This window comes from Mycobacterium sp. IS-3022, assembly GCF_001500065.1.
Classification (GTDB): domain Bacteria; phylum Actinomycetota; class Actinomycetes; order Mycobacteriales; family Mycobacteriaceae; genus Mycobacterium.
In genome coordinates this window covers 1-47,687 of the sequence record NZ_LQIN01000020.1, presented here as the reverse complement: position 1 = coordinate 47,687, position 47,687 = coordinate 1, and the positions used below count along the sequence as shown (strand labels likewise).

Annotated in this window: 38 protein-coding genes and 1 tRNA gene; 14 read left to right on the top strand and 25 right to left on the bottom strand. The window is 68.1% G+C overall.

The window, feature by feature from the left end:
- Window positions 1–220: 220 nt before the first annotated feature.
- The 7 genes from AU188_RS13905 to AU188_RS13875 form a co-directional block, all read right to left on the bottom strand.
- Window positions 221–682: a cyclic nucleotide-binding domain-containing protein gene (locus AU188_RS13905; RefSeq protein WP_059164285.1), complete on the bottom strand. Its 462-nt coding sequence runs from the start codon at window positions 680–682 to the stop codon at window positions 221–223.
- A 107-nt stretch (window positions 683–789) separates the two neighbouring features.
- A complete protein-coding gene (locus AU188_RS13900; protein ID WP_059164284.1) occupies window positions 790–2,343 on the bottom strand; it encodes a serine/threonine-protein kinase in 1,554 nt (517 codons plus the stop codon).
- A 137-nt stretch (window positions 2,344–2,480) separates the two neighbouring features.
- Window positions 2,481–3,026 carry a YceI family protein gene (locus AU188_RS13895; protein ID WP_059164293.1) on the bottom strand — a complete coding sequence of 182 codons (546 nt, stop codon included), beginning with the start codon at window positions 3,024–3,026 and terminating at the stop codon, window positions 2,481–2,483.
- A 16-nt stretch (window positions 3,027–3,042) separates the two neighbouring features.
- Window positions 3,043–3,498, bottom strand: a complete 456-nt coding sequence (locus AU188_RS13890; RefSeq protein ID WP_156426682.1) for a hypothetical protein — start codon at window positions 3,496–3,498, stop codon at window positions 3,043–3,045.
- An 11-nt stretch (window positions 3,499–3,509) separates the two neighbouring features.
- The gene (locus tag AU188_RS13885) at window positions 3,510–4,091 is read right to left on the bottom strand and encodes a hypothetical protein (protein WP_059164282.1); all 582 of its coding nucleotides are present in this window, start codon (window positions 4,089–4,091) and stop codon (window positions 3,510–3,512) included.
- A gap of 13 nt (window positions 4,092–4,104) precedes the next feature.
- On the bottom strand, window positions 4,105–4,491 hold the full coding sequence (locus tag AU188_RS13880) for a nitroreductase/quinone reductase family protein (protein ID WP_059164281.1): 387 nt from the start codon (window positions 4,489–4,491) through the stop codon (window positions 4,105–4,107).
- Window positions 4,491–5,075: a TetR/AcrR family transcriptional regulator gene (locus tag AU188_RS13875; RefSeq protein ID WP_059164280.1), complete on the bottom strand. Its 585-nt coding sequence runs from the start codon at window positions 5,073–5,075 to the stop codon at window positions 4,491–4,493. Before AU188_RS13875 ends, AU188_RS13880 begins: the two co-directional genes overlap by 1 nt.
- A 105-nt stretch (window positions 5,076–5,180) precedes the next feature.
- Here AU188_RS13875 and AU188_RS13870 point away from each other — a divergent pair, with 105 nt between their 5' ends.
- The 3 genes from AU188_RS13870 to AU188_RS13860 are packed head-to-tail and all read left to right on the top strand — an operon-like array spanning window position 5,181 to window position 8,757.
- Window positions 5,181–5,696 carry a 2Fe-2S iron-sulfur cluster-binding protein gene (locus AU188_RS13870; RefSeq protein WP_082686631.1) on the top strand — a complete coding sequence of 172 codons (516 nt, stop codon included), beginning with the start codon at window positions 5,181–5,183 and terminating at the stop codon, window positions 5,694–5,696.
- Window positions 5,693–6,679 carry an FAD binding domain-containing protein gene (locus AU188_RS13865; RefSeq protein ID WP_059164279.1) on the top strand — a complete coding sequence of 329 codons (987 nt, stop codon included), beginning with the start codon at window positions 5,693–5,695 and terminating at the stop codon, window positions 6,677–6,679. The genes AU188_RS13870 and AU188_RS13865 overlap by 4 nt, the downstream gene beginning before the upstream one ends.
- Complete coding sequence (locus tag AU188_RS13860; RefSeq protein WP_059164278.1) at window positions 6,676–8,757, top strand: xanthine dehydrogenase family protein molybdopterin-binding subunit; 2,082 nt, start codon at window positions 6,676–6,678, stop codon at window positions 8,755–8,757. The genes AU188_RS13865 and AU188_RS13860 overlap by 4 nt, the downstream gene beginning before the upstream one ends.
- Here the strand turns inward: AU188_RS13860 and AU188_RS13855 are convergent.
- Together AU188_RS13855 and AU188_RS13850 are read right to left on the bottom strand one after the other, a co-directional pair.
- The gene (locus AU188_RS13855) at window positions 8,754–9,683 is read right to left on the bottom strand and encodes an NAD(P)/FAD-dependent oxidoreductase (RefSeq protein ID WP_059164277.1); all 930 of its coding nucleotides are present in this window, start codon (window positions 9,681–9,683) and stop codon (window positions 8,754–8,756) included. The genes AU188_RS13860 and AU188_RS13855 overlap by 4 nt on opposite strands.
- Window positions 9,684–9,708: 25 nt before the next feature.
- On the bottom strand, window positions 9,709–10,323 hold the full coding sequence (locus AU188_RS13850; protein WP_059164276.1) for a rhomboid-like protein: 615 nt from the start codon (window positions 10,321–10,323) through the stop codon (window positions 9,709–9,711).
- A gap of 71 nt (window positions 10,324–10,394) precedes the next feature.
- On the opposite strand from AU188_RS13850, the gene ppk2 reads away from it, so the two are divergent.
- Window positions 10,395–11,285 (top strand): polyphosphate kinase 2, encoded by an 891-nt coding sequence (gene ppk2 / locus AU188_RS13845; protein ID WP_059164275.1) that lies wholly within the window; start codon window positions 10,395–10,397, stop codon window positions 11,283–11,285.
- A gap of 1 nt (window position 11,286) precedes the next feature.
- Here the strand turns inward: ppk2 and AU188_RS13840 are convergent, their stop codons facing one another.
- The 4 genes from AU188_RS13840 to fdh all read right to left on the bottom strand — a co-directional run bounded on the left by AU188_RS13840 (window position 11,287) and on the right by fdh (window position 17,868).
- On the bottom strand, window positions 11,287–12,633 hold the full coding sequence (locus AU188_RS13840; protein ID WP_156426681.1) for an MFS transporter: 1,347 nt from the start codon (window positions 12,631–12,633) through the stop codon (window positions 11,287–11,289).
- Between the two features lie 146 nt (window positions 12,634–12,779).
- A complete protein-coding gene (gene nrfD / locus AU188_RS13835) occupies window positions 12,780–13,736 on the bottom strand; it encodes an NrfD/PsrC family molybdoenzyme membrane anchor subunit (RefSeq protein ID WP_059164273.1) in 957 nt (318 codons plus the stop codon).
- On the bottom strand, window positions 13,736–14,620 hold the full coding sequence (locus tag AU188_RS13830) for a 4Fe-4S dicluster domain-containing protein (RefSeq protein WP_059164272.1): 885 nt from the start codon (window positions 14,618–14,620) through the stop codon (window positions 13,736–13,738). Before AU188_RS13830 ends, nrfD begins: the two co-directional genes overlap by 1 nt.
- Window positions 14,617–17,868 (bottom strand): formate dehydrogenase, encoded by a 3,252-nt coding sequence (gene fdh / locus AU188_RS13825; protein WP_286137460.1) that lies wholly within the window; start codon window positions 17,866–17,868, stop codon window positions 14,617–14,619. Before fdh ends, AU188_RS13830 begins: the two co-directional genes overlap by 4 nt.
- A 131-nt stretch (window positions 17,869–17,999) precedes the next feature.
- Here fdh and AU188_RS13815 point away from each other — a divergent pair, with 131 nt between their 5' ends.
- Together AU188_RS13815 and AU188_RS13810 are read left to right on the top strand one after the other, a co-directional pair.
- A complete protein-coding gene (locus AU188_RS13815) occupies window positions 18,000–18,845 on the top strand; it encodes a glycoside hydrolase family 16 protein (RefSeq protein WP_059164290.1) in 846 nt (281 codons plus the stop codon).
- A 65-nt stretch (window positions 18,846–18,910) separates the two neighbouring features.
- On the top strand, window positions 18,911–20,356 hold the full coding sequence (locus tag AU188_RS13810) for a glycosyltransferase family 39 protein (protein ID WP_502687613.1): 1,446 nt from the start codon (window positions 18,911–18,913) through the stop codon (window positions 20,354–20,356).
- 3 nt (window positions 20,357–20,359) lie between these two features.
- On the opposite strand, the gene AU188_RS13805 is transcribed toward AU188_RS13810, so the two are convergent.
- From AU188_RS13805 to selA, 5 genes are all read right to left on the bottom strand, one after another.
- On the bottom strand, window positions 20,360–20,914 hold the full coding sequence (locus AU188_RS13805) for a hemerythrin domain-containing protein (protein WP_059164270.1): 555 nt from the start codon (window positions 20,912–20,914) through the stop codon (window positions 20,360–20,362).
- A 66-nt stretch (window positions 20,915–20,980) separates the two neighbouring features.
- The gene (locus AU188_RS13800; RefSeq protein ID WP_059164288.1) at window positions 20,981–22,324 is read right to left on the bottom strand and encodes a permease prefix domain 1-containing protein; all 1,344 of its coding nucleotides are present in this window, start codon (window positions 22,322–22,324) and stop codon (window positions 20,981–20,983) included.
- On the bottom strand, window positions 22,324–22,686 hold the full coding sequence (locus AU188_RS13795) for a PadR family transcriptional regulator (protein WP_059164269.1): 363 nt from the start codon (window positions 22,684–22,686) through the stop codon (window positions 22,324–22,326). Before AU188_RS13795 ends, AU188_RS13800 begins: the two co-directional genes overlap by 1 nt.
- Before the next feature lie 21 nt (window positions 22,687–22,707).
- Entirely contained in the window at window positions 22,708–24,384 is a 1,677-nt protein-coding gene (locus tag AU188_RS13790; RefSeq protein WP_059164268.1) for a selenocysteine-specific translation elongation factor, read from the bottom strand.
- Window positions 24,372–25,652 (bottom strand): L-seryl-tRNA(Sec) selenium transferase, encoded by a 1,281-nt coding sequence (gene selA, locus AU188_RS13785; RefSeq protein WP_059164267.1) that lies wholly within the window; start codon window positions 25,650–25,652, stop codon window positions 24,372–24,374. Before selA ends, AU188_RS13790 begins: the two co-directional genes overlap by 13 nt.
- A gap of 138 nt (window positions 25,653–25,790) precedes the next feature.
- Between selA and AU188_RS13780 the strand changes: the two genes are divergently transcribed.
- Window positions 25,791–26,321: a DUF488 domain-containing protein gene (locus AU188_RS13780; RefSeq protein ID WP_059164287.1), complete on the top strand. Its 531-nt coding sequence runs from the start codon at window positions 25,791–25,793 to the stop codon at window positions 26,319–26,321.
- Window positions 26,322–26,345: 24 nt separating this feature from the next.
- On the opposite strand, the gene AU188_RS13775 is transcribed toward AU188_RS13780, so the two are convergent.
- Window positions 26,346–26,440, bottom strand: a tRNA-Sec gene (locus AU188_RS13775).
- Window positions 26,441–26,470: 30 nt separating this feature from the next.
- Here AU188_RS13775 and selD point away from each other — a divergent pair.
- Window positions 26,471–27,484 (top strand): selenide, water dikinase SelD, encoded by a 1,014-nt coding sequence (gene selD / locus AU188_RS13770; RefSeq protein WP_059164286.1) that lies wholly within the window; start codon window positions 26,471–26,473, stop codon window positions 27,482–27,484.
- Between the two features lie 23 nt (window positions 27,485–27,507).
- On the opposite strand, the gene AU188_RS25535 is transcribed toward selD, so the two are convergent.
- Both AU188_RS25535 and stpK7 read right to left on the bottom strand, forming a co-directional pair.
- Window positions 27,508–27,648 carry a hypothetical protein gene (locus AU188_RS25535; protein WP_172799499.1) on the bottom strand — a complete coding sequence of 47 codons (141 nt, stop codon included), beginning with the start codon at window positions 27,646–27,648 and terminating at the stop codon, window positions 27,508–27,510.
- A 156-nt stretch (window positions 27,649–27,804) separates the two neighbouring features.
- Window positions 27,805–29,607, bottom strand: a complete 1,803-nt coding sequence (stpK7, locus tag AU188_RS13765; RefSeq protein WP_059164266.1) for a serine/threonine protein kinase StpK7 — start codon at window positions 29,605–29,607, stop codon at window positions 27,805–27,807.
- Between the two features lie 201 nt (window positions 29,608–29,808).
- On the opposite strand from stpK7, the gene AU188_RS13760 reads away from it, so the two are divergent.
- A complete protein-coding gene (locus AU188_RS13760) occupies window positions 29,809–30,336 on the top strand; it encodes a hypothetical protein (RefSeq protein WP_059164265.1) in 528 nt (175 codons plus the stop codon).
- A 5-nt stretch (window positions 30,337–30,341) separates the two neighbouring features.
- Here the strand turns inward: AU188_RS13760 and AU188_RS13755 are convergent, their stop codons facing one another.
- A complete protein-coding gene (locus AU188_RS13755; protein WP_059164264.1) occupies window positions 30,342–31,721 on the bottom strand; it encodes a cytochrome P450 in 1,380 nt (459 codons plus the stop codon).
- 118 nt (window positions 31,722–31,839) lie between these two features.
- On the opposite strand from AU188_RS13755, the gene AU188_RS13750 reads away from it, so the two are divergent.
- From AU188_RS13750 to AU188_RS13740, 3 genes are all read left to right on the top strand, one after another.
- Entirely contained in the window at window positions 31,840–34,215 is a 2,376-nt protein-coding gene (locus AU188_RS13750; protein ID WP_059164263.1) for a lysylphosphatidylglycerol synthetase family protein, read from the top strand.
- Between the two features lie 121 nt (window positions 34,216–34,336).
- Window positions 34,337–35,281: a cyclopropane mycolic acid synthase family methyltransferase gene (locus AU188_RS13745; RefSeq protein WP_059164262.1), complete on the top strand. Its 945-nt coding sequence runs from the start codon at window positions 34,337–34,339 to the stop codon at window positions 35,279–35,281.
- A gap of 85 nt (window positions 35,282–35,366) precedes the next feature.
- Window positions 35,367–36,248 carry a cyclopropane mycolic acid synthase family methyltransferase gene (locus AU188_RS13740; RefSeq protein ID WP_172799498.1) on the top strand — a complete coding sequence of 294 codons (882 nt, stop codon included), beginning with the start codon at window positions 35,367–35,369 and terminating at the stop codon, window positions 36,246–36,248.
- On the opposite strand, the gene AU188_RS13735 is transcribed toward AU188_RS13740, so the two are convergent.
- Window positions 36,242–37,492 carry a KasA/KasB family beta-ketoacyl-ACP synthase gene (locus tag AU188_RS13735; RefSeq protein WP_059164260.1) on the bottom strand — a complete coding sequence of 417 codons (1,251 nt, stop codon included), beginning with the start codon at window positions 37,490–37,492 and terminating at the stop codon, window positions 36,242–36,244. The genes AU188_RS13740 and AU188_RS13735 overlap by 7 nt on opposite strands.
- A 91-nt stretch (window positions 37,493–37,583) precedes the next feature.
- On the opposite strand from AU188_RS13735, the gene AU188_RS13730 reads away from it, so the two are divergent.
- Both AU188_RS13730 and AU188_RS13725 read left to right on the top strand, forming a co-directional pair.
- Window positions 37,584–37,970, top strand: coding sequence for a DUF2237 family protein (locus tag AU188_RS13730; protein WP_059164259.1), 387 nt, complete (start codon window positions 37,584–37,586; stop codon window positions 37,968–37,970).
- Window positions 37,971–38,016: 46 nt separating this feature from the next.
- Window positions 38,017–38,499: a hypothetical protein gene (locus AU188_RS13725; protein WP_059164258.1), complete on the top strand. Its 483-nt coding sequence runs from the start codon at window positions 38,017–38,019 to the stop codon at window positions 38,497–38,499.
- Between the two features lie 146 nt (window positions 38,500–38,645).
- On the opposite strand, the gene AU188_RS13720 is transcribed toward AU188_RS13725, so the two are convergent.
- Both AU188_RS13720 and AU188_RS13715 read right to left on the bottom strand, forming a co-directional pair.
- Complete coding sequence (locus AU188_RS13720; RefSeq protein WP_059164257.1) at window positions 38,646–39,407, bottom strand: class I SAM-dependent methyltransferase; 762 nt, start codon at window positions 39,405–39,407, stop codon at window positions 38,646–38,648.
- A partial coding sequence (locus AU188_RS13715; RefSeq protein ID WP_156426679.1) for a non-ribosomal peptide synthetase occupies window positions 39,400–47,687 on the bottom strand: 8,288 nt, incomplete at its 5' end. The genes AU188_RS13715 and AU188_RS13720, both read right to left, overlap by 8 nt.

Here is a 47,687-nt window from a genome sequence, read left to right as displayed (position 1 = left end):
ACCATGCCTCACTCAACCTCCTCAACAACGCCGCGTTGTGGATAACGCGGGCCTGTCAAAAAGTTTGAGTCAGTGGAAAGGCAGGCGATCGAACACACATTCAGCGGCACGCTGGGCGATTCGCTGTACAGCAGACTGGCGTCGAATGCGCTGAGCCGCTCCATTCCACCCTCGTACCCGAGTTGACACTCGCGTAAAACCTGGAGCGGGGCGGTACGGGTCAGCCTGGTTCGGCGGCTTTCGGGGCGTGGCGGGCGACCGTGGCGTCCATCGCCGCGCGCAGCGCGGGTATCTCGGCGATCAGGCGCTCCAGGTCGTCACGGTCGATGTGCAGCACCTCGGCGCGCCCGGTCGTCGTCACGGTCGCGTTGCGCAGTGCGCCGCGCCGCAGCACCGATTCGCCGATCACCTCGCCGGGACCGACTTCGGCGATCCGGTCGTGGCCGACGTAGACCCCGACCTCCCCGCTGAGCAGGATGTAGCAGGCGTCCGACGGGGTCTGCTCGCGGATCAGCGGCCAGGGCCCCGACGTCGACGTGCGGTGTGCGGCTTCGACCAGGCGCCTGAGGTCGCTGTCGGAGAACTTGGCGAACGTGTCGAATTCCCGTAGTCGGCGGGCGTCGAGTTGAATCTCCTGCGCGCGGGCCTCTTGGCTGGCGCGGGCATATCTGCGGTTGTCCATGGTGGTCCCCGATCCGAGACGTGTCTCTCGCCGAACGGTAGCCGACCAGCGGCGGTTCGGTGCGTAAATGGTCGCTTGTGCGATAGGGAGTGCGCCGAAATCGCCTATCAGCGGTCCGCCGAGCCGTACTCCAACGCCGGCTCCGCCGAGTCCACCGTCCCGTTGCTCGAGATCGTGAGCATGCCGGGTTGCACGTCGTACCGCGCGCCGTCGGCCGGATTGGTGGCGACGAACCCGGCGCCCGACGGTTGTGCGTTGTCGAGTCGCACGTTGGCGCCGTCGCGCAGGCGCTCACCCAGGTAGTAGTAGTCGCCCGGCGCGGTCTCACAGATCACCGCCAGCGACTGCGCGGTCCTGATCGCCGCCGCCGGCGTGCTGCCCGCATCGCAGCGCGCGGTGTGCCCGATGAAGCCTTGCGAATCCGTGCCGGAGACCCCGGCGATCGGCGGGCCGCTGGTGGTCGGTGTGGTCGACGGCGCCGTCGTCGTCGTGGTGGTCGACGGCGCGGTGGTTTCGGCCGACGGCTCGGTGGCTTCGGTCGTCGTCGTAGGCGGCAGCGCCAGCGACGTCCGCGGCGCCGGTCCGCTCCCGTTGTCGCCGAACGCCAGCACGAGCGCGAGCACCACCGCCGCGGTGAACAGCACGATCGTCGTCACCACCAACCCGACCTGCGCAGGGCCGAACCGCGGCTTGCGGCTCGGCGCGGGTGGCGGCAACGGCCTGTACGCCGGCTGATAGCCCGTGCGCGCCGGATTCGGGTCGACGGCCGAGAACTGTCGCGTCGACGGCGCCGGCGGCGGGGGTGGAGGCGGCGCCGCGACCGGTGCATTCGCTGCCGCAGCGGCGGCCTTGGCCAGCTCGCCGGCCGTCGTGAACCGGTCCGCGGGCTTCTTCGCCATGCCGCGCGCGATGACGTCGTCGAACTCCCGGCTGATACCTCTGCGCATGATGCTCGGCCGCGGCGCGGGGGAGAACAAGTGAGCGCCCATGATCTCGCGCAGGTCACCGGAGTCGTACGGTGCGCGACCGGTCAGGCATTCGTAGAGCAGGCAGGTCAGCGAGTAAATGTCGGAGGCAGGGCCGCCGCGCTCGCCGCTGATACGTTCCGGCGCCATGTAGGCGCACGAGCCGATCACCAGCCCGGTCTTCGTCACCGCCGCTTCCCCGCCGCCGTGGGCGATGCCGAAGTCGACGAGGTACGCGAAGTCGTCGGCGGTGAGCAGCACGTTCTCCGGCTTGATGTCGCGGTGCACGAGACCGTTGGCGTGCGCGTCGTCCAGCGCGGCCGCCACCTGGGCGATGATCGACACGACCCGGGTGGCGGGCAATGCGCCGTCGGTGCGCAGCAGCTCCTTGAGGCTCGCCCCCTCGACCAGGCGCATGTCGATGTAGAGCGTCCCGTCGATGTCGCCGAAGTCGTGCACGGGGATGACGTGCGGTTCCTGCAGCCGCGCGGCCACGCGCGACTCGCGTCGAAAACGTTCCTGAAAGTTGGGGTCGGCGGCCATATCCGGACGTAGCAGCTTGATCGCCACCGTCCGTTCCTTTGCGGTGTCGTAGGCGCGGTAGACCTCGCCCATGCCGCCGACGCCGATCAGGGACTTCAGCTCATACGGCCCGAATCGCGTACCCAGTCGGGAGCCGCCCTTCGGGGAGCTCACATGCAATCCTTCCTCTTCTCGACGCCAGCGCAGCAGTCAATGGTGTTCCCGCAACGCGCTGTTACATAACCCGCTCCCCGCAGCAGGTATACGTCGACTCCGATGTCGCAGCAGCACAGGCGATTTCCTCGACCAGGTTACCGCCTGTTTCGTTTCGCGCTGAACGACACCGTCACCACATCGGCGACCTTCATCGAGCCCATCAGCATCGAATACGGCTTGAGACCGAAGTCCGAATGCCGCACGTCGGCCTCACATGAGATACGCCACACATCATCGAGCTCATTCACCACCACGTCGACGACCTGGTTCCGATCCCGCCCGTGAATCTGCAGTGTCCCGGTGAGACGGTATCCGTCGCCGGTCTTGTCGATGCCACTCGTTTCGAACGTGATCCGTGGAAACCGCTTCGCATCCAGCACTTTCAACGCATTCGTCCGCGCGAGCGCCTTCTCCGGACCCGTCAACGGCGTCACGCCGCCCTCGCCGCTGAGCACCTCCAGCGAATCGACGTCGACCGTCAGCGTCACCTCGGTCGGTTCGCCGTCCGCCCATGCGACCGTCGCATGCCAGCTGTTCATCGCAATCGTGAGGCGGTGGCCCATCTTCGCGGCGCGGCCCTCGACGCCGGTGCGGACTTCGAGGCGGCCGTCGGATTGATCCAGCTTCCACGTCTGCGGCATGCCGTCCATTGTGGGCTCAGGCCGTTGCCATCGCCGCGGTGATCAATGCGAATGCCGCGACGTGACAGCTAGCGCTGACGGTCCCCCACTTTCCGAAGCGGGACAACAACGTCAGGACGAGACGCTGGTCCTCGTCGGGCGTGGCGAAGGGCTTCTTCATCGCGGGGTAGGCGCCGGCCGTTCCGACGAATCCGCCGATGGTGGCCGCCAGCGACGCCGCGACCAGGCCCACCAAGGCTGGGTTCTCGCCGCGCAGGATCGCCCAGACCAACGCGACGATGGTGAGGACCAGGCCGAGCCCGGTGATGACGCCGTACACCTTGACGCCCCACGCCCCGTACATCGCGCGGAGCGCACCCGGGTAGGACCGCCAGCCCAGCCGCGACCGCGCCGGCGTGGTCAGCAACAGGATGCCGGTGATCATCCCCGCGCCCGAACCGCGAAGGAAAACGGTACCGGCGAGCAACGCCATGAAGCCGTCCATCAGGCGTGAGTCCTGTTCTCGGCTTTGGTCGCTTTGGTCGCGCGTCGCAGCCGAAGGTACGTGTACCAACCGAGAACGGCGGGGATCAGGGCGGTCCAGGCGCCACCGACGTAGTGCCACGTCCCGTCGGCGAGGAACGGCGCGATGAAGTGGGCGGGTTCCATGAACATCATGCCGAACAGGAACACGCACGCGAGGTAGTAGCCGACGCTCCACCGCTTGAGCATCATCACGGCGGCCGCGAGCCACACGATGGGAGAGACGAACGCGGCGTGGGACAGCAGTGTGTTGAGGTCGAGATCGACCACCGGGTCGAGGACGCTCGGGAAGCCGAGGACGAACGCACGGTATTCCTCGTAGACATGAGCAATGAACGCGATGACCGTCAGCAGATACGGAACGACGATCGTGGTGGGATCGAGTTCTGCTGTCGCAGGGGCGAACCGCCACAACACCAGCCCGCCGACCAGCAGCACCGCTGCAGACGCCATGACCTTCGGCGCGAAGAGGAACTCCGCCAGCAGGTAGAGCGCGGCGACGACGATCACGCTCGCGATGATGGGCCAGTTGTTCTTCACCATGTTCGGCTGCCGATCAGTCGGAAGTGCGGAGCAGTCGGAATTCGTCGCGGCGCAAAAGCCTTAGGACCAGTTCTGCCGGGAAACCGAAGGCGCGGCGTCCGGCTTCGGCGGGATAGCGTTCGATCCCGGTAACGGCGTGGGTGGTGCCGCCGACCACGAGTTCGCAGCCGCCGGCGGCGACGATGTTGCGGTACCAGTTCACGTTCTCGCCGTAGGTGAGCTCGGCGACGAAGCCGCCCGGCACCGCCGCCACGATGATCGGCGTCTCGTAGACGCGCCCCGATTTCCGGCCGACGTGCCGGACGAGGCAGAACGGTCCGTGCCCGGACCGGGCCAGCTTGGCGGTCAATCGGTTGAGGGTGTTCTTCAGCAGCCACAGCCAGCTGTTTCGTAATTTCATCACGATTCCGTCCGGATTCCGTCGAGGATGGTGTTCACGAAGCCGTCGATCCACGGCTTGACCGGCTGACGGGTGACCCCGAGCACGAGGATCGCGCTGATGAGCAAGCGCAACGTCACACGCGGATCGTGCTCGCGGAGTTCGCCTGCCGCGATCCGCTCATCGACATAGCGGGCGAGATCCCCGAGCACGTGTTCCTGCATCTCGGCGACGCCGGCGGGAATCGCCGACTCGGGTGCGAGCATCTCCCGAAACAGCGTCCGCACGACATCGCCGCGCTCTTCGAGCAAGGTGGCCAGCCGCAGGCAGAACGCCCGCAGCCCCTCGTCCGCCGGTCGGCCCGAAAGGTCGCCCATGACGCCAGCCAGCGCGTCGCGTGGGCTCGCGGCCTCGATCGCCGCGCGGATCAGTCCGTCCTTGCTGCCGAAGTAGTGATAGACCAGCCCGGGCGCGACCCCCGCACGGGCGGCGACCTCGCCGACCGTCACCCGCTCGATCCCGCGTTCCACGAACAGGCCGAGGGTGACCTCGACCAGCTGCGCCTTCCGGGCATCCGCCTGTTCGCGACGGGAAAGTCGGGTCACGATTGCCGCCCCACTGTCAGGCCCATGACGCCATCCTTCCATTGACTGAATCATCAGTCAATGGAGTGGTCGTTTTGCGACGTCGGGCGCGGGTACCTGCCATTGATGGAGTCAGCCCACTTCACCGATATCACCGTGTCGGTCGACGGCACCCGGCGTTCGCTGACCGTCGACAACCGCACGACGTTGCTCGACCTGCTCCGCGAACACCTCGGCGTCACCGCCGCCAAGAAGGGCTGTGACCACGGCCAGTGCGGGTCGTGCACGGTTCTGCTCGACGGCCGACGAGCCACCACCTGCCTGGCGTTCGCCGTCGCCTATGACGGCGCCGAGATCGTCACCGCAGCCGGGCTCGGCGATGCCGACGCGCTGCACCCCGTCGCCCAGGCCTTCCTCGACCACGACGGCTTCCAATGCGGCTACTGCACGCCCGGCCAGATCTGCTCGGCCGTCGGCATGCTCGACGAAGTCAAGTCCGGCGCGCCCAGCCACGTCACCGAGGACCTCGAGCAGTCGCCCGAACTCTCCGACGCCGAGATCCGCGAGCGCATGAGCGGCAACCTCTGCCGCTGCGCCGCCTACCCCAACATCGTCGCGGCGATCAGTGAGGCGGCCCGATGATTCCGTTCGACTACCACCGCGCCACCAGCATCTCCGACGCGGTCACCGCCGTCGCCGAGCGTCCCGACGCCGTGTTCCTCGCCGGCGGCACCAACCTCGTCGATCACATGAAGCTCGGCATCGTCGAACCGTCGCTCATCGTCGACGTGGGCCACCTACCCCTCACCGAAGTCGACCAGTTGCCCGACGGGTCGCTGCGCGTGGGCGCCGACGTCCGCAACAGCGACCTCGCCGCCCACCCAGTGGTCCGCAGCCACTACCCCGTGCTCGCCCGCGCGCTGCTGTCGGCGGCCTCCGGTCAGCTGCGCAACCTCGCGACCACCGCGGGAAACCTGTTGCAGCGCACCCGGTGTGTCTACTTCCAGGACGTCACCACCCCGTGCAACAAGCGCACCCCCGGCGAGGGCTGCTCGGCGATCGGCGGTTACGTCCGCTACCACGCCATCCTCGGCGCCTCGGAACACTGTGTCGCCGTGCACCCGTCGGACATGGCGGTCGCGATGGCAGCGCTCGACACCGTCGTGGTCTACCACGACGCCGACGGCGAACATCGCCTGCCGCTCACCGAGTTTCACCGGTTGCCCGGCGATCGCCCCGACCGCGACACCGTGCTGCCGCAAGGCGCGCTCATCACGGCGGTCGAGATCCCCGCACCGCCGAAGGGCGCCCGCTCGACGTACCGCAAGGTGCGCGACCGCGCGTCGTACGCATTCGCGTTGACGTCGGTGGCCGCCGAACTCGTCGTCGACGACGGCACGGTCACCAGCGCCCGCGTCGCACTCGGCGGAGTCGCCCACAAACCATGGCGAGCATCCCGTGCCGAGCAAGTGCTCACGGGCGCACCAGCCATAGCGGACACCTTCCGCGCGGCCGCCGACGCCGAACTCGAACGCGCACAACCATTGCCCGGCAACCAGTTCAAGGTCGAACTCACCCGCCGCGCCATCATCGCCACCCTGACCGAGCTGACGGAGCAGCGATGACCACCCTCGAACCCCGCGCCATCGGCACCGCCGTCACCCGACTCGACGGGCCCGCCAAGGTCACCGGCACCGCGGACTATGCCTACGAGTACGCCGTCGAGAACGCTGTGTATCTGCACGCGATTCAGGCCACCATCGCCAACGGCCGGATCGCGACGATGGACACCTCCGCCGCCGAGACGCTCGACGGCGTCCTGGCCGTGCTCACCGTATTCGACGCGCCGCGCCTGGCCGAAACCTCCAACGGCGACCTCACCGTCCTGCAGAATCCCGACGTGCACTACCGCGGCCAGTTGATCGGCGGCGTGATCGCCGAGAGCGCCGAAACCGCCCGGCACGCAGCGGCGCTCGTGCGGGTCGAGTACGACGAGGCGTCGCACGACGTCGAGTTGAGCGCCGACCACCCGAAGCTGTACGCACCCGAACAGGTCAACGCGGGCTATCCGACCGACACCTCCGATGGCGACGTCGAAGCCGCGCTACGGGCCGCGCCCGTCGTCATCGATCAGACCTACAGCACCCCGCACGAGCACAACAATCCGATGGAACCGCACGCCTGTATCGCCCTGTGGGACAACGACACCCTGACGCTGTGGGATTCGACGCAGGGTGTGCACGCCGTCCGCAAGGAGATGGCGACGACGTTCGGGCTGCAACCCGAACAGCTGCGGGTGATCGCGAAGAACGTCGGCGGCGGGTTCGGCTCCAAGGGTGCGCCGCACTCGCACAACACCCTTGCGGTGATGGCCGCGCAGCGAGTGGCGGGTCGTCCGGTGAAGCTCGCCGTCACCCGGCAGCAGATGTTCGACGTCGCCGGGTACCGCACGCCGACGATCCAGCACCTGCGCCTCGGCGCCGAACGTGATGGGACGCTGACGGCGATCAGCCACGAGGTCGTGAGCCAGACCGCGACCGTCAAGGAGTTCGCCGAGCAGGCCGCGGTCCCGTCGCGCATGATGTACGCCGGCCCGAATCGCACGACGTCGCATCGGTTGGCGGCACTCGACGTGCCCGTGCCGTTCTGGATGCGCGCCCCGGGCGAGTGCCCGGGCATGTTCGCGCTCGAGGTCGCGATGGACGAACTCGCCGTCGCCTGCGGCGTCGATCCGATCGAGTTGCGCATCCGCAACGAACCCGCCGTCGACCCCGAGACCGGTAACCCGTGGTCGGACCGCCGCCTTGTCGAATGCCTGCGGACGGGTGCGGGGCGGTTCGGCTGGGCGCCGCGTGACCCTGAACCCGGAACCCGTTGCGAGGGTGAATGGTTGGTCGGCACCGGCGTCGCGTCGTCGGTGTACCCGGCGATGATCATGCCGGGCAACGGCGCCCGCATCGAATGCATCGCACCGGGCCGCTACGCCGTCGGGATCGGAGCAGTCGACATCGGCACCGGCACCTGGACGGCGCTTTCGCAGATCGCAGCCGACGCGCTCGGATGTGAGCTGGACGCGATAGAGCTGCAGATCGGCGACACCGACCTGCCCACCGCGTCGGTGGAGGGCGGCTCGTCGGGCATCAGCTCGTGGGGTCGAGCGATCGTCGCTGCGGCACAACAGTTCCGGCACGACCACGGGGATGTTCCGGAGGTCGGCGTCGCGACCAGCGCCGAGGCACCGGAGAACGAGGAGGCGCAGAACTTCGGAATGTATTCGTTCGGTGCGCATTTCGTCGAGGCGCGGGTCAGTCGACACACCGGCGAGATCAGGGTGTCGCGGATGCTCGGTGTGTTCTCGGTCGGGCGGGTGATCAATCCGGTGACGTTGCGCTCGCAGCTGATCGGCGGCATGACGATGGGGCTGTCGATGGCCCTGCACGAGGAGGGCGTGCGCGACCCACGCTTCGGCCACGTCGTCACCCGGGATCTGGCGACGTACCACATCAGCTCGCACGCCGATGTCCCCACCGTCGAGGCGATGTGGCTCGACGACATCGACGAGCACTCGAACCCGATGGGTTCGCGCGGCGCCGGGGAGATCGGCATCGTGGGCTCGGCCGCCGCCGTCGTCAACGCGGTGTACCACGCCACCGGCATTCGGGTGCGGGACCTGCCGGTGATGTGCGACGCGGTGTTGACCTAGATCGGCGGGTAGGGCAGGCCGACCTCGTCGGCAAGCAGGCTCTGCACGATGATCATCGCCGCCTTCGACCCCGCGGCGATCGCGCCCGCCACATAGGGCTGTTCGCTGCAGACGTCGCCGGCGGCGAACACGCCGCCGGTCACCGTGCGGTGGATCGCGTCGATGTTGATGGTGTCGGCGGCCAGCGGGCCGGGTCTGCATTCGGCGCCCAATTGCTGGGCCAGCGCCGAGCGTTGGCGCAGCGGCGCCTCGACCAGCAGGCCGTCGCGGGCCAGGCGGTCACCGTCGGCGAACCCGATCGCCGTGAGTTGGCCGTTGTCACTGTGCAATTCGACGACGCGACGGTCGTCGATGACGACGTTGGCCGATTGCAGCACGTTGATGTCGGCGGGTGAGAGGTCGGTGCGGCCGTCGGTCAGCAGCACGACGTCGTCGCTCCAGCCGCGCAGCATCAGCGCCGAGTGCATGGCCTCCTCGCCGGCGGCCATGGTGGCGAGCCGCTTGTCGCGCATCTCCCAGCCGTGGCAGAACGGACACTGGAACACCGAGGTGCCCCACAGTTCGGCGAGCCCGGGCAGGTCCGGCGGGCAGTACTGCATGCCGGTGGCGAGCAGGACGCGCTTGGTGAGGATGGGGTCGCCGTCGTCCGGTTCGAGGACGAACCCGCTGTCGACAGGGCGGCCGCTGCGCACCGTGCCGTGCCGGTACTCGACGCTGGGGTACGACGCCAGTTCACGGCGCCCGGCGGCGTAGAGCTCGGCGGGCGGCCGCTGGTCATAGCCCAGAAGGCCGCCGATGACGCTGGATGCGCGGTTGCTCTTCTCGTCGGCGTCGATCACGACCGTGCGCCGTCGCGCCCGGCCCAGGACGAGTGCGGCGCTCAGCCCGGCGGCTCCGGCCCCGACGACGGCGCATTCCCATTGCATGGCGACAAGTTTCCCCGGGCGGCGGTTATGAAACGTCGGGTAACCGCGGATACGGCTTGGAGTCGCGGTCCGGTGCCAGCGGGACGGCTGCCAGCCCGGCGACGAACGCGGTCAGGTGCCCGATTTCGGTGAAGGTCGGCCGTGCGGCGGCGTTACCTGCCAGTGCCAGCAACGCCGCGGCCTGGGCGCGCGGTCGCCACGGCCTTCGGAGGTAGCCCGACAGCGCGGCGGTCACGCCGAGGACGAAGTAGCTCACCCCGACATCGCGGGCGTTCTCCAACCGCTGCGGCGCGCGACCCTTCCGTATCAGTAGCCGCAGGTAGCTCTGGCCGAGGTAGGTGCCGGCGACATGTGCGGTTATCCCCACGAGTAGCCAACGCCACCAACGCAATCGGCGTTCTGCGGGTGCGACCACTCCGACGAACACCGGTAGGTACGGCCACCACCGATGGTCGTCGAGCCAGAACAGACTGGTGGTGAGCACGCGCGACGGTTCGGTGCGCAGCCGACGCAGGTTGGTGGAGTTTCTGCGTTGGATCCGCCGCGACGCTCGATGGCCGGCCGAGCGCTGCACACGGCTGGTGACGAGCAGGACGACCAACCACGCGAACGTGAGCGGCGCGCCGCGGATGAGCTGCACAAGGCGACAGTACTGCCGGGCAGGTTTGTCACCCGCGCCGAGCGGGGATAGAGACCGTGCAAGGAGCTGGGATGACGACCGCAGATGCTGAGATTGACCTCGACGCCCTGTCGACCGACGACCATGGATACACCGTCAACGACGAGGACGAAGACGACCCGGTCCTGCTCGACCGCGACGGCAAGCCGATCCAGACGTGGCGTGAGCGCTATCCGTACGACGAGCGGATGTCGCGCGACGACTACGAGCGGGTGAAACGGCGGCTGCAGATCGAACTGCTCAAGCTGCAGAAGTGGAGTAAACGCACCGGCGCCCGGCACGTGATCCTGTTCGAAGGCCGCGACGCGGCGGGCAAGGGTGGTTCCATCCAGCGGTTCATGGAGCACCTCAACCCGCGCGGCGCACGGGTGGTGGCGTTGGAGAAGCCGACCGAGGAAGAGAAGTCGCAGTGGTACTTCCAGCGATACGTCAGGCATCTGCCGACCGCCGGGGAGATGGTGTTGTTCGACCGGTCCTGGTACAACCGCGCGGGCGTCGAACGGGTGATGGGCTTCTGTACGCCCGAACAGCACGCCGAGTTCATGCGCCAGGCGCCGGCGTTCGAGGAGATGCTGGTCAATTCGGGGCTGCACCTGACCAAGTTCTGGTTCTCGGTGTCGCCGGCCGAACAGCGGACGCGGTTCGCGATCCGGCTCGTTGATCCGTTGCGGCAGTGGAAGTTCTCGTCGGTGGACATGGAAGCGGTCAACCGGTGGGAGGACTACACCAGGGCCAAAGAGGAGATGTTCGTCGCCACCGACACCGACTATGCGCCGTGGATCGTGGTGAAGAGCAACGACAAGAAGCGCGGCCGGATCAACGCGATGCGGTACCTGCTGTCGCGGTTCGACTACGACGACAAGGACGACGAGGTGGTCGGGGAGCCGGACCCGCTGATCGTCGGCCGCGCGCTGGAGGACTAGTTCACTTGGCGAACGCTGAGCCGCGCTCGCGGTCGAGGAAGGTCTCCGACTTGTTCTTCAGGAAGAACAGGTATACGACTAGGGACACCGCGATGCAGACGGTGACGTAGCCGATGAACAACGGCACCTGATCGCGTTCCTTGAGCGCCTGATAGATCATCGGAGCGGTGCCGCCGAACATCGAGTTCGCCAGCGCGTAGCCGACGCCCACGCCGAGCGCCCGCACCCGCGCCGGGAACAACTCCGACTTGACCAGCGCGTTGATCGAGGTGTAGCCCGTGAGTATCATGTACCCCACCGCCACCAGAACGAAAGACGTTAGCGGAGAGCGTGTTTCGGGCAGATACGTGATCAGCACATAGGTGTAGACCACCCCGCCGAAACCGAACCACAGCAGCAGCGGTTTGCGTCCGACCTTGTCGCTGATCAGCCCGCCGACCGGCTGCAGCAACATCAGGAAGATCAACCCGATCAGGTTGATCCAGGTGCCCGTCATGCCCTCACCCTTGTACGCCGTCTTCACGATCGCCGGCGCGTTGACGCTGTAGGTGTAGAACGCGATGGTGCCGCCCAGTGTGATCAAGAAGCACATCAGCAGCGGCTTCGGGTAGCGGGTGAACAGCTCGCGTATCGAACCGGCGCCCTTGTCCTCCCCTGTCTTGGCCGCTTCGATGACGTCCTCGCTGAGCGACTCGTCCATGGTCCGGCGCAACCAGAACACCACCACCGCAGCGACGCCGCCGACGGCGAAGCCGATCCGCCAACCGAATTCGCGCATCTGTTCGTCGACGAGGAACGCGTCGACGATCAACAGCGTGAGTTGAGCCAGGACATGTCCGCCGACGAGCGTCACGTACTGGAACGACGAGAAGAAGCCACGCCGCTCCCGCGTCGCCGCCTCCGACATGTACGTCGCCGACGTCCCGTACTCGCCTCCGGTCGCAAAACCCTGTACCAACCGCGCGAGGATCAGGATGACCGCCGCGGCCGCGCCGATGCTGGCTTGTGAGGGCACCAGCGCCACGACCATCGAGCAGCCCGCCATCAGCGACACGCTCACCGTGAGTGCGGCACGGCGGCCCCGTCGGTCGGCGAATCGGCCGAAGAACCAGGACCCGACCGGTCGCATCACGAACGTGATCGCGAAGATCGCATACACGTAGACCGTCGAGTTCTTCTCCGATTCGTCGAAGAACTGGCTCTCGAAGTACGGCGCGAACACCGTGTAGACGTACACGTCGTACCACTCGACGAGGTTGCCCGACGAGCCGCGGATCGTATTCCAGATCGCCCGTCGGGTCTCGGCGGGGCTCGACCGCGGCGCTGGCGCTTCGGTTGTCGTGGCCATCGTCAACCTCCAAACGAGCCGTGTGCCCGGGCCACCATATCCGCGACAGGTCGGGAAGTGCCCGATTCCGCGCGCTTTCGGGCCACTTTGCTTTCCGGTCCTACGATCGAGATTGCACTGAGGGTCGTGCTGCTCTAGTACAACCGTCAGTGCAATCTCGCGCGTAGGCGTTCAACAGCATCCAACCGCTCCCGCTGCGGAACCACGACGAACTTCGGGTCGCGCGTCGACGCCACGCCCGCCTCGAAGACGCCGAACCTCTGCAGCGCACTCCCCACGAGCAGCGCAACCCCCGACGCCGCGACCGTCGCTCGGTTCCGCCCGACTACCGCGCCGACGGCTCCGCCGACCGTCAGCACCTCCGACAGCTGACGCAGCCGGTGCGCCCTGCCCGTCGTGTACGCCTCGCCGGACAGGCCCAGCCGCTGCTCCATCACCCGCGACGCCGCCACCTCCATACCCGCGCCCAGCACCGCCATCCGCCGCGCCGGACCTGACTCGTCGACGGGCGCCAACAGCATTCCGAGTCCGGCTCCGCTCGCCGCCGCCGAACCCGTGAACACGAACGGCAGATACGGGTGCGCCTCCCGCCAGGCCGGAACCGCCGTCTGCGACAACAGAACCGCCGTGTACGACGCCACCCCCGGCGCCGTACCCGCCGCCCACAGTCCGGCCGGTCGAGCCGCCCGGTCCACCAGCCGCCCCGGCCACGTCCGCCGCAGCCGATCCGGCATCAACTCCGCCACCGCCGCCAGGCCCGCGCCCGGTCCGTACGCCGACAAGATCCAGGTGCCCACGCTCATCGGCGAACTCGGCTTCGCCACCCGCAGCATGTGGTGGAACCGCTCCGGTCGCCCGAGGTCGGCGATCAGAAAATACAAGCTCGCCAAAATGCTTGCCAGCGAACCGATTCGGGATACTTTGCGCAGCCCGGGCCGTCCCGTCAGGTCCGCACCCGCCGCCAGCATCGCCGCGCCCGCCGACAACCCGCCGCAGAACAGATATGCCGCGATCATCCAGTTCCACACCGGCGTCTTGAGGATCTGCTTGCCGTAGTACGACTGGAACTCGGCCTTCGGCACCGCCAGCTGTTCGCGCGGCATCAGCTTCTCTTTCCGAGGAACGACGACACCGCGAGTCCGACCAACGCCGACGCCGCTATTCCCGCGTAGCGCCACATCGCACCGGCATCGCGCGTCGGCACCACCGGGTCCGGCGGCAGCCCGTACACCTCGGGTTCGTCGAGCAGCAGGAAGAACGCGCCGTCGCCGCCGACGCCGTCGTTCGGGTCCTCGCCGTACAGCCGCGCCGATGTCTCGCCGCGGTCGTGTAATTCGTTGACGCGCATCGCGGCCCGTTCCCGCAACTCGTCGAGCACACCGAACTGGATCGAGTCGGTCGGGCACGCCTTCGCACACGCCGGCTCCAAGCCGTCGAGCAGCCGGTCGTAGCACAGCGTGCACTTGAACGCCCGGCCGTCGCCTTCGCGCCGCTCGATCACCCCGTACGGGCAGGCCGACACGCAGTATCCGCAGCCGTTGCAAATGTCCTGCTGCACAACGACGGTCGCGAATTCGGTGCGGAACAGCGCGCCCGTCGGGCAGACGTCGAGGCACCCGGCGTGTGTGCAGTGTTTGCACACGTCGCTGCTCATCAGCCACCGGAAGTCCGTTCGGGTTTCGGCTCCCGAAACGTCGCCGGGCCGTTCGAAGCCCGGCATCCCGAGGTCCACCGGGGCGGGCTGCTCGACGAACGCGACGTGGCGCCACGAGTTCGCGCCCAATTCGCCGGTGTTGTCGAACGACATGCCCAGCAGGTTGAACCCGTCGTCGGGCACACCGTTCCACTCCTTGCAAGCGACCTCGCAAGCCTTGCAACCGATGCACACCGAGGTGTCGGTGAAAAAGCCCATCCGCGGTGGATGCTCGACGTAGCCGGCGTCGCCCGCCACGTCGGCGAGTGGGCCGTAGAAGCTGTTGCCGCTCATGGCTTCTCCTCGGTGTGGTCTGTCGAAGCCTCGGTGGTGTCCAGGTTGGTGCCGGTCTCGGGGGTGATGCGCGCCCGCTCGCGGTACATCGCGATGTATTCCAGCAGCGCCGGCCCGCGCGGCCGTCGACCCGGCTGGATGTCGCATGTCGCGACCTTGCTCTCCTGGATGAACACGTTCGGATCGGCGACCACGCCCACCAGGTCGTTGACCACGTCGCCGTCGATCAACCCGACACTGCCCCAGTGGTAGGGCATCCAGACCTGGTGCACGATCCGGTCCTCGATGCGCAGCGGCCGCATCCGGTCGGTCACGAACACCCGAGCATCGACCGCCGACCGGCTGGTCACCACGTGCGCCCACGCCATATGCGTCAGACCACGTTCGGCCGCCAGCTCCGGTGACACCTCGACGAACAAGCCCGGCTGAAGCTCACTGAGATAGGGCAATTGACGGCTCATTCCGCCCGCGGTGTGGTGCTCGGTCAGCCGGGCCGCGGTGAAGACGAACGGGAACACCTCGCCGTGCAGCTCCGGCGGCGACGGATTCGACGGGTTGTCCGCGCGCCCGTACACCTTGCGCGCCGGGTTGCCCTGCTGCTTGTAGAGCGCGTTGGGGACCGGCGACTCGTGCGGCTCGTAGTGCGTCGGCAGCGGCCCGTCGAGCACCCCGTTCGGGGCGAACAGCCAGCCCTTGCCGTCGGCCTGCATCACGAACGCGTCGTCGCCGCGCAGCGCCTCGACACCGACTGCGTCGGAGGGCGGTTCGTAGTCCGGCGGTTTGGTCTTCTCGAAGTCGGGGACGTCATAGCCCGTCCACTCGCCGGCCTCTGCGTCCCACCACACCAGCTTCTTGCGCTCACTCCACGGCCGACCCTGCGGATCTGCCGACGCGCGGTTGTAGAGCACGCGCCGGTTCAGCGGCCACACCCACCCCCACTGGGCGTCGTCGTGTGGCGCGCGACGGGCCGCTTGGTTGACCTCGTCGGCGTAGACGCCGCTGTAGATCCAGCACCCGCAGATCGTGGTGCCGTCGGCCTTCAGTTCCAGATAGCTGTTCACCGCACGACCCGTCGTCAGGTCGACGCCGTTGATCCGGCGCAGCACGTCCTTGGCGGACGGCTCGTCGCCCTCCAGCTGGTAGTCCCATGAGAGGTCGAGCAGCGGGCGGTCGCGCTCATCCGTTGAGCCGGCCAGCTTTTCGCGCAGGATACGGCCCAGGTGGTAGAAGAACCACAACTCGGAGCGGGCGTCACCGGGCGGTTCGACGGCCTTCTCCCGCCACTGCAGTTTGCGCTGCGTCTGCGTGAACGTGCCGGCCTTCTCCACATGCGACGCGGCCGGGAACAGGAACACCTCGGTGCGACACGTCTCCGGATCGATCTCCCCCGTTTCGATCTCGGGGCTGTTCTTCCAGAACGTCGCGCTCTCGATCTCGACGAGATCGCGCACCACCAGCCAGTCGAGGTTGGCCATGCCGAGGCGCTGCAACCGTCCGTGCGCTGAGCCCACCGCTGGATTCTGACCGAGCAGGAAGTAGCCGAACACGTTGCCGTCGACCATGTCCATCACGGTGCGGTAGGTGCCGTGGTCGCCGTTGATGCGCGGCAGATAGTCGAAGCAGTAGTCGTTGTCGGCGGTGGCGTGCTCGCCCCAGTACTCCTTGAGCAGCGACACCATGTACGTATCGGCGTTGCGCCAGAAGCCTTTCTGATTGCGTCCGATGATGTCGTCGAGGTACTCCGACAGCGTTTCCTGGCCGGCGTGTGGCATCGCCAGATAACCGGGCAGCAGGTTGAACAACGTCGGCACGTCGGTCGAGCCCTGGATGCTCGCGTGCCCGCGCAGCGCGAACACCCCGCCACCGGGACGGCCGATGTTGCCCAACAGCAACTGGACGATCGCCCCGGCGCGGATGAACTGCGCGCCCATGGTGTGCTGCGTCCAACCGACGCTGTACACCAGGGCAGACGTGCGCTCGCGCCCGGAGTTGGCGGCCCACGTCCGCGCGATGTCGACGAAGTCGGCGGCCGGTATGCCGCACACCCGTTCCACCGTCTCCGGCGTGTAGCGGGCGTAGTGCCGCTTGAGGATCTGGTAGACGCAGCGCGGATGCTGCAGCGTCGGGTCCGACGGAACGTGTTGCGCCCCACCCTCGATCGGCGCGCCGCCGGAGCCGTGCTGATCGGGCGCGGCGTGCTCCTTGGCGCCGGCGCCGCCGTACTCGGGATCGGTGCGTTCGTACTGCCACGTCGACGGGTCGTAGGACGCGGTTTCGTCGTCGTAGCCGGAGAACAACCCGTCGAGGTCCTCGGCGTCGCGGAAGCGTTCGTCGACGATGAACGACGCGTTGGTGTACGCGGTGACGTACTCGCGGAAGTCGAGGTCGTTACTCAGGATGTAGTTGATCACCCCGCCGAGGAATGCGATGTCGCTGCCCGCGCGCAATGTGAGATGCCGGTCGGCCAGTGCGCTGGTGCGGGTGAACCGCGGATCGATGTGCACGACCTTGGCGCCACGCGCCTTGGCCTCGACCACCCATTGGAAGCCGACCGGATGGGCTTCGGCCATGTTCGAGCCCATGATCACGATGAAGTCCGCGTTGGCGAGGTCTTGCTGGTAGTCCGTCGCCCCGCCGCGACCGAAGGAGGCTCCCAGACCGGGAACCGTGGCGCTGTGTCAAATGCGGGCTTGGTTCTCGATCTGCAGCGCCCCCAACGCCGTGAAAAGCTTCTTGATCAGGTAGTTCTCTTCGTTGTCGAGGGTGGCACCGCCGAGGCTGGCGATACCCATGGTTCGGCGCAGCGTGTTGCGGTCGGCGTCGAACTGCTGCCAACCCTTCTGGCGCGCGTCGAGCACCCGGTCGGCGACCATGTCCATCGCCGTGTCGAGGTCGAGGTCCTGCCATTCGGTGGCGTACGGCGGGCGGTAGCGCACCTTGGTCAATCGCTGAGGTCCGGTGACGAGCTGTTTGCTCGCAGAACCCTTGGGGCACAGGCGGCCTCGGGAAATCGGGCTGTCCGGATCGCCCTCGATCTGAATGACCTTCTCGTCCTTGACGTAGACCTTCTGTGCGCATCCGACCGCGCAGTACGGGCAGACGGAGTGCGCGATCCGGTCGGCTTCGGTGGTCCTCGGCGTCAGCGTGGCCGAGCGCTCGGACTGCGCGGCCTGGCCCCGGCCCAACCGGTCCCGCCCGGTGAGCTGGCGGTAGACCGGCCACGACTGGAACAGCCCCCTGATGTCCACGGCGCCTCCCTTACCCGACCTTCGCCCGGTTGCGTTCGACATTAGCGCTGTTACGGGAACTAATGCGGGCAACGCAGGGACAAACCACGGTGATCATCCGCTCGACCCTCTATGGTGCTGCTGTGGCCGAAATCGACCGTCGCACCCTGATGATGATGACCGGAGTCGCCGCGCTCGGCGCGGCGGCCATGCCCGCCCCGTTGGCCAATGCCTCGCCGCTACGGCCGTCGCCGCCGGCGCAGCCGCCACCTGATGCGGCGACGGGTACCTACCTGTTCCAGGACGAATTCGACGGCCCGGCCGGGTCGGCACCCGATCCGGCGAAGTGGATCGTGCAGAACTGGGACGACCCGGTGACGCCGCCGATCGTGGGGCATTACCGCGACGACCGCCGCAACGTGTTCATCGACGGCAACTCCAACCTCGTGCTGTGCGCGACCCACGAGGGCGACCAGTACTTCAGCGGCAAGGTGCTCAGCCACTTCCGGGGGCAGATCGGCACCACCTGGGAAGCGCGCATCAAGCTCGACTGCATGCACCCCGGCCTGTGGCCCGCCTACTGGCTGCTCAACCAGGACCCCCTCCCCGACGGCGAGATCGACATCGTCGAGTACTACGGCAACGGGGCCTGGCCGCCGGGCACCACCGTGCACGCCGCCTCCAACGGCAAGACGTGGGAGGGCATGTCGATCCCCCAGCTGGTGGATCCCGCGTGGCACAACTGGCGCACCGAGTGGACCGAGGACGGGTTCCGCTTCTGGCGCGACTACGTCGACGGCGCCGAGCCGTACTTCACGGTTCCGGCCAAGCCGATTCCGGTGCATGGTCGGCCCGGCGACCTGCGGTGGCCGTTCAGCATCCCCGGTTACTGGCTGCAGGCGATCTTCAACCTCGCGGTCGGTGGCTCCGGTGGCGGCGATCCGACCCGGGCCCCCTACCCGTCGGTGATGCTCGTCGACTGGATCCGCGTCTGGTAGACGTCTCCGCGGGCGGTCGGCTGACGCGGCTGGAACCGCTGCTCGTCGCCATCCTCGGCGCCGCGGTGAGCCTCGCGGGCGCCGCCCGTCCATCGTTCTGGTACGACGAGGCCGCCACGATCTCGGCGTCCTACAGCCGCTCGCTGCATCAGCTGTGGCAGATGCTGGCCGACGTGGACGCCGTTCACGGCCTCTACTACCTGCTGATGCACGGCTGGTTCGCCGTCTTCCCGCCGACCGAGTTCTGGTCGCGGGTGCCGAGCGGCCTGGCGGTCGGCGCCGCAGCGGCGGGCGTGGTGGTGCTGGGCAGGCAGCTGTCGTCGCGCACGGTCGGGCTGACCGCCGGTGTCGTCTGCGCGATCCTGCCCCGGGCGACGTGGGCGGGTATCGAGGCGCGTCCGTACGCGCTGTCGATGATGCTCGCGGTGTGGCTCGCGGTGCTGTTGGTCTGGGCGGCGCAGCGCGAATCACGTTGGTTGTGGGCCGGTTACGGTGCGCTGCTGGCGGTGTCGATCCTGCTCGACGTCTACCTGGCGCTGCTGTTCTTCGTCCACGCCGTGTTCGTGGTGGCGTTCCGGCGCACGCGGACGGTGCTGCTGCCGTTCGCCATCACGTCGGTGGTCACACTCGCCGTGATGGCGCCGTTCGTCGCGGTGGTCGCCGGACAGGCCAACCAGATCAGCTGGATCACGCCGATCGGTCTGCGGACCTTCGAAGACGTTTTCGTACAACAGTATTTCGACCGCAACCCGTATTTCGCGGCGCTGTCCGCGGTGGTGGTGCTGGTGGCGGTCGCGGTGTGGGCGTTCGCGCGGCGGCCCAGCGTCGGCGAACGGGAAGCGATCGTGCTGGCGGTGGCGTGGCTGGTGATACCGACGGCGCTGATCGTGGCGTACTCGGCGGTGGCCGAACCGCTCTACACCCCGCGCTATCTGTGCTTCACCGCGCCCGCGATGGCGCTGCTGCTCGGCGTCTGCATCACCGCGTTGGCGCGCTCGGCATGGGCGGCGGCGGTGGTCGTTGTCGTGTTCGCAGCGGTCGCGGCGCCCACTTTCGTTGCGGTGCAACGCGGTCCGTATGCGAAGTACCACATGGACTACAGCCAGGTGGCCGACCTGGTCTCGGCGAAGGCCGCCGCGGGGGACTGTCTTCTGGTCAACGACACCGTGACGTTTCATCCCGCGCCGATGCGACCGCTGATGGCCGCGCGCCCCGACGCCTTCCGCGGGGTGGTCGACGTCAGCCTGTGGCAGCGGGCCGTCGACACCCACGAAGTGTTCGACACGAACCTCATCCCCGAGGCGTCGGTGGGCCCGCTCGAGCATTGCCCCACCGTCTGGATCATCACGCAAGCGGACCCGGGCGCACCGGAACGCGAAGAGGGAGTGGCGATTCCGCCCGGCCCGCTGTTCGGCGGCACACGCGCGTTCGCCGTCACCCACGACATGGGTTTCCGGCTGGTCGAGCGGTGGCAGTTCAGCCTGGTGCAGGTGATCCGGGCGCAGCGGTAGGCGTCAGGTGTTGCGCCCGCTGAGGGCGTCGCGCACCCGGTCGACCAGACCGGCCCCCGGTGCGAGGATCTTGTTGGCCGGCGGATGATCGGGCGCCAGCGGGTGCGGCCGTGTCGGCGCCATTGCCTTGGCGCGCTGGAACTTCTCGCTCAACTCGTGCAATTGTTCGGGCGCGCAGGAATCGCGGAGCTCGGCGAGCATGTCGTTCTCCTCGTCCTCGATGTGGTGGCGGATCTCGCCGATGAGTTTGCGGACCAGGTCGTCGTACTCGGGGTCGTCGCGGCCGGCCTTCTCGATGGACTTCATGATCTCCTCGGCCTCGGCGTGCTCTTTGAGCTCGTGATCGGCGAGCTCGTCGCCGTCGGGAAGCACGTTCCTGGCGGCCGGGTAGAGGTACTGCTCCTCGGCGACGGCGTGCCGGACGATTCCGGCGATCACGTGCTCGACGAGATCGGGTTGGCTGTGCGGGTCGCCGCCGGTTTCGATCTCGGTGAAGACGCTTTCGAACTCGCGATGGTCGGTGATGATGTCGTCGACGATGTTGCCGGTATCAGCCATGGTCACCCTCCTCGACTGAGGCGGCTACCCGCGTGGTGGACGGCCAAACATGTGCACCTGAAGTGGCTACGCGAATCCGAACACCGGCGGAATGACGAGAACGACCAGCGCCGCCCAGATTCCGAACGTCGGTAGGTACCGGGTCTGCCAGCGCTCCATGGTCGCGAAATCGCGCCGGCCACGTAGGAAACCGACGAGCAGGTATGCCGACCACGACAGGTTCACCAGCAGCACCAGGTTCAAGCCGAGCGCGGTCACCTTGTTCGGCGTGAAGCCGAATTCCGCTATGCGCGTGAGCATCGCGACCAACATCAGCACGTCGACCGCCAGGGCGCTGATCACGAGCACGAATTGCAGTCGGTCGAACTGGTCCGCAGGCGCCAACGGGTCTCGGGCGGAGATCGCATACAACAGCAGACCGAGAACGAGAACCAGGATGAGGTCCATCAGGATCAACAGGTTCCGGTCGACGTCGACCAGGCTGCCCTCCACGATGAACGACGCGAGCAGCACGAGCAGCATTATCGTGGTCAGCGGGGTGAACACCCGGGTGAGCACGGGCGCGATGTTCTCCACCACGTTCTGCTTGGCCTCGACGAGCCATGCGGCGACGAGGATCCCGCCCGCCACCCCGATCGGCACGATCCAGTCCTCGATGGCCCATTCGACGTCGGTGCCGAGCGCCTCGAACGCGCCGACCGTCAGCGCCATCAACACGCCGGTGCCGAGGGCGAGCAGGGTCAGGTACACCACCCACTCGCCGGTGAACCGGATGAAATCCATTCGCCGCCGGTCGGATCGCCACTTCCCGCCGACGTAGGCGAAGCCGACGGTGAACCACAACGCGATCGGCGCGTGGATCGTGGCGATCACCGCAGTCGCGCCATCCGGATCGAACGGGTACACGTTGAGCACGACGGCCGCGACGACGAACGGCAGCGTCAGCGCCGCGATCACGCGCGAGCTCACCCGGCGCTTCCAGACGAAATAGCCGATCAGGAACGGAAGCACGAAAAGTCCGGCGTTGCGGGCGAATACCTCCTCGGCGAGCACGGTGGACCCCACCTTGAGTGCCGCTGCCCCGCCGAGCGCGAGCGCAAGGACGACGAACAGCTCGCTTCGCCGCTGTCGGCCATCGGTCCCCGGTTCGGCCGTCAAGACCAATTGCTTCCACAGCCGGTCGGAATGCTCCTGCGCGAATTCGCGGGAGATGCTGTGCACGTTGCCCATGCGCTTCACCGCGACCAGGAACGCCTCGTCGCTCATCAGGCCGGCGGAGGACAGATCGGCGATCTGGTTGCGCAGGTGGTCTTCCATCTCGTCGGCGTCTGCGGCCGAGATCGCCCGATGCCGCTCGACGTAACCGCGCCACTGACCGATCTGTGATTCCAATGCGGCGTCGGCGTCCATCACGCCCATCCTTGCGCCGTTGTAGGAGGTAGTGGGACGCTGCGCCATACCTGGTCGAGCATGCCCGCCACGGTCTCCCACTGAGTTCGCCGCTCGGCGAGCATCTTTCGACCGGCATCGGTGATCGCGTAGTGCTTGCGCCGGCGGCCGCTGTCGGAGACGCCCCACGTCGCCGTCACGTATCCCAGCCGCTCGAGCCGATGCAGCAGCGGATACAGCATCCCGTCCGTCCATTGGATCCGTCCGCCGGACAGCTCCTGCACCCGTTTCAAGATGGCGTATCCGTAGGACTCGCCATCGGCGAGGATGCCCAGCACAAGGGGCGTCGCCGAGGCCGCCACCAGATCCTTGTCGATATACATAGCGCCGCTAGCCTAGCAGCTCTAGGTATAGCGTGTCCCGTCTTCGCTGCGGCGAGTGACCTTGAGTTTGTCAAGCCGTTCCAGCAGCGGCACCGCGACCCGGCGGGTGGTGTTCATCGCGCGCTTGGCGTCGGCGACGGTGAACGGCTGCGGCAATGCCTTGAGAATCGCTGCGGCGCGGTCGAATACGTCCGGGCCGAGCACCACGCCGTCGGCGATCCTGGTCAACCGCTTCGCGCGGATCGCCGCCGCGAGTTCGCGCTGTCCCAGCTCGAGGCCGGCCAGCTCGTCGGCCTCCGGCGCGCGAAACGGCTCCTCAGCCAGCCACTCCTCCACCGTCCGCACCGCCTTGTCGACGCGCGCAGGCAGCCCCGCACCGGGCTGGCGCACCACCCCATCGACGGCCTGCAATTCCGTGCCCTGCAGCAAAGCGGGCAGCAGTTCGGCCGCCGGCAGACCCGCCTGCTGCCGCAGCGTCTCCAGCGGCATGCCCGCCGCGACGTCGTGTTCGGCGGCCCACCCTGCGACGGCGGTCATCATCTGGTGCCGCCGCTGCGCCCACCAGCCGTCATCGACGACCCAGTCGCCCACCCGCGTGCCGTCGGTGTGAAAACCCATGGCGCGCAACTCGTCAACGCGGGCACACGGCGGCCGGCGCACGCGTCCGGTCGCCAGCTCCTCGCCTCGTTCACGTGCCGCGCCGCGACGCCGCAGCGCGGGCGGCCGCACGTCGAGCACCTCGACACCCGCGGCGATGCGGTGCTCGCCGGGATCGCGCAGCAGCCCGATGTCGCCGACCCGCAACGGCAGCGGTCGCGCCAACCGCAGCCGGGCGCCCGCCGCGCCGAGCGGCCGCACGCGAACCGGCACCGCCGCCGACCCGATGTGCAGCACCAGCTGCCGGTGCAGCTCGCCGGGTACTCGCAGCAGCACGTCGATCTCGGCGGTGTCGAGCCACGCGCCCGGGGTCCGGACGGTGTCGCCGCGGCCGATGTGCCGGCGGTCGACGCCGCGCAGGTTCACCGCGACGCGTGCGACGGCGCCGACCCCCGAGCGGTCCCGGCCAAGCGACTGCAGGCCGCGCACCGTGACCCGTCGTCCGGCGTGCTCGAGTTCGTCGCCGACGCGCAACGTGCCTGCCGCCAACGTCCCGGTCACCACCGTGCCCGCGCCCCGGACGGTGAACGAGCGGTCCACCCAGAGCCGCACGTCGGCGTCGCGGTCAGGATGAGGCAGCCCGTCGACAAGCGAAACAATCTGTGTGCGAACAGCATTCAGATCAGTGCCGAGAACGATCGGCGCGTCGGGCAGACGCTCGCGCACCTGCGCGATCGCCCGGGCCGGGTCGGCGAGGTCGGCCTTGCTGATCACCACGAGCAGGTGCCGGACCCCGAGCGCTCGCAGCGCGTCGAGATGCTCGTCGGACTGCGGCATCCACCCCTCGGTCGCGGCGACGACGAACACGATTGCCGGCACCGGCCCGACACCGGCGAGCATGTTCGCGACGAACCGCTCGTGGCCGGGCACGTCGACGAATGCGATTTCCCGCCCGTCGAGCGTCGTCCAGGCGAACCCGAGGTCGATGGTCAGCCCGCGGCGCTGCTCCTCGGCCAGCCGGTCCGGCCACCTGCCCGTGAGCCGTTCGACGAGCGTGGACTTGCCGTGATCGACATGGCCCGCGGTGGCTATGACGTACACGCCAGGACCGCCTCGGCGAGCAGGCCGTCGTCATCGGGTGCAACGGTGCGCAGGTCCAGCAGGCAGCGTCCGGCTTCGAGCCGGCCGACCACCGCGGGCGTTCCGGCGCGCAGCGGCGCAGCGTAGGACTCGGGCACGCTGACCGCGGCGCTCGGCAGCGCGACGCCGGGAGCGCCGCCACCGCCGACAGCGGCGATGCACTCGACCGCCTCCGCGCCGGGCAGTTGCGCGGCGAGGATCTGCGCCCGCACCAGCAGGTCGGTCACGTCGGCGTCCAGCGCCTGCGCGACCGGTGTCGGCGGGCCCGCCAGCGTGGCCTCCAACGCGGCGAGGGTCAGCTTGTCGACGCGAAGCGCCCGAGCCGCCGGGTGTCGTCGCAGCCGTTCGATGAGCTCGGCGTCGCCGAACAGCAGACCCGCCTGCGGGCCGCCGAGCAGCTTGTCGCCGCTTGCGGTGACGAGGTCGGCGCCGTCGCGCAGCATCGTGGTCGCGTCGGGCTCGTCGGGCAGCAGCGGATGCGGGCTGAGCAGGCCCGACCCGATGTCGGCGACCAGCGGCGTGTCGAGGTCGGCCAACTCCGCGACGCTGACCGACGAGGTGAACCCGGTGACCGAGTAATTCGACGGGTGCACCTTGAGGATGAACCCGGTGTCGGCCCCGAGCGCGTCGGCGTAATCACGCAGGTGGGTGCGGTTCGTGGTGCCGACCTCGCGGATGCGCGATCCGGTCGACTCCAGCAGCTCGGGCAGCCGGAAGCCGTCGCCGATCTCGATGAGCTCGCCGCGGCTGACGACGATCTCCTTGCCCGGCGCCAGCGTCATCGCGGCGAGCAGCAGCGCGGCGGCGTTGTTGTTGACCACATGCACGCCCTGCGCGGCGGGGACCGCCCGGGCCAGCGCGGTGAGCGCGCCGCGGCCGCGTCGGGCCCGGCGACCGGTCTGGAGGTCGAACTCGACGTCGGTGGCGCCGCTCGCGGTGACGATCGCGTCGACCGCGGCCTGCGACAGCGGCGCCCGTCCGAGGTTGGTGTGCACGACGACGCCGGTCGCGTTGATCACCGGGCGCAGGGTGGCCGCACTCGTCGGCAGCGCCGCGACCGCGTCGTCGGCGACCCGCTCCGGCTCGATCTCGCCGGATCGCGCACGCTGTTGGGATTGCGCGACAACGGTTTTGACCAGTGCACGGCCGAGCACCCGCGACGCCTCGGCGAGGCGCGGATCTGCGAGCAGGACGTCGGTGCGCGGCACGCGCCGGCGGGGATCGGTCATCGGGTCACCCGGTGATTTCGGTGTAGTTGGTTGCGCTGACCGCAACTGTCTACACCGAAATCGCACCCACATACGCATGCGCACCGAGCTCGCATGAGGCCATCATGGCCCATGGCCGCGATCGGGTACACCGATCACATGTTGACGTCGGTGGGACACGGTGCGCTGGACGGATCAGCGCTCACGCGGTTGCTGAAGGAGGCGGGCGTCGAGGCGCTAGTCGACATCCGCCGCTACCCGAACAGCAGGCACAACCCCGACGTGGAGACGACCGCGATCGCCGCGTGGACGCGGGAGGCAGGGCTGGACTACCGCTGGGACCAGCGGTTGGGCGGGCGCCGGAGCCTGCCCGCCGGCGCCGAGGCCGAGGACCCGTGGTGGCGGGTTAAGCAGTTCGCCGCGTACGCCGCCTACACCCGCACCGACGAATTCGCCGATGCGCTGGGCGACCTCGTCGAGCAGTCGAGACGCCAGCACACCGCGATGATGTGCAGCGAGTCGGTGTGGTGGCGATGTCACCGGCGAATCGTCGCCGACGTGGCGATGCTGAGGCATTCCGTGCCGGTCGGGCACCTCATGCACGACGGCCGGGTGCTGCCGCATACGCCGTCGGAGGGCGCGCGGGTGCGCGACGACGGCCTGGTGGTGTGGGACCGTAATCAGGAATGACCCGGGCTGAGCGTGTGCGTTCCGTGGCGGAGGCGGACGGGAATCGAACCCGCCAGCGACAGGATCTGCCGCTCAGCGATTTTGAAGACCGCGCCGGTCACCAGACCGGATACGCCTCCCTGACCCACGGCCCGATCATGCCAGGCAGCATGGAGGCTGTGACCGAGCAGACGACCTACCGGCTGACCCAGTACGCGCACGGCGGCGGCTGCGCATGCAAGATCCCGCCCGGCGAACTCGAGGACGTCGTGCGCGGGTTGACCCACGCCGCGCCGCGGAATCCGGTCGGCGAACTGCTCGTCGGACTCGACGACGGCGACGACGCGGCGGCGGTGCGCATCGACGACGGGGTCGCGCTGATCGCGACGACGGACTTCTTCACCCCGGTGGTCGACGACGCCTATGACTGGGGGCGGATCGCGGCGGCCAACGCACTGTCGGATGTGTACGCGATGGGTGGGCGACCGGTCGTCGCGGTGAACCTGCTGGGCTGGCCGCGCGATGTGCTGCCGTTCGAGTTGGCCGCAGAGGTGTTACGCGGCGGCATGGACATGTGCATGGCCGCAGGCTGCCATCTGGCCGGCGGGCACAGCGTGGACGATCCGGAGCCGAAGTACGGTTTGGCCGTCACCGGTATCGCGGATCCGAATCGGTTGCTGCGCAACGACGCCGGTAAGGCCGGGCTGCCGCTGTCGTTGACGAAGCCGCTGGGCGTCGGGGTGCTCAACAGCCGGCACAAGAACACCGGCGAGACGTTTCCCGAGGCCGTCGAGGTGATGACGACGCTGAACGCCGACGCCGCACAGGCCGGCGTCGCCGCGGGTATCGAATGCGCCACCGACGTAACGGGTTTCGGGTTGCTGGGCCATCTGTACAAGCTGGCCCGCGCCAGCGGCGTCACCGCGGTGATCGACAGCACGGCGGTGCCCTACCTCGACGGCGCGCGGGATGCGTTGGCGGCCGGATATGTCAGCGGCGGCACCCGGCGCAACCTCGACTGGGTCGCCCCGCACGTCGACCTCTCCGCGGTCGACGACGACGAGGCGCTGCTGCTGGCGGATGCGCAGACGTCGGGCGGTCTGCTGATCGCCGGTGAGATCCCGGGCGCACCCGTCATCGGTGAACTGGTGCCGCGTGGACAGCACTCGATCGTGGTGCGCTGACTGGCTTTACAACCAGCCGAACCTCACGCGGGCGGTGTGGTCACAGACGAATCCCGGTCGGGGCGATCCGAGAACTCGGGGTTGGTCACGGGTTCGGCGGAGTCGTCCTGGCTGGAGACGAATTCGGGTTTCTGGGGATGGGAGAACAGGTCGTACGACTGCATGAAGCAAGTCCTTCGTTACGTTCCGCTGCGGACGATGTCGAACGTGGCGCGCGGTGTCAAAGCGCAGGCTCATCGGCTTTCGAAAAGATCTTTCGATGGCTGCTAACCGGAGAAGGTCTGCCCCCAGGCTACACCCGGCGGTGCGGACGCCGATGTTCAGCGGGTGGCGCCGTTGATCTGCGGCGTGGAGATCATCCCCTTCTCGACACCCCACATGAGCGCGATCGTGCGGTACTCGCCGGTGGAGATCAGGTGGACCAGCGCCTGGCGCAGCGACTCGGCCAGCCCCGAGCCCTTGGCCACCGGCCAGCCGTAGGGCGCGGAGTTGAACACGTCACCGGCGGCCTCCAACGCTCCGCCCGAGGTCTTGATCGCGAACCCGGTCACCGGGGAGTCCGCGGCCATGGCGTCGACCTCGCCGTTGATCAGCGCCGCGTTGAGGTCGTCCTGGGTGACGTAGACGACCTTGTCGATCGGCGCCGACCCGGCCGCGACGCAGTCTGCGCTCTTGGCCGGGATCTCCTCGGTCTCCTGCAGCGACGCGTACGAGACGCCGATCCGCAGCCCGCACGCATCGGCCGGCGTGAGCCCGGACCCGACGCGCTGCGCCCAGAGCGTGCCCGCCCGGAAGTAGGTGACGAAGTCGACCGACTCCTCGCGCTCCTTGGTGTCGGTGAACGACGACATGCCGACGTTGAAGTCGCCGGCGCGAACGGACGGCAGTATCGCCTCGAACGCGGTTTCGCGGTATTCGGGCACCAGGCCCAACGTCCGCGCGACCGCGTTCATCAGGTCGACGTCGAAGCCGACGATCTGCCCGGTGGCGTCCTTGAATTCGTTTGGCGCATAAGGAGTGTTGACGCCGATGACGAGCCGGCCCGTCGATCGGATCTCCTCCGGCACGGTCGACGCGATCGCTTCTACGGCACCGGCCGCGGCGGTCGGCGTCGCCGTCGTGGCCTCGACGCCGGCCGGTTTCGTGTCGCTGCGGTCGGCGCCGCCGCGCCACTGCAGCACGCCGAAGGTGCCCAGCGCCGCGACCAGCACCACCGACCCGGCCACCGTCAGCGCCCGCCGCGACACCCGGGGCTTGCGCGCCGGCGCCCGTCGGGCCTGGTGTCGGCCGCTGCCCGCGGTGCGCACCGGGGCGTTGAGCGCCCGGCGCGCGGCCTCGGCCAGGTCGCCCGCCTTCTGGTAGCGCTTGGCCGGTTTCTTGGCCATGCCCTTGGCGATCACCTCGTCGAAGGCCGCCAACCGCGGGTCCACCGCCGACGGTTTCGGCACCTCCTTGGTCATGTGGCCGGCGATCTGCTGCTCGAGGCTCTCGGCGGGATAGGGCCGCACGCCGGTGAGGCATTCGTAGAGCACGCATGCCAACGCATAGATGTCGGCGGTCGCATCGACCGGCTTGCCCTCGAAGCGCTCGGGGGCCATGTAGGCCATCGTGCCCAGGGTGCTGCCGGCGGTCGTCAGGCCCTTCTCACCTGCGGTGCGCGCCAACCCGAAGTCGATGAGGTAGACGAATTCGCGTTCGGTGACGAGGATGTTCGACGGCTTGATGTCGCGGTGGATCAGGCCGGCCGAGTGCGCGGCGTCCAGCGCCGTGGCGACCTGCTCGACGACCTTGACCGCCAGCGCCGTGTCGATCGCCTCACCGGTGTCGGTGAGGACCGCGCCGAGGTTGCTGCCCTCGATGAGCCGCATGTCGAGGTAGAGGCGGCCGTCGATCTCGCCGAAACCGTGGATCGGCACCACATGTGGGTCGTTGAGCCCGGCGGCGGCCTGCGATTCGCGTCGGAAGCGCTGTTGGAAGGTCTCGTCGGCGGCCATACCGGGCGGCAACACCTTCAGCGCGACGATGCGATCGGTTCTGGTGTCGTAGGCGCGGTAGACCTCGCCCATGCCTCCGCGGCCGATCAGCCGCTGCAGCTGGTAGTGCCCGAATGGCGTCGCATCCACCGTCTCTATCAGCCCCTCGACAGCGGCCAGCCCCGCATCGTGTGTCGATTGAAGCTACCTCACGTTTGCCAGCGACGCCGAGCAAACGACGCTGCCGCTGATCGACGGCTCGGCCCGGCGGGTGGACGCGCTGCTGCTGCTGCGCGCGCTCGCGAAAAAAGGCGATGTTTGAGTTTTGACGCTGGTGGTAAAAGCACCGGCATGTTGATCAACGTGACGAGGTTTTCACCGCTGTTCGTGGCCGGCGCGGCCGCCGCCGCGATCGCTGCCGCGCCCGTGGGCTTCGCTTCGCCGTCGTTCCTGCCGACCGGTGGCTTGTCGGGCTGTGTCGACCCTGACGGCACGAGCTGCGCGGCCCCCGCACCGGCGCCGGCTCCCGCACCGGCGCCGGCTCCCGCACCAGCGCCGGCTCCGATGCCCGGCGCCTGGGTCCCGCCGCCTCCGCCTCCGCCCGGCGCGCCCGCTGTGGCCGGCGCCGTTCCGGGTGGACCGGGCGGCGTGGCCGGTCCCGAGGGCGCTGCGGGTGCGATCCCCGGCGGTCCCGCGGGTGCAGCCGGACCGCAAGGCGCCGCGGGCACCATTCCCGGCGGACCGGGCGGCGTGGCCGGACCCGAGGGCGCGGCGGGCGCGATCCCCGGCGGCCCCTCCGGCGCGGCCGGTCCACAGGGCGCCGCAGGCTGCATTCCTGGCGTCGGTTGCGGCGGCGTGCCCGCCACCGACATCCCTTGAGCGGCTTAAGTAACCGGTGACGTGTCGGCGGTGGCGGGTCTGGATGCACTTTGACCCGCCGTCGTCGATCCGGCAATCTTCCTTGCCGCCACGGTGATTCGCGCGCCGCGGTGCGGCGTCATGATCACGTGCTTGAGCTTCTGCCGCTCGCCCGCCGCGGTGGTCGTCGCCAACTCGACCCGCCGCAGCACTTCGCGCAGCACCACCCGCATCTCCACCATCGCGAATCCCGCACCTAGACAACGCCGATTGCCGCCACCGAACGGCAGCCACGTGGTCGGGCTCAGCGTCACGCCGATCATCCGGTCCGGATCGAAGCGGTCGGGTTCGGGGTAGATGTCGGCGTTGTCGTGCACCAGCGAGATGCTCGGCACCACCATCACGCCTGCGGGTAGCCGGTAGCCGCCGATGTCGACCGGCTCGGTCAGGGTCCGGCCCACGTCGGGCACCACCGGACGGATCCGCAACGTCTCCTTCGCGATCGCGTCGAGGTACTCGTCGTCGCCGGATTCCGCCGCGCGCACCGCCTTTGCGAGCACATCCGGGTGGCGGGTCAACCGCTCCAGCGCCCACGACAGCCCGGTCGCGGTCGTGTCGTGGCCGGCCACCAACAACGTCATCAGCTGATCACGCAGTTCCCGGTCGCTCATGCCGGCCGCCTCGTCGACACCGGACCGCACCAGCATCGCCAGCGCGTCGGTGCGGTCGGCGAGGTGCGGGTCGGCGCGGCGGTCGGCGATCTCCGCATACAACAGCCGGTCGGCTTCGACCATGTTGTGGCGCAACCGCTTCCACAGCCGGTGATTGAGCAGCTTCGGCTTGGCGATCGCCAGCGACGCCCACGGCCCCACGCTCAACAGCCGCGGCATCACCTCGCGCAGCGCCGCCAACCGCGCCGGGTCGCTGGCGCCGATCACGGTCCGCAGGATCACCTCCAACGTGATCTCCGACATCTTCGGCGCGGCCGCGAACGGCTTACCCACCGGCCAGCCGGCGATGTTCTCCGCGGCGATCTCGGCCATCACGTCCGCCTGCCGCGCGACGGCGTCGCGGTGGAACGGCGCCATCATCAACCGGCGGCGCTCGCGGTGCACGTCCTCGTCGATCACCAACACCGAACTGTCCCCGAGCAACCCGGAGAGCATCGAATTCGCCTCGCCCGCATGGTAGATCCGCGCGTCACCGGCGAACACGGTCTTGATGTCGGCCGGGTCGCCGAGGTAGACCATCGGGCCGACCATGGAGTTGGCCAGCGTGAAGACCTTGCCGTAGCGGCGCTGGCAGATCGACACGATCGGCGTCCACCACCGCATCATCAGCAACAGCATCACGAACGACGGGATCCGAGGCCCCGGCGGTAGCGCCGACTCCTTTGTTGGACTCATGCCTAATAGAGTACGTCGGCAACGCGCTCGACGGAATGGCTCCTCGGCACTGGACACGGGCTAAGTTGTCGGCGGGTCGCTACCGACGTGGCCCCCAACCGGAGAAGATCGTTGACTCATGCGCGTTGACGGGCGGGACATCACCGTCTCGGGCAGCCTGCTGCAGCCATTGACCAGGCGGACCAACGACATCGTCCGCGTCGTGCTGGCCGCGTTGTTCCTCGCGGTCGTCGTCACCAGCTCGCTGATCACCCGCAACGAGTGGGTCGCGCTGGAACGCTCGATCTCCGAGATCGTCGCCGTGCTGACCCCCACCCAGGCGGACCTGGTCTACCTCGTCTACGGCGTCGCGATCGTCGCGCTGCCGTTCGTGATCCTCGTCGGCCTGATCCTGTCGCGGCAGTGGAAACTGCTCGGCGCGTACGCCGCGGCCGCCGCCATCGCCGGGTTGGCGTTGTCGATCAGCGGCTTCGGACTCACGGCGCCGCGGTGGCACTTCGATCTGTCCGGCCGACTCGACACGTTCTCCTCGCAGTTCGTCGACGACCCCCGCTGGATCGCGATGCTCGCCGCGGTGCTCACGGTGTCGGGGCCGTGGCTGCCGACCCGCTGGCGGCGCTGGTGGTGGGCGCTGCTGCTGGCGTTCGTGCCGATCCATCTGATGATCAGCGCCGTGGTGCCGGCCCGCTCGCTGCTCGGGCTGGCCGTCGGCTGGTTGATCGGGGCGCTGGTCGTGCTCGTCGTCGGCACGCCCGGGCTCGAGGTGCCGCTCGACGGCGCCGTGCGGGCGATGGCCCGCCGCGGGTGCGTCGTGTCCAGCATCCAGGTGGTGCGGCCCGCCGGCGCCGGCCCGCTGCTGCTCAACGCGACCTGCGAGGAGCAGCAGTCGACGGCGGTGATGGAGCTGTACGGCCCGCACCAGCGTGGCGGCGGTGTGCTGCTGCAGCTGTGGCGCAAGGTGCGGTTGCGCGACCGCGAGACCGCGCCGCTGCACGCCTCGATGCGCCGCCTCGTCGAACACCGCGCGCTGATGGCCATCGCGATCGGCGAGCTCAGGATCGCGAACACCTCGGCGATCGCCGTCGCCGCCCTCGACCGGGGCTGGACGCTGTATGCGCACACCCCGCCGCGCGGGATACCGATCAACGAGTGCGTCGAGTCGATACCCGTCGGGCGCGTGTGGGAATCGCTACGCGAACTGCACGACTGCCAGATCTCGCATGGCGACCTGCGCAGCAGCGAGATCACCGTCGACGACGACACCGTGTTGTTCGGCGGGTTCGACTACGCCGAGTACGGCGCCACCGACGCCCAGTTGCGCACCGACATCGCCCAGTTGCTGGTGACGACGACGTACCTGTACGACGCGAATTCGGCGGTGCGCGCCGCGATCGACGCGTTCGGCAAGGACACCGTGCTGACCGCGTCGCGGCGGTTGACCTCGGCCGCGATGCCGCCGGGCATCCGCCATTCCGTCGAAGACGCCAAGGGCGTGATCTCCGCCGCGCGTGACGAGGTGAAGCGCCAGACCCGCGTCGACGAGATCCGCACCGAGACCGTCACGCGGTTCACCCGCAGCCAGGTGATCCAGTTGGTGCTGCTGGCCGCGCTGGTCTACGTCGCCTATCCGTTCCTCAGCTCGGTGCCGACGTTCATCACCGAACTCCGCACCGCGAACTGGTGGTGGGCGCTGCTGGGCCTGACCGCGTCGAGCCTGACGTATCTCGGTGCGGCAGCGGCACTTTGGGCGTGTGCGGACGGACTGGTGAACCTGCGGGGTCTGGTCGTCATGCAGGTGGCGAACAAGTTCGCGGCCACGACGACGCCCGCGGGGGTCGGGGGGCTGGCGCTGTCGGCCCGGTATCTGCAGAAGGGCGGCGTCAGCCCGATGCGCGCCACCACCGCCGTCGCGCTGCAGCAGTCGGTCCAGGTGATCACCCACCTCGGGCTGCTCGTCTTCTTCTCCACCGCCGCGGGCGTATCGGCCGACCTGTCGCGCTTCGTCCCGAACGCCACGCTGCTGTACCTGATCGGCGGTGTGCTGCTCGGGCTGATCGGCACGTTCCTGTTGGTGCCGAAGCTGCGGCGCTGGCTGGCGACGGCGGTGCGGCCGCGACTGCAGGAGATGATCGGCCACCTCGTCGCGCTGGCCCGCGAGCCCCGGCGGCTGGCGGTGATCATGGCGGGGTGCGCCGCGACCACCCTCGGCAACGCGTTCGCGCTGTGGGCGGCGATCGAGGCGTTCGGCGGCGACACCTCGTTCGTCACCGTCACCGTCGTGACCATGATCGGCGGCACGCTGGCCTCGGCGGCGCCCACGCCCGGTGGTATCGGTGCGGTCGAGGCGGCGCTGATCGGCGGATTGGCCGCATTCGGCATGCCCGCCGCGGTGGCCGTGCCGTCGGTCCTGCTCTACCGGGTGCTGACGATCTGGCTGCCGGTGTTCGCCGGCTGGCAGGTGATGCGCTGGATGACCAGAAACGGGAAAATTTAGGTTGGTGTCGCAGGTCCTCCGCTGCCGACGGACCGGCCACTGGAGGTAATGTCGACACATCGTGTCGAACAGCCTGCGCGATAGTGAACAGTCGTTCCCTCGATTGCATTAAGGGCGGACCGTGACAGGAACATCAGGAACAAAGCACAGCTCGACACCACAGGCACAGTCGAAGTGGCTGTCGAAATCCGCGTCGGAGACCCGCGGGTCGGACAAGGACGAAGTCCAGTTCCACTACGACATCTCCAACGACTTCTTCAAGCTGTGGCAGGACCCCACCCAGACCTACAGCTGCGCCTACTTCGAGCGCGACGATTACACGCTCGAGCAGGCCCAGCGGGCCAAAGTCGACCTGTCCCTCGGCAAGCTCGGCCTGCAGCCGGGCATGACGCTGCTCGACATCGGCTGCGGCTGGGGCTCGACGATCGCGCGTGCGGTGGAGAAGTACGACGTCAACGTCATCGGCCTGACACTCTCGGAGAACCAGAAGCAGCACATCGAGGACTACTGGTTCCCCAAGCTCAAGAGCGACCGGAAGATGGAAGTCCGGCTGCAGCCGTGGGAGGAGTTCGAGGGCAAGGTCGACCGGATCGTGTCGATCGGCGCGTTCGAGCACTTCGGCTTCAACAAGTACGACGACTACTTCAAGAAGACGTTCAGTTGGCTGCCCGACGACGGCGTGATGATGCTACACACGATCATCATTCCCGAGGATGAGGAGATCAAGGCCAAGGGCCTGCCGCTGACCATGTCCCGCGTGAGATTCATCAAGTTCATCATGGACGAGATCTATCCGGGCGGACGTTTGCCACTGGCGTCGATGGTGCGGGAGCACGCAAACAAGGCCGGCTACACCGTCACCCGCGAACAGCACCTGCAGCCGCACTACGTCAAGACGCTGGATACCTGGGCAGCGAACCTCGAGGCCAAAAAGGACGAAGCGATCGCGATCACCTCGGAGCAGATCTACGAGCGCTTCCGCAAATACCTGACCGGTTGCGCAGACCTTTTCCGGGAGGGCTACACCGACGTCGCTCAGTTCACGTGTGAGAAGGCGGCTGCTTAGCCCGTTTACGAAAAGTGCGATATATAAGTTGGTCGTTACGCGGTCGTCGGGGTCACGTAACACCCGCATAGGAGGCCAATCGAAGATGTCGGATAGTTCGGGGACGACGATGAAGGTGGCGTACGAGGACGTTCAAGCGCACTACGACATCTCGAACGATTTCTTCGGTCTCTTCCAGGATCCGACACGGACCTACAGCTGTGCGTTCTTCGAGCGCGACGACATGACGCTCGAAGAGGCGCAGGTCGCCAAGATCGATCGCGCGCTTGGCAAGCTCGACCTCCAGCCCGGGATGACGCTGCTCGACGTCGGCTGCGGCTGGGGCTCGGTGATGAAGCGCGCGATCGAAACCTACGACGTCAACGTCGTCGGGCTGACGCTCAGCCGCAATCAATGCGCGCTCGGCCAGCAGATCCTCGACGCGGTCGAGACGGACCGCTCGCGGCGGGTGCTGCTCAAAGGCTGGGAGGAATTCGACGAGCCGGTCGACCGCATCGTGTCCATCGAGGCGTTCGAGGCGTGGCCCAAATCGAAGTACAAGGCGTTCTTCGACACGTGCTACCGGCTGATGCCCGCCGACGGCCGGATGGTGCTGCAGACGATCATGGGACACCCGCTCAAGCGCTGGCCCGAGATGGGGATCCCGATCGTGATGTCGGACTTGAAGTTCATGCGGTTCATCGCCAAGGAGATCTTCCCCGGCGGCGCGGTGCCGTGCGACGAGGACGTCTACGAGTACGCGGGCAACGCGGGTTTCACCGTCGAGGAACTCGACACGATGACCCCGCACTACGTCCGCACGCTCGACACCTGGGCCCAGAAACTGGAGGCCGCCAAGGACCAGGCGATCGCGGTGACGTCGCAGGAGGTCTACGACCGGTACATGAAGTACCTCGTCGGCTGCTCGGACTTCTTCCAGCGCAACGTCAGCTACGTCGGGCAGTTCACCCTGACCAAGGCTCAGTAGGCGCCGAAGGCCAGCGCCACGTTGTGGCCGCCGAGGCCGAACGAGTTGGTGATCGCGTAGCGGTAGTCGCCGCGGCGGGGGCTCTCGGCGACGACGTCGAGGTCGATCTCGGGGTCGAGATCCTTGAGGTTGAGCGTGGGCGGAATGACCCCGTCGCGCAGCGCCTGGACCGTCAGCACGGCCTCGATCGCGCCGGCAGCGCCCAGCGAATGCCCCAACGCCGCCTTCGGTGCGTACACCGCCGGCGAGTGGTCGCCGAACGCGTTGCGGATCGCTCGGGCCTCGGCCAGGTCGCCGAAGACGGTTCCGGTGGCGTGCGCGTTGATGTGGTCGATATCCGTCGGTGTCAGCCCGGCCAACTCGATCGCCCGGGTGATCGCGTCGCCGGCGCGCAGGCCGTCGGGATCGGGCTTGACGTCGTCGTAGCCGTCGGAGGTGAGGCCCGCGCCCATCAGCCGGGCCAGGGGTTTCGCACCCCGCGCTTTGGCGTGCTCCTCGGTTTCGATGAGCATCAACGCGCCGCCTTCACCGAACACCATGCCGTCGCGGTTCCGGTCGAACGGACGGCAGGCGCCGGCCGGGTCGTCGTTGTTGGTCGACAGCAGCTCTTGCATGCAGAACGCCGCGACCGGCACGGCCTCGATGTGGGTTTCGACTCCGCCGCAGATCACCACGTCGGCCTCACCGAGGATCAGGTGCCGCCACGCCTGGGCGATGGCCGCGGCGCCCGAGGAGTCGGCCATCACCGGTGAGATGATGCCGGCCTTCGCTTGCCGGTCCAGCCCGACCGCGGCGGCCGCGCCGTTCGGCATGTACATCTGCACGGTCAGCGGGGAGACCGCGCGCAGCCCCTTCTGCCGCCAGAGGTCGTGCTGGAGGGGGATCTCCTCGGTACTGCCCAGCGCGAGCCCGACCGACACCGCCAACCGGCGGGTGTCGACCTCGGGCTCGCCCGCGGCCGCCCAGAGTCTGCGGCTGAGGATGGTGGACATCTTCTGCATATACGACGTCCGGCGCCGCTCCACCCGCCCGAGCTGTTCGTCGAGGTCCTCCAGGATGGGCCCGCCGATGCGCACGGGCGAGTCGAACTCGTCGACGAACCACTTGTCGAGGGGCCGGATGCCGCTTCGACCCTGCTGGAGCTGCTGCCAGGTGTCCTCGGCGTCGGCCGCCAGCGAGGTGGTCGAGACGACAGCGGTCACCACCACGTCGGGGAAAACGTCGCCAGTCTTGAGCGCGGCCATGCCGGATGCTCCTCTGTCCGTTCACACGCCAGCTGAATATGTTTCAGGTATCACTGAATACCTTAGGACCCCCGCGGAACTTGGACGACTTGTGGTTGAACTCAATGTGCTCGGCGAGCCGCTGCAGCCGTGCGGCACCGACCCGCTGACCGGTTTCTACCGTGACGGCTGCTGCTCGACCGGCCCGGAGGACCTCGGCAGCCACACGATCTGCGCCGTGGTGACCGCGGAGTTCCTGCGCCATCAACGCTCGATCGGCAACGATCTGTCCACACCGCGTCCGGAGTACCGCTTTCCCGGTCTGCAACCGGGCGACCGCTGGTGCGTCACCGCGGTGAACTGGTTGAAGGCCCATCAGGACGGCTTCGCCGCGCCGGTGGTGCTGGCCTCGACGCACGAGCGCACGCTCGAGGTGGTCTCGCTGGAGGCGCTGCGTGCGTACGCGGTCGACGTACCCGACGACCTCGGCTCGTTGTAGCGCCGTTCCGGCGGTGGCCGCGCGCGGCTCGGCATAGCGTTAGCGCATGACAGAACAAACGCAGGCGGTGACGATCTCGCATCCGCCGGCCGCGGTGCTGCGCGCCGTCAATCCGGTGATCGGCCGGTTGTTGCGCACTCCGCTGGCGGGGTCGTTGCGCAAGCAGATGATGGTCATCAACGTCACGGGGCGGAAGTCGGGTCGAAGGTACTCGTTTCCGGTGAGCGCGCACCGGATCGACGGCGGCCTCTACGCATTGACCAGCGCGCCGTGGAAGAACAACTTCCGCGACGGGGCGACCGCCGATGTGCTGGTCGATGGCCGGATGACGACTATGCGCGGTGAGCTGATCACGGATCCTGGCGCCGTCGCCGACCTCTCGCACCGGTGCGCGCAGGCCTACGGCGCGAAGCGGGCGCAAACCATGATGGGGTTGAAGTTCCGCGACAATCGGATTCCGACCGCGGAGGAGTTCGTCGAGCTGGTGCGCCGAGAGCGCTACGTCGCGGTGCGGTTCGTATCGGCCTGACGTCCTGGCGGGCCGGCGTCCTGGTGTCCTGGCGTCCTGGCCTTAGGGCGTCCTGGCGTCCTAACGTCGAGATTGCACTGAGGGTCGTGAATCGCGGCACGCAACAGCCTTACCCGCGAATTCGAGCCCAGGGAGTCGGCCGGCAGTCAACCGACAGGGCGGCTCGCGACCACGACCGTCGGGCCGAACCGGCGCGTGCGGAATTCGACGGTCATCTCCGGATCGGCATGCTGGGCGAGAACACGCAGCGCCGACGGGCTGTAGGCGCGCATCGAGCTGATCACCCCGTCGTGTACCAGCGGGACGACCCGTGTGAATGGCAGCGCCACGGCCAGCACCATGGCGTGTACCGGCGCGGGCGGTCGGCGCAGGTCGATGATCATCAGCTTCTTCGCCGCACGCGTCCCCTCGGCGAACACTCGGGCGGCCTGTTCGGGTGGCAAGTGGTGCAACGACAACGCGAACACGGCGAGGTCGTACGACCCATCGGGGACATCGATTGCGGTGGCGTCCATTTCGCGTACCGTGGCGCGCGGATGACCGCCGAGATCACCGGCGGAGATGGCCGCCACGAACGCGGCATCGATGTCGGTGACCGTCACCTCGGCGGCGGGGTGGCTCTCCAGCAGCTTCTCCGACAGGCCGCCGAGGCCGGCCCCGAGTTCCAGGATCTTCGGCGTCGCAACGTCGGCCACCTCGTCGAGCACCACCCGGGCGCATTTGCCGTAGACGCCCAGCCGCCGTCGCCGCCCGCCGCGGTCGAGTGCCTGCGCGACCTTGCGTTTCAGATCATCGGCATCATCGCGGTCGAGGTACTCGAGCCGGTCCGTCCACAGTCGCCGGTCCAACCAGGAGGCATTCGGGCCGCCGCGGGGCATGCCGACGATGTCGAGGGTTTCGCTACTCATCGCGCGCCTTCAACCAATCCTGTAGTTGTGCACCATATGTGGTGAGTATTTCGGCGGTCAGCATCTCATGGTGCGCGCAGTCGACCGGATATGTGGTGATGTCGCCGGACACATAGGGGCGCCAAGTTCGCACCGGGTCGCCGTCGGCATCGCGGGATGCGGTGAAAACGACGATGTCGCCGTCGAACAGCTCCGGCACGTGGTCCTGTAGGCGCAACTGGTTCTCGGCGACCCGGTGAACCATGAACTCCAGCAGCTGCTCCGACGGAAGCGTGACCGCCGGCCCGTCGAGGTGTCGGCGAATCAACTGTGCCGCCTCCGCAGACGTCATCGGCGTGGACACCTCAATACCGTTGAGCCGCAGAATCTCCGACAGCACCGAGCTCTTCTCGGACGCTTGCGCCTTTGCGATGACCCGATTCGCGCTGAAGGCATCGTCCAGCAGGATCACGTTCTTGACGACGCATCCACGGCGGCGCAGCTCGACGGCCAATGCGTGCGCCACCACGCCCCCGAGGGACCAGCCGAGCAGGTTGTAGCGACCGGCGGGATGCACGGCTTGGATCCTGTCGGCATAACGTGCTGCCATGTCGCGGATCGATCTCGGTTCCGCTTCGCCGTCGGCGGCGATCTGGTTGATCCCGATGATCGGGCGGTCCAGGTGGTCGGCGAGGGTTCGATAAGTCCAACTGAGCCCGAAACCGTCGTGGACGCAGCACAGCGGGACACCGGCACCCTCTTTGAGGATCTCGACGGGCACCACCTCGATGGCACTGTCCGGTGTACCCAGTTGCCGGCTCAGGCTTTTCACGGACGGCGCGCTGAACATCGTACGCACCGCAAGGTGGGCGTCCAGCTTGGTGTTGATGGCGGCGACGACCCGGATCGCGGCAAGCGAGTCACCGCCGAGGTCGAAGAACGAATCGTCGACACCAACCCGCTCGATGCCGAGCGTCTGGGCGTAGATGTCGGCGATGGTCTTCTCGGTGTCGGATTGCGGGGCGCGGTAGGTGTTTTCGCTTCGGTATTCGGGCGCCGGCAGCGCACGGGCGTCGAGTTTCCCGTTGACGGTCAGCGGCAACACGTCCACGACCATGACGGCGGTAGGCACCATGTAGGCGGGTAGTCGCTCGCCCAGTGCGGCGCGGATCTGTTCGGGATCGACTGCGCCGACGCTGGATTCGGTGAGGTAGCCGACCAAGCGGATGTCATTCGGGCGGTCTTCGCGGGCGATGACGGCCGCCTGTTTCACACCGGCGAGCTCGGTCAACGCCGAGCTGATCTCGCCGAGTTCGATGCGGTACCCGCGGATCTTGACCTGTTCGTCGGCGCGGCCGAGATAGCGCAGCTGACCGTCTGCGCCCCACCGAACGAGATCGCCTGTGCGATACATTCTTTGCCCCGGCGCTCCCGTGTTCACGAACGGACAGGCGACGAACCGCGACGCGGTCAACCCGCTGCGGTTCACGTATCCGCACGCCAGCCCGTCGCCGGCCACGTACAACTCACCGACCACGCCGGGCAGGACGGGCCGCAACCATTCGTCGAGCACGAAGAACGCCGCCCCCGACACCGGTGTGCCGATGGGGACCTCACCCGTTCCGGGGGTCAGCGGCGCGCTGAACGACGTGTACCAGGTTTCGGTGGGGCCGTAGCCGTTGACCATCGTGCGGCCGCCTGCCCACCGGTCGACCAGGTCGGCCGGGCATGCTTCGCCCGCCACCACCAACGCGACCGCGTCCAGACCTTCGGGGGAAAGCAGCCCGGCGGCCGAGGGGGTTTGGTTCAACAGGGTGACGTGTTCGTCGACCAGCAGGGCGTAAAAGTCGGTCGGTGACGACGCCACGTCCTCGGGGACCACGACCAGACGTCCACCGCGCAGGAGGGCACCGAAGATCTCCCAGACCGACACGTCGAACGCCAACGAATGCCACTGCGTCCACACCCCTGCGCGTGGCAGACCGTCATCGGATGCCTGCAGCAACTGTGTCACCGTGCGGTGGGTGACGGCCACGCCTTTGGGCGCGCCGGTCGTACCCGAGGTGTAGATGATGTAAGCCACGTCGTCGCCAGTCGGCGCCGGCGGTGCGGCGCTTGATTGGGTGCAAATGCGAGGATCGGCGATATCGACGACCGCGACGTCGCAGCCGTCCAACCGTTCTGCGAGCCCGACACGGCTGATCGCAGCGACCGGTGCGGCGTCGGCGAGCATGAACTCGATCCGCGCGTTGGGATGGGCGGGGTCGATCGGCAGGTAGGCCGCTCCGGTCTTCAGCACGGCGACGATCGCCACGACGGCCTCGGCTGAGCGCTCCAACAGCAGGGCCACGCACTTGCCGGGTCGTGAACCCAACCCAATCAGGAGCTGCGCCAGGCGATTCGACGCCTCGTCGAGCTGCCGGTATGTCATCGTACGACCGGCGCAGGTGATCGCCGCGGCGCTGGGGGTGCGCGCGGCCTGCGCATCGAACAGCGTCGGGATCGACACTTCGGGGCGGGCGGTCCGCGTCAGCGCCGTTCGGTTACCGACCGCATCGAGCAGGGCCTGCTCACCCGGACTGAGCAGTGCGATCGACGACATCCGTTGCTGCGGGCTCGTTGTCATCGCCACCAACACGCGCTCCAGCCGCTGGATCAGCGTTTCGATGGTGTCCGGGTCGAAGACGTCGATGCGGAACTCGACCGCTCCCCGGATCCCGGCGGGCTCTCCGCCGTCGGTCCAGTTCTCGGTCAAGTGGAACACCAGATCCATCCGCGCGGTGTGGATGTCCACCGGCTTCTGGGTGATGTGTAGATCGCCCAGGGCGTGCACGGCCGAATCGCTGTTCTCGCCGAGGATGTTCTGCCAGGCCAGCATGACCTGCACCAGCGGGTGGTGGGTCAGGCTCCGCGTGGGGTTGAGCCGGTCGACCAGCACTTCGAAGGGCACGTCCTGGTTCTCGTAGGCGGCCAGGCTGCGTCGCCGTACCTGAGCCAGCACCTCGGAGAGGGTCGGATCACCGTCGACGTCGACCCGCAGCACCAACGTGTTGACGAAGAACCCGACCAGGTCGTCCAGGGCCCGGTCGGCGCGTCCGGCGATCGGGAAGCCCACGGCGACATCGTTGGTGGCGCTGATCTTGGCCAGCAGCACCGCAAGCGCGGATTGGATCACCATGAAACTGGTCGCGTTGTGCGCGCGTGCCACCTCGCGCAGCCGGTGCTGCAGTTCGGCGGGCCAGTTCACCGCGACACTGGCCCCGCGTTGATCGGCCACCGGCGGATAGGGTCGATCGGTGGGAAGGGCCAGGCGTTCGGGCATCTCCGCCAGGGCTTCCTGCCAGTAGTCCAGTTGCGCGGCGATGGGGCTGTCGTCGTCGCCGAGATCGCCGAACCGCGCGCGCTGCCAAACCGTGTAATCCGCGTATTGGACCGGTAATTCGGTCCAGCTGGGTGCCCGCCCCGCAGACCGGCTGGTGTATGCCATGCCCAGATCCCATACCAGCGGCTGCACCGACGCCGCGTCGGCCGCGATGTGGTGCACCGCGGCGGCGAGCACGTGTTCGTCGTCGGCGATGCGGAACAGCGCTGCCCGCAACGGAACCTCGCTCGTCAGGTCAAACGAGTGGCGCACCGTCCGTTCCACGGCCAGCTCCAGCCTGGCCGCCGGCCATCCGTCGGCATCGACGACATCCCAACCGAAGTCGACCCCCTCGGCTGGGATCACCAGCTGCTGGGGCACCCCATCGGTGGCCACGAACAGTGTGCGCAAGGTCTCATGGCGGCCGACGACGTCGGAGAGTGCCGCACCCAGCGCGTCGGTGTCGAGACGCCCGCGCAATTGCAGTACCACCGCCATGTTGTAAACCGGTGAAGGGCCGTGTAATTGGTCGAGCACCCACAGCCGGCTCTGACCGAACGACAGCGGTATGACTGCGGGGCGCTCGACGGGGACCAACGGTGTGCGCCGGCCCGCCGCCCCGCTGATCCGCGGCCCAAGCTGTGCGACGGTCGGGGTGTCGAACACGGCGCGCACCGAAAGACCGGCGTCCAGTGCCGTGTTGACGGCGGCCGTCACCCGCATCGCCGACAGTGAATCCCCGCCGAGGTCGAAGAAGGAGTCGTCGACGCCGACCCGGTCGACACCCAGCACTTCGGCGTAGATGTCGACCAGTATCTGTTCCACCGCGTTGCCTGGTGCGCGGTACGCTTCGGCGCCTTGATATTCCGGTGTCGGCAGGGCGCGCGCGTCGAGTTTGCCGTTGACCGTCAGCGGTAGCGCGTCGAGCTTCACCACTGCCGCCGGCACCATGTAGGCGGGCAGCTTCTCGGCCAGTTGGGCGCGGATGCCGGCGGGATCTGCTGTGCCGGTGAAATAGCCGATCAGGCGTGGGCCACCGGAGCGGTCCTCGCGCGCGACCACGGCGGCCTGCTCGACGCCGTCCAATTCGGCCAGCGCTGTGCGCACTTCGCCGAGTTCGATGCGGTAGCCGCGGATCTTCACCTGCTCGTCCGCGCGTCCGAGGTACTGCAGCTGCCCGTCGTCGCTCCAGCGCACCAGGTCGCCGGTGCGATACATCCGGCTCCCCGGCCCGCCGAACGGGCATCCGACGAATCGGGCCGCCGTCAACGCGGGTCGGTGCCAATAACCAACCCCCACACCGCGGCCGGCCACGTAGAGTTCGCCGACTGCGCCGACGGGAACCGGCCGCAGCCATCCGTCGAGCACGAAAAGTGCCGCACCGGCCACCGGCGCACCGATCGGCACCGGGCCGGGCCCCGGGGTCGACGGAGCGCTGATGGTCGCGTACACCGTGGTTTCGGTGGGCCCGTAGGCGTTGATGAGCACCTTGTGGGGTGCCCAGCGATCGACGAGTTCCGTCGGGCATGCCTCTCCGGCAACCACCAACGCGGTCGAGTCCAGGTTCTCGGGTGACAGCATCGCGGCCGCCGAGGGGGTTTGGCTCAGCACGCTGACGTCTTCGGCGACCAGCAGGGTGTGCAGTTCATCCGGTGAAGCTGCGACGTTTTCGGGGACCACGACGAGCCGTCCACCACGTAGCAGCGCGCCCCAGATCTCCCACACCGAGACGTCGAAGGCCAGCGAATGCCATTGCGTCCACACGGGTGTCAGCGGCAGGCCCATGCCGAGCGAATCGAGATGCTGGGCGACGTTGGCGTGAGTTATCGCAACGCCTTTGGGCGTTCCGGTGGTGCCGGAGGTATAGATGATGTAGGCGATGTCGTCCGGTGCGGGCGGCGGCACCGGGTCGCAGGGCCGGGTGTCGATCGCCGGGTCGTGCACGTCGATGACCGGCACCTGGCCGTCCAACCGGTCGCCCAACTCGGCGGTCGTGATCGCGGCGATCGGTGCCGCGTCTTCGGTCATGAACGCGATTCGGGTCGACGGAAGCGCCGGGTCGATCGGCAGGTACGACGCGCGACTCTTGAGCACCGCCAGGATCGCCACGATCGCCTCGGCTGACCTCTCCAGCAGCAGCGCCACGCACTGACCCGGCCCGGCATCGTGGTCAATCAGCTTGTGCGCCAGCCGGTTCGACGCTTCGTCGAGCTCGCGATAGGTCCACGAATGCTCACCGCTGCCCAGCGCGACCGCGTGGGGTGTGCGCGTCACTTGGGCTGCCCACAGCGCCGGTATGGAGGTCTGCGTCGCAGGCTGGTGCAACACCGCGCGGTTACCGAACCGGTCAAGGAGGTCGTGTTCGGTTCCATCGAGCAGATCCATGGACGACAGTGGCCGGGTGGGTTCGACGGTCATCGCATCGAGCACCCGCTGCAACCTGTGGATGAGCGTGTCGACTTCGGACCCGTCGAACAAGCTTGCGTCGAATTCGACACGCAGCCACAATTCGTCACCCGACCGCGCCTGCAGCATCAGCGGATAGTGCGTGGACTCACGGCCGACGATCTCTGTGACCGTCAACTCGCGCACGTCCGCCAACGCACTGGCGTCGACCGGGTAGTTCTCGTACACGAAGATGGTGTCGAACAGCTGGTCTTGGCCGGTGGCTTTGTGAATCTCGTTGAGCGCCAGGTGCTGATGCTCGAGTGTGCTGATGTGTGCGCGTTGCAGTTGACCGAGCAGGGCGGCCGCAGTGGTTTCCGCAGTGATGGTCGCACGCACCGGCACGGTGTTGATGAGCAGGCCGACCATCGTTTCCGCGCCGGCGACATCAGTCGGGCGGCCGGACACCGCGGCGCCAAACACGACATCGTGGTGTCCGGTCAGCGACATCAGCATCTGCGCCCACGCGGCCTGCAGAACGATGTTCATTGTGGTGTGCTGCGAGCGCGCCAAGTCGTTGAGGGCGTGAGTGGTCCGCTCCGGCAGAGAAACTGATGCAGTGCCTCGCCGCCCCTGTTCCAGCCGGCCCGGCGCGCCTACCAGGGTCGGGGTGTCGAACCCGGCCAGCGCCTCGCACCAGGCGGCGCGGGCGGCGTCGATATCCTGCTCGGCCAGCCAGGCGACGAAGCTTCGATACGGCGTCGCCGCGGGCAACCGCTGGCCGTAGTAGCCGGCGAAGATCTCCTGCATCACAATGGGTAACGACCAACCGTCGAGCACGATGTGGTGATTGGTCAGCACAAGACGGTGTCGGTCCGGCGCGGTGCGGACCAGTACCGCCCGGAAGGGCGGCGGTCGGGTGAGGTCGCAAACTGCGGCGCGTTCGTCGGCGCACAACCGCTGGACGTGCTCGTCGGGGTTTCGGCCGTTGCGGGTGAGATCGACGTACCGCCACGCCGCAACGGGTTCGGCCGGGATGATCTGCACGGGCTCGTCGAACTGCGTGCAGAATCGGGCGGCGAGGTTCGGGTGTCGCACGGCCACGGTCTGGATGGCGTCGCGCAGGCGGTCAGGTTCGAGCGGGCCGGCGATCGTGATGTCGAGTTGCATGGCGTATGCGTCATCGTCTGCGGTTGCAGCGGATTCGGCGTGGAAGAGCAGTCCTTGCTGCAGCGGGGTCAGGGGCAGGACGTCGGCGATGCGGTCGTGGGCCTGCAGTTGGTCGAGTTGGTGCTGGGCGAGCCGGGCGGGCGCGATGTCGGAGGGGGTCAGCCCGCCGCCGCCGCCCGCGACGTGGGCGCAGATGCCCCGCAGCGCCTGTAAGAACAAGTGGCTGAATCGGCCGGCTTGCGCGGCAGGGAGAACCGAGAGGGCGAACGTCCAATTCGCCTGCAGCACAGGGCCGCCATCGGTGTCGACGGCCGCGGCGTTGAGTTCGATGGCGTGTGCCAGCGGCATGGGTACGGCAGTGGCGGCATCTGCGAGCGCCAACCCGTCACGGCTGACCCGCCACATGTCCTCGGACAGCTGGGCGGCGCCCGCGCCGAGCCGTCCGAGGTAGTTGAAACCGAGCGACGGTTCGGGCCCGGACAGGTCGACGTCGGGGTTCAGGTAGCGCAGCAGCCCGTAGGTCAGCGGATCGGGCTGGGCACGCAGTTGTTCCTTGAGATCCTTGATGACCGGGCCCAGCGCGTGATCGCCGCCGATCACGCGCTGCCAGTTCAGGTTCGCCGCGCTCAGCACGAGGGGGTGTTTGGTGGTGAACCAGCCCACCGTGCGCGACAGGTCGAGATCGGGGGCGAGGTGTTCGTGGCGGCCGTGGCCCTCGACGTCGATGCCGACCGGCGCGGCGGTGCCCACGAATTCGCTGCAGGCCAGCGCGTAGGCGATCAGCAAGATGTCGGGAACACCGGCGTGGAACGCGGCTGGCACGTCACCGAGCAACGCGCGGGTGCTGTGGACATCCAGCGACACCGACAGATGCCCCGCGCTGGCATACGTGTCGACGCCGGGTCGGGGCGCGGGCAGTGCGGGCGCGGTCGCGGTGATCTTCCGCCACGCGTCGGCGTGCGCGAGGACCGCATCGGTGCGGGCATGCTCGGCCAGTAGGTCGGCCCACCGCCGGAACGAGGTACCGGTCGGCGGCAATGCTATGGGTTGGCCGCAGTGGTATTGGGCCCAGGCGATGTTGAGGTCTTCGACCAGGATCGGCCACGACACCCCGTCGACCGCGAGGTGGTGGACGATCAACGCGAGCTGCCCGGTGGTGGGCACCCACAACGCGGCGAGCATCCGCCCGGCGGCCGGAACCAATTGTGCGCGAGCGGTGCTCAGCGTCTCATCACTCAATACGTCGGCCGTGTGCAGGCATGCGCTCGCGTCGAGGGAGGCGGGTTCGGGCACATGTAGTGACCATCCTGCGTCGTCGCGCTGCGCATGAAGCCGCAGCATGGGGTGGTGGTCCAGCAGCGCTTGCAGAATGGTGACGACGTCGG

Excerpts from the sequence above, each read along its gene's own strand:
- AU188_RS13795 (WP_059164269.1), bottom strand. The coding sequence starts at position 22,686 with ATGTATATCGACAAGGATCTGGTGGCGGCCTCGGCGACGCCCCTTGTG.
- AU188_RS13870 (WP_082686631.1), top strand. The coding sequence starts at position 5,181 with ATGGAGTCAGCCCACTTCACCGATATCACCGTGTCGGTCGACGGCACC.
- AU188_RS13905 (WP_059164285.1), bottom strand. The coding sequence starts at position 682 with ATGGACAACCGCAGATATGCCCGCGCCAGCCAAGAGGCCCGCGCGCAG.
- selD (WP_059164286.1), top strand. The coding sequence starts at position 26,471 with ATGGAGGCTGTGACCGAGCAGACGACCTACCGGCTGACCCAGTACGCG.
- AU188_RS13800 (WP_059164288.1), bottom strand. The coding sequence starts at position 22,324 with ATGGACGCCGACGCCGCATTGGAATCACAGATCGGTCAGTGGCGCGGT.
- AU188_RS13840 (WP_156426681.1), bottom strand. The coding sequence starts at position 12,633 with ATGGCCACGACAACCGAAGCGCCAGCGCCGCGGTCGAGCCCCGCCGAG.
- AU188_RS13760 (WP_059164265.1), top strand. The coding sequence starts at position 29,809 with ATGTTGATCAACGTGACGAGGTTTTCACCGCTGTTCGTGGCCGGCGCG.
- AU188_RS13735 (WP_059164260.1), bottom strand. The coding sequence starts at position 37,492 with ATGGCCGCGCTCAAGACTGGCGACGTTTTCCCCGACGTGGTGGTGACC.
- ppk2 (WP_059164275.1), top strand. The coding sequence starts at position 10,395 with ATGACGACCGCAGATGCTGAGATTGACCTCGACGCCCTGTCGACCGAC.
- AU188_RS13725 (WP_059164258.1), top strand. The coding sequence starts at position 38,017 with ATGACAGAACAAACGCAGGCGGTGACGATCTCGCATCCGCCGGCCGCG.
- AU188_RS13750 (WP_059164263.1), top strand. The coding sequence starts at position 31,840 with ATGCGCGTTGACGGGCGGGACATCACCGTCTCGGGCAGCCTGCTGCAG.
- AU188_RS13880 (WP_059164281.1), bottom strand. The coding sequence starts at position 4,491 with ATGAAATTACGAAACAGCTGGCTGTGGCTGCTGAAGAACACCCTCAAC.
- nrfD (WP_059164273.1), bottom strand. The coding sequence starts at position 13,736 with ATGCCGCGCGAACAGCTGGCGGTGCCGAAGGCCGAGTTCCAGTCGTAC.
- AU188_RS13720 (WP_059164257.1), bottom strand. The coding sequence starts at position 39,407 with ATGAGTAGCGAAACCCTCGACATCGTCGGCATGCCCCGCGGCGGCCCG.
- AU188_RS13865 (WP_059164279.1), top strand. The coding sequence starts at position 5,693 with ATGATTCCGTTCGACTACCACCGCGCCACCAGCATCTCCGACGCGGTC.
- selA (WP_059164267.1), bottom strand. The coding sequence starts at position 25,652 with ATGACCGATCCCCGCCGGCGCGTGCCGCGCACCGACGTCCTGCTCGCA.
- AU188_RS13890 (WP_156426682.1), bottom strand. The coding sequence starts at position 3,498 with ATGGCGTTGCTCGCCGGTACCGTTTTCCTTCGCGGTTCGGGCGCGGGG.
- AU188_RS13755 (WP_059164264.1), bottom strand. The coding sequence starts at position 31,721 with ATGAGTCCAACAAAGGAGTCGGCGCTACCGCCGGGGCCTCGGATCCCG.
- AU188_RS13860 (WP_059164278.1), top strand. The coding sequence starts at position 6,676 with ATGACCACCCTCGAACCCCGCGCCATCGGCACCGCCGTCACCCGACTC.
- AU188_RS25535 (WP_172799499.1), bottom strand. The coding sequence starts at position 27,648 with ATGCAGTCGTACGACCTGTTCTCCCATCCCCAGAAACCCGAATTCGTC.
- AU188_RS13780 (WP_059164287.1), top strand. The coding sequence starts at position 25,791 with ATGTTGACGTCGGTGGGACACGGTGCGCTGGACGGATCAGCGCTCACG.
- AU188_RS13830 (WP_059164272.1), bottom strand. The coding sequence starts at position 14,620 with ATGAGCGGCAACAGCTTCTACGGCCCACTCGCCGACGTGGCGGGCGAC.
- AU188_RS13855 (WP_059164277.1), bottom strand. The coding sequence starts at position 9,683 with ATGCAATGGGAATGCGCCGTCGTCGGGGCCGGAGCCGCCGGGCTGAGC.
- AU188_RS13895 (WP_059164293.1), bottom strand. The coding sequence starts at position 3,026 with ATGCCGCAGACGTGGAAGCTGGATCAATCCGACGGCCGCCTCGAAGTC.
- AU188_RS13885 (WP_059164282.1), bottom strand. The coding sequence starts at position 4,091 with ATGGTGAAGAACAACTGGCCCATCATCGCGAGCGTGATCGTCGTCGCC.
- AU188_RS13805 (WP_059164270.1), bottom strand. The coding sequence starts at position 20,914 with ATGGCTGATACCGGCAACATCGTCGACGACATCATCACCGACCATCGC.
- AU188_RS13740 (WP_172799498.1), top strand. The coding sequence starts at position 35,367 with ATGTCGGATAGTTCGGGGACGACGATGAAGGTGGCGTACGAGGACGTT.